Origin of the sequence: Sphingomonas montanisoli, assembly GCF_008274695.1 — a bacterium.
Taxonomy (GTDB): domain Bacteria; phylum Pseudomonadota; class Alphaproteobacteria; order Sphingomonadales; family Sphingomonadaceae; genus Rhizorhabdus; species Rhizorhabdus montanisoli.
The window spans coordinates 112937-169573 of the sequence record NZ_VTOU01000005.1 but is presented as its reverse complement, the minus strand read 5'-3'; the positions used below and the strand labels follow the sequence as shown (position 1 = coordinate 169573).

The 56637-nt window shown below is 65.1% G+C and carries 54 protein-coding genes and 1 pseudogene (1 of these 55 running past the window's edge); 30 read left to right on the top strand and 25 right to left on the bottom strand.

Annotated elements, in window-relative coordinates; genetic code table 11:
- Positions 1-279 carry the 5' end (the start) of an enoyl-CoA hydratase/isomerase family protein gene (locus tag FYJ91_RS19105; RefSeq protein WP_246152748.1) on the bottom strand. The gene continues 519 nt to the left of window position 1, outside the view, so only the first 279 of its 798 coding nucleotides appear in the window; its start codon is at positions 277-279; its stop codon lies off the left edge, out of view.
- Positions 280-397: 118 nt separating this feature from the next.
- On the opposite strand from FYJ91_RS19105, the gene FYJ91_RS19100 reads away from it, so the two are divergent.
- From FYJ91_RS19100 to FYJ91_RS19090, 3 genes are read left to right on the top strand one after another with little or no spacing between them, the layout of a single operon-like run.
- Positions 398-1633 (top strand): FAS1-like dehydratase domain-containing protein, encoded by a 1236-nt coding sequence (locus FYJ91_RS19100; protein WP_149523920.1) that lies wholly within the window; start codon positions 398-400, stop codon positions 1631-1633.
- An 18-nt stretch (positions 1634-1651) separates the two neighbouring features.
- A complete protein-coding gene (locus tag FYJ91_RS19095) occupies positions 1652-2032 on the top strand; it encodes an MAPEG family protein (RefSeq protein WP_246152753.1) in 381 nt (126 codons plus the stop codon).
- Positions 2029-2877: an SDR family NAD(P)-dependent oxidoreductase gene (locus tag FYJ91_RS19090; protein WP_149523918.1), complete on the top strand. Its 849-nt coding sequence runs from the start codon at positions 2029-2031 to the stop codon at positions 2875-2877. Before FYJ91_RS19095 ends, FYJ91_RS19090 begins: the two co-directional genes overlap by 4 nt.
- 31 nt (positions 2878-2908) lie before the next feature.
- Here FYJ91_RS19090 and FYJ91_RS19085 read toward each other — a convergent pair whose 3' ends face one another.
- Complete coding sequence (locus FYJ91_RS19085) at positions 2909-3763, bottom strand: SDR family oxidoreductase (RefSeq protein ID WP_149523917.1); 855 nt, start codon at positions 3761-3763, stop codon at positions 2909-2911.
- Between the two features lie 82 nt (positions 3764-3845).
- Between FYJ91_RS19085 and FYJ91_RS19080 the strand changes: the two genes are divergently transcribed.
- From FYJ91_RS19080 to FYJ91_RS19070, 3 genes are read left to right on the top strand one after another with little or no spacing between them, the layout of a single operon-like run.
- The gene (locus FYJ91_RS19080) at positions 3846-4607 is read left to right on the top strand and encodes a FadR/GntR family transcriptional regulator (RefSeq protein WP_181008595.1); all 762 of its coding nucleotides are present in this window, start codon (positions 3846-3848) and stop codon (positions 4605-4607) included.
- The gene (locus FYJ91_RS19075) at positions 4607-5467 is read left to right on the top strand and encodes a phosphatidylglycerol lysyltransferase domain-containing protein (protein WP_181008594.1); all 861 of its coding nucleotides are present in this window, start codon (positions 4607-4609) and stop codon (positions 5465-5467) included. Before FYJ91_RS19080 ends, FYJ91_RS19075 begins: the two co-directional genes overlap by 1 nt.
- Positions 5464-6267: a TIGR03084 family metal-binding protein gene (locus tag FYJ91_RS19070; RefSeq protein ID WP_149523914.1), complete on the top strand. Its 804-nt coding sequence runs from the start codon at positions 5464-5466 to the stop codon at positions 6265-6267. Before FYJ91_RS19075 ends, FYJ91_RS19070 begins: the two co-directional genes overlap by 4 nt.
- 6 nt (positions 6268-6273) lie before the next feature.
- Here the strand turns inward: FYJ91_RS19070 and FYJ91_RS19065 are convergent, their stop codons facing one another.
- The 7 genes from FYJ91_RS19065 to FYJ91_RS19035 form a co-directional block, all read right to left on the bottom strand.
- Positions 6274-7464: an amidohydrolase family protein gene (locus tag FYJ91_RS19065; protein WP_149523913.1), complete on the bottom strand. Its 1191-nt coding sequence runs from the start codon at positions 7462-7464 to the stop codon at positions 6274-6276.
- A gap of 105 nt (positions 7465-7569) precedes the next feature.
- Positions 7570-8505, bottom strand: coding sequence for a DMT family transporter (locus tag FYJ91_RS19060; RefSeq protein WP_149523912.1), 936 nt, complete (start codon positions 8503-8505; stop codon positions 7570-7572).
- Positions 8505-9476 (bottom strand): antibiotic biosynthesis monooxygenase family protein, encoded by a 972-nt coding sequence (locus FYJ91_RS19055; RefSeq protein ID WP_149523911.1) that lies wholly within the window; start codon positions 9474-9476, stop codon positions 8505-8507. The genes FYJ91_RS19060 and FYJ91_RS19055 overlap by 1 nt, the downstream gene beginning before the upstream one ends.
- 23 nt (positions 9477-9499) lie before the next feature.
- Positions 9500-10258: an SDR family NAD(P)-dependent oxidoreductase gene (locus tag FYJ91_RS19050; protein ID WP_149523910.1), complete on the bottom strand. Its 759-nt coding sequence runs from the start codon at positions 10256-10258 to the stop codon at positions 9500-9502.
- A gap of 45 nt (positions 10259-10303) precedes the next feature.
- Positions 10304-10750 (bottom strand): PaaI family thioesterase, encoded by a 447-nt coding sequence (locus FYJ91_RS19045; protein ID WP_149523909.1) that lies wholly within the window; start codon positions 10748-10750, stop codon positions 10304-10306.
- A complete protein-coding gene (locus FYJ91_RS19040) occupies positions 10747-12291 on the bottom strand; it encodes a FadD3 family acyl-CoA ligase (protein ID WP_246152747.1) in 1545 nt (514 codons plus the stop codon). The genes FYJ91_RS19045 and FYJ91_RS19040 overlap by 4 nt, the downstream gene beginning before the upstream one ends.
- Positions 12288-13094 (bottom strand): enoyl-CoA hydratase/isomerase family protein, encoded by an 807-nt coding sequence (locus tag FYJ91_RS19035; protein WP_181008593.1) that lies wholly within the window; start codon positions 13092-13094, stop codon positions 12288-12290. Before FYJ91_RS19035 ends, FYJ91_RS19040 begins: the two co-directional genes overlap by 4 nt.
- An 81-nt stretch (positions 13095-13175) precedes the next feature.
- On the opposite strand from FYJ91_RS19035, the gene FYJ91_RS19030 reads away from it, so the two are divergent.
- From FYJ91_RS19030 to FYJ91_RS19020, 3 genes are read left to right on the top strand one after another with little or no spacing between them, the layout of a single operon-like run.
- Positions 13176-14390, top strand: coding sequence for an acetyl-CoA C-acetyltransferase (locus FYJ91_RS19030; RefSeq protein ID WP_149523907.1), 1215 nt, complete (start codon positions 13176-13178; stop codon positions 14388-14390).
- Between the two features lie 18 nt (positions 14391-14408).
- Positions 14409-15251, top strand: a complete 843-nt coding sequence (locus FYJ91_RS19025) for an alpha/beta fold hydrolase (RefSeq protein ID WP_149523906.1) — start codon at positions 14409-14411, stop codon at positions 15249-15251.
- A gap of 17 nt (positions 15252-15268) precedes the next feature.
- The gene (locus tag FYJ91_RS19020; protein WP_149523905.1) at positions 15269-16099 is read left to right on the top strand and encodes an HpcH/HpaI aldolase/citrate lyase family protein; all 831 of its coding nucleotides are present in this window, start codon (positions 15269-15271) and stop codon (positions 16097-16099) included.
- 35 nt (positions 16100-16134) lie between these two features.
- Here FYJ91_RS19020 and FYJ91_RS19015 read toward each other — a convergent pair whose 3' ends face one another.
- The gene (locus tag FYJ91_RS19015; protein WP_149523904.1) at positions 16135-17319 is read right to left on the bottom strand and encodes a CaiB/BaiF CoA transferase family protein; all 1185 of its coding nucleotides are present in this window, start codon (positions 17317-17319) and stop codon (positions 16135-16137) included.
- A 137-nt stretch (positions 17320-17456) separates the two neighbouring features.
- Here FYJ91_RS19015 and FYJ91_RS19010 point away from each other — a divergent pair, with 137 nt between their 5' ends.
- From FYJ91_RS19010 to FYJ91_RS18980, 7 genes are read left to right on the top strand one after another with little or no spacing between them, the layout of a single operon-like run.
- On the top strand, positions 17457-18608 hold the full coding sequence (locus FYJ91_RS19010) for an acyl-CoA dehydrogenase family protein (RefSeq protein ID WP_149523959.1): 1152 nt from the start codon (positions 17457-17459) through the stop codon (positions 18606-18608).
- 27 nt (positions 18609-18635) lie between these two features.
- On the top strand, positions 18636-19454 hold the full coding sequence (locus FYJ91_RS19005; protein ID WP_149523903.1) for an IclR family transcriptional regulator: 819 nt from the start codon (positions 18636-18638) through the stop codon (positions 19452-19454).
- 30 nt (positions 19455-19484) lie between these two features.
- Entirely contained in the window at positions 19485-20255 is a 771-nt protein-coding gene (locus FYJ91_RS19000) for an enoyl-CoA hydratase-related protein (protein WP_149523902.1), read from the top strand.
- A 3-nt stretch (positions 20256-20258) separates the two neighbouring features.
- Complete coding sequence (locus FYJ91_RS18995) at positions 20259-21728, top strand: 3-hydroxyacyl-CoA dehydrogenase (RefSeq protein ID WP_149523901.1); 1470 nt, start codon at positions 20259-20261, stop codon at positions 21726-21728.
- Positions 21729-21731: 3 nt separating this feature from the next.
- Positions 21732-22934 carry a CoA transferase gene (locus FYJ91_RS18990; RefSeq protein WP_149523900.1) on the top strand — a complete coding sequence of 401 codons (1203 nt, stop codon included), beginning with the start codon at positions 21732-21734 and terminating at the stop codon, positions 22932-22934.
- A complete protein-coding gene (locus tag FYJ91_RS18985) occupies positions 22931-23755 on the top strand; it encodes an HTD2 family dehydratase (protein ID WP_149523899.1) in 825 nt (274 codons plus the stop codon). The genes FYJ91_RS18990 and FYJ91_RS18985 overlap by 4 nt, the downstream gene beginning before the upstream one ends.
- Positions 23752-25386 carry an acyl-CoA dehydrogenase family protein gene (locus tag FYJ91_RS18980; RefSeq protein WP_149523898.1) on the top strand — a complete coding sequence of 545 codons (1635 nt, stop codon included), beginning with the start codon at positions 23752-23754 and terminating at the stop codon, positions 25384-25386. The genes FYJ91_RS18985 and FYJ91_RS18980 overlap by 4 nt, the downstream gene beginning before the upstream one ends.
- Before the next feature lie 104 nt (positions 25387-25490).
- On the opposite strand, the gene FYJ91_RS18975 is transcribed toward FYJ91_RS18980, so the two are convergent.
- The gene (locus tag FYJ91_RS18975; RefSeq protein ID WP_181008592.1) at positions 25491-25964 is read right to left on the bottom strand and encodes a nuclear transport factor 2 family protein; all 474 of its coding nucleotides are present in this window, start codon (positions 25962-25964) and stop codon (positions 25491-25493) included.
- A 133-nt stretch (positions 25965-26097) separates the two neighbouring features.
- On the opposite strand from FYJ91_RS18975, the gene FYJ91_RS18970 reads away from it, so the two are divergent.
- Both FYJ91_RS18970 and FYJ91_RS18965 read left to right on the top strand, forming a co-directional pair.
- On the top strand, positions 26098-27813 hold the full coding sequence (locus FYJ91_RS18970; protein ID WP_149523896.1) for a class I adenylate-forming enzyme family protein: 1716 nt from the start codon (positions 26098-26100) through the stop codon (positions 27811-27813).
- 27 nt (positions 27814-27840) lie between these two features.
- The gene (locus FYJ91_RS18965) at positions 27841-28767 is read left to right on the top strand and encodes an alpha/beta hydrolase (RefSeq protein ID WP_219822620.1); all 927 of its coding nucleotides are present in this window, start codon (positions 27841-27843) and stop codon (positions 28765-28767) included.
- Here the strand turns inward: FYJ91_RS18965 and FYJ91_RS18960 are convergent.
- The 5 genes from FYJ91_RS18960 to FYJ91_RS18940 form a co-directional block, all read right to left on the bottom strand.
- Positions 28764-29336: a hypothetical protein gene (locus tag FYJ91_RS18960; RefSeq protein WP_149523895.1), complete on the bottom strand. Its 573-nt coding sequence runs from the start codon at positions 29334-29336 to the stop codon at positions 28764-28766. The two genes, FYJ91_RS18965 and FYJ91_RS18960, sit on opposite strands and share 4 nt — an antisense overlap.
- A 4-nt stretch (positions 29337-29340) precedes the next feature.
- On the bottom strand, positions 29341-30441 hold the full coding sequence (locus FYJ91_RS18955) for an acyl-CoA dehydrogenase family protein (RefSeq protein WP_149523894.1): 1101 nt from the start codon (positions 30439-30441) through the stop codon (positions 29341-29343).
- Between the two features lie 3 nt (positions 30442-30444).
- Positions 30445-31611 (bottom strand): acyl-CoA dehydrogenase family protein, encoded by a 1167-nt coding sequence (locus tag FYJ91_RS18950; protein WP_149523893.1) that lies wholly within the window; start codon positions 31609-31611, stop codon positions 30445-30447.
- Positions 31612-31621: 10 nt separating this feature from the next.
- Complete coding sequence (locus tag FYJ91_RS18945; RefSeq protein ID WP_149523892.1) at positions 31622-32494, bottom strand: amidohydrolase family protein; 873 nt, start codon at positions 32492-32494, stop codon at positions 31622-31624.
- Positions 32495-32617: 123 nt separating this feature from the next.
- Complete coding sequence (locus FYJ91_RS18940; RefSeq protein WP_181008591.1) at positions 32618-33307, bottom strand: TetR/AcrR family transcriptional regulator; 690 nt, start codon at positions 33305-33307, stop codon at positions 32618-32620.
- A gap of 110 nt (positions 33308-33417) precedes the next feature.
- Between FYJ91_RS18940 and FYJ91_RS18935 the strand changes: the two genes are divergently transcribed.
- Positions 33418-34620, top strand: a complete 1203-nt coding sequence (locus FYJ91_RS18935; RefSeq protein WP_149523957.1) for a thiolase family protein — start codon at positions 33418-33420, stop codon at positions 34618-34620.
- Between the two features lie 40 nt (positions 34621-34660).
- Here the strand turns inward: FYJ91_RS18935 and FYJ91_RS18930 are convergent, their stop codons facing one another.
- Entirely contained in the window at positions 34661-35200 is a 540-nt protein-coding gene (locus tag FYJ91_RS18930) for a carboxymuconolactone decarboxylase family protein (RefSeq protein ID WP_181008590.1), read from the bottom strand.
- 128 nt (positions 35201-35328) lie between these two features.
- On the opposite strand from FYJ91_RS18930, the gene FYJ91_RS18925 reads away from it, so the two are divergent.
- Positions 35329-35649, top strand: a complete 321-nt coding sequence (locus FYJ91_RS18925) for a DUF4286 family protein (protein ID WP_149523889.1) — start codon at positions 35329-35331, stop codon at positions 35647-35649.
- A gap of 137 nt (positions 35650-35786) precedes the next feature.
- Here FYJ91_RS18925 and FYJ91_RS18920 read toward each other — a convergent pair whose 3' ends face one another.
- The gene (locus tag FYJ91_RS18920; protein ID WP_246152746.1) at positions 35787-36533 is read right to left on the bottom strand and encodes a response regulator; all 747 of its coding nucleotides are present in this window, start codon (positions 36531-36533) and stop codon (positions 35787-35789) included.
- Between the two features lie 327 nt (positions 36534-36860).
- On the opposite strand from FYJ91_RS18920, the gene FYJ91_RS18915 reads away from it, so the two are divergent.
- Positions 36861-39008 (top strand): ATP-binding protein, encoded by a 2148-nt coding sequence (locus tag FYJ91_RS18915; protein WP_181008589.1) that lies wholly within the window; start codon positions 36861-36863, stop codon positions 39006-39008.
- A 155-nt stretch (positions 39009-39163) separates the two neighbouring features.
- Here FYJ91_RS18915 and FYJ91_RS21045 read toward each other — a convergent pair whose 3' ends face one another.
- Entirely contained in the window at positions 39164-39292 is a 129-nt protein-coding gene (locus FYJ91_RS21045) for a hypothetical protein (protein ID WP_276318188.1), read from the bottom strand.
- Between the two features lie 410 nt (positions 39293-39702).
- Between FYJ91_RS21045 and proS the strand changes: the two genes are divergently transcribed.
- The 7 genes from proS to FYJ91_RS18880 all read left to right on the top strand — a co-directional run bounded on the left by proS (position 39703) and on the right by FYJ91_RS18880 (position 46744).
- The gene (gene proS / locus FYJ91_RS18910; RefSeq protein ID WP_149523887.1) at positions 39703-41016 is read left to right on the top strand and encodes a proline--tRNA ligase; all 1314 of its coding nucleotides are present in this window, start codon (positions 39703-39705) and stop codon (positions 41014-41016) included.
- A gap of 112 nt (positions 41017-41128) precedes the next feature.
- Positions 41129-42379, top strand: coding sequence for a lipoprotein-releasing ABC transporter permease subunit (locus FYJ91_RS18905; RefSeq protein ID WP_149523955.1), 1251 nt, complete (start codon positions 41129-41131; stop codon positions 42377-42379).
- Entirely contained in the window at positions 42372-43043 is a 672-nt protein-coding gene (locus FYJ91_RS18900) for an ABC transporter ATP-binding protein (RefSeq protein ID WP_149523886.1), read from the top strand. Before FYJ91_RS18905 ends, FYJ91_RS18900 begins: the two co-directional genes overlap by 8 nt.
- A gap of 57 nt (positions 43044-43100) precedes the next feature.
- Complete coding sequence (locus tag FYJ91_RS18895; protein WP_149523885.1) at positions 43101-44984, top strand: pilus assembly protein TadG-related protein; 1884 nt, start codon at positions 43101-43103, stop codon at positions 44982-44984.
- Positions 44981-45478 (top strand): TadE/TadG family type IV pilus assembly protein, encoded by a 498-nt coding sequence (locus FYJ91_RS18890; protein ID WP_149523884.1) that lies wholly within the window; start codon positions 44981-44983, stop codon positions 45476-45478. Before FYJ91_RS18895 ends, FYJ91_RS18890 begins: the two co-directional genes overlap by 4 nt.
- Positions 45475-45888 carry a TadE/TadG family type IV pilus assembly protein gene (locus tag FYJ91_RS18885; protein ID WP_149523883.1) on the top strand — a complete coding sequence of 138 codons (414 nt, stop codon included), beginning with the start codon at positions 45475-45477 and terminating at the stop codon, positions 45886-45888. The genes FYJ91_RS18890 and FYJ91_RS18885 overlap by 4 nt, the downstream gene beginning before the upstream one ends.
- Before the next feature lie 61 nt (positions 45889-45949).
- Complete coding sequence (locus FYJ91_RS18880) at positions 45950-46744, top strand: glucose 1-dehydrogenase (protein ID WP_149523882.1); 795 nt, start codon at positions 45950-45952, stop codon at positions 46742-46744.
- A gap of 217 nt (positions 46745-46961) precedes the next feature.
- On the opposite strand, the pseudogene FYJ91_RS18875 reads toward FYJ91_RS18880, so the two are convergent.
- The 4 genes and pseudogenes from FYJ91_RS18875 to FYJ91_RS18860 all read right to left on the bottom strand — a co-directional run.
- Positions 46962-47300: pseudogene (locus tag FYJ91_RS18875) on the bottom strand (YciI family protein); the annotation flags it as partial.
- Between the two features lie 26 nt (positions 47301-47326).
- A complete protein-coding gene (locus tag FYJ91_RS18870) occupies positions 47327-47680 on the bottom strand; it encodes a DUF1428 domain-containing protein (RefSeq protein ID WP_149523880.1) in 354 nt (117 codons plus the stop codon).
- 39 nt (positions 47681-47719) lie between these two features.
- Positions 47720-48148, bottom strand: coding sequence for a VOC family protein (locus tag FYJ91_RS18865; RefSeq protein WP_149523879.1), 429 nt, complete (start codon positions 48146-48148; stop codon positions 47720-47722).
- Positions 48149-48170: 22 nt separating this feature from the next.
- A complete protein-coding gene (locus FYJ91_RS18860) occupies positions 48171-48602 on the bottom strand; it encodes a VOC family protein (protein WP_149523878.1) in 432 nt (143 codons plus the stop codon).
- 62 nt (positions 48603-48664) lie between these two features.
- On the opposite strand from FYJ91_RS18860, the gene FYJ91_RS18855 reads away from it, so the two are divergent.
- Entirely contained in the window at positions 48665-49330 is a 666-nt protein-coding gene (locus tag FYJ91_RS18855; protein ID WP_149523877.1) for a winged helix-turn-helix transcriptional regulator, read from the top strand.
- 21 nt (positions 49331-49351) lie between these two features.
- Here the strand turns inward: FYJ91_RS18855 and katG are convergent, their stop codons facing one another.
- Both katG and FYJ91_RS18845 read right to left on the bottom strand, forming a co-directional pair.
- A complete protein-coding gene (gene katG, locus FYJ91_RS18850) occupies positions 49352-51574 on the bottom strand; it encodes a catalase/peroxidase HPI (RefSeq protein ID WP_149523954.1) in 2223 nt (740 codons plus the stop codon).
- Between the two features lie 194 nt (positions 51575-51768).
- On the bottom strand, positions 51769-52716 hold the full coding sequence (locus FYJ91_RS18845; RefSeq protein ID WP_246152745.1) for a CorA family divalent cation transporter: 948 nt from the start codon (positions 52714-52716) through the stop codon (positions 51769-51771).
- 342 nt (positions 52717-53058) lie between these two features.
- Between FYJ91_RS18845 and dnaE the strand changes: the two genes are divergently transcribed.
- The gene (gene dnaE, locus FYJ91_RS18840) at positions 53059-56505 is read left to right on the top strand and encodes a DNA polymerase III subunit alpha (protein ID WP_149523876.1); all 3447 of its coding nucleotides are present in this window, start codon (positions 53059-53061) and stop codon (positions 56503-56505) included.
- Positions 56506-56637 lie beyond the last annotated feature (132 nt).

Sequence of the window (56637 nt, the reverse complement as noted above, 5' to 3'; positions counted from 1 at the left end):
CGCGCGCGCTTCGCGCATCGCTTCGAGCCAGCGGACATGATCGTCGAGCCGGTCGCGCATGTCGACGATGTCGCCGCCCGCCGAGAAGCAGCGGCCTTCGCCGGTCAGGATCACGACATTGCAGTCGGGATCGCGGCCGATCTCAGGAAAGGCGCGCTCCAGTTCCTGGTGCATCTGGGGGTTGGTGGCATTCATCACTTCGGGGCGATTGAGCGTGATCGTGACGATCTTGCCCTCGCGAGTGACCTTTATCGTCTCGTAACCCTCATAGACGTGCACGTCGGCATCTCCCTCGATTTGCCCCTTGTTGGGCCGCGCCGTAGCGGATATCGCGATAAAAGATATTACTCAATTGCGCTAGAGCGGTTTCAGACAGAACCGCCTGAGGGGACAAGTTATGGCGGACGACGGCCTGTTGCGGAACATGATCACTGACGAGTCGGTGGACCTGATGCGGCGACGGATCGGCTTCCCGAACCCTACACTGCGCACCGGTGCCATTGACGAGCCCTGGAACCTCAGCTGCACCGACGATGCAGTGCGCCGCTTCGCGATCTGCATCGGCGACGACAATCCGATGTTCGTCGATCCGGACTATGCGAAGGGCACGCGCTGGGGCGGCGTGATCGCGCCGCCGGCCTTCGAAAAGTCGATGGGGATCAATCGCAATCCGGTGATGGACCCGGAAGAAGCGAAGATCACGTCGAAGGCGTTGCGTGGTATTCAGCTATTTCATTCGGGCGGCGAGAATTTTTATTACGCTCCGATCATGGAGGGCACGAAGCTCTATCGCTCGCGCTTCGTGAAAGCGGTCGAGGACAAGCCGTCGGAATTTTCGGGTCGTTCCGTTATCGTCACCAACGGGCTGTGTCTGTGGGACCAGAATGACAAGGTGCTGGTCGACGGCGTCGACTGGTTCATCCACGCCGAACGCAAGAAGAAGAGCGGCGACGCCAAGGCGAAATATGCCAAGGAAGAGCCGGCTTCCTACACCGATGAGCAACTCGCCGAGATCGAGGCAGCCTATGACGCCGAATATCGCCGCGGGGCCGATACGTTGTATCTGGAGGACTGCACGGTCGGGCAGGAATTGCCCAGGATGGTCAAGGGGCCGCTGACGGTCACCGATCTGATCAACCTGCACATGGGCGCGGGCTGGCTGATCTACGGCAACTGGCCGAATCGTCTGGCGTACGAGAATCGCAAGAAGCTGCGCGGTTTCTACAGCCGCGACGAATATAACGCCTGGGATACGGTGCAGCGCGTCCATTGGGACAAGGAACTGGCCGACAAGGTGGGCGTGCGGATGATGTACGACATCGGCCCGGTGCGGCAGTTCCACATCTCCAACTTCCTGACTAATTTCGCGGGTGACGACAGCTTCATCCACCGCATCAAGTTCGAATTCCGCCGCTTCAACTATATCGGCGACGTGACCTGGATGACGGGCGAGATCACCGAAGTTTCGGTCGACGAGAAACTGGGGCCGAAGATCGAGGTGGCGCTGCGCGGTACCAACCAGCGCGGGATCGAGAATATCCGTGCGACCGCCACGATCCTGGTGGCGTCGAAGGCCCATGGTCCGGTAAAGTTGCCCGAGAGCCCGAAGCCTACGGAGCATCGGGCCAGATAGGACAGGGGAAGCCACGTGATGCAGCCGACGATCGCCCATTGGATATTGCTCGTCGGCGGCCTCCTGCCGATCATCTCGGTCGCGATCGCGAAGTCGACCAAGGCCTATGACAATGCCGATCCGCGCAATCCGGCGAGCTTTCCCGATCCGCTGCGCCAGCGGGCGCACGCGGCGCACGCCAACAGCTATGAGGCATTTCCGTTCTTCGCGGTGGGTGTGCTGCTCGCAACGCTGCGCGCCGCGCCTCCGGGCCATATCGATCTGGCGGCGAGCGTCTGGCTGGTGTTTCGCCTGCTCTACATCGGCTGTTATCTGGGCAATTGGGCGGGCCTGCGGTCGCTCACGTGGTTCGGCGCCTTCTTCGCGGCAATCGCGCTGTACGTGATCGCGCTGACATGACCGACTTCACCGAACGCTACGGCGAATGGGCGCTGGTCCTCGGCGCATCGGAGGGGCTGGGTCGCGCGATCGCGGCGCAGGCGGCGGCACACGGCATGAAGGTCGCGATGGTCGCACGGCGGCCGGAACTGTTACGAATGGCAGCCGAAGACATCGCCGCCGAATATGGCGTCGAAACCCGCGCGATCGCGGCCGATTGCGGCGATCCTCATATCGTCGAGACGATCGAGGCGGCGCTGCACGACGTGGCGATCGGCCTGATGATCTACAATTGCGCCGCCGAACCGCACGGCACCTTCCTCGATCAGGATATCGCCGAGCATCACTATAACATCGCGGTGAACTGCACCGGGCCGAGCCTGCTGGTTCACCATTTCGGGCGGCAAATGGTCGCGCGCGGCAGAGGCGGGATCGTGCTGTGCTCGTCGCTCGCGGCCGAGCAGGGCATCTATTCCTATGTCAGCTACGGTGCAGCAAAAGCCTATGAAATGATCCTGGGTGAAGGTCTGTGGGACGAGTTGGCCGATCACGGCGTCGATGCCGCGACATTGATGGTCGGATCGACCTATACGCCGAATTTCATCAAGCAGCAGCGCAAGAAGGGCACGTTGTTCGCAGAGACGCGGACACCCGCGAACCTTCCCGAAGGCGTGCCGGTGCCGCAAACGCCCGAGGATGCGGCGTCGCATCTGTTCCGCCAGATGGCGGGCCAGTGGCTCCCCCGCTTCTTCGCCAATCCGCGTGACGAGGTGCGGGCTGGCGAGATGAAGGCGATGAGCCGGGTCGAACTGGTCAAGCGGATGGGCGATGCCATGCGCAGCGGTTACCGAGCGATGGCGCAATGAATCCTTCCCCTGCGGGGAAGGGACTAGAAGATCAGAGCGACCCTTCGGGCGCCACGTCGCCATCGGGCAGGAACATGCCCACGCGCCATTCCTTCGACGTCGGATCATTCTTGTACGTCGTGAAATCGCGCACGCCTTCTTCGTAGAGGAAGGTGTCGTCGATGAAGAAGTTGCCGGTGCATAAGCGCGCGGGTTTGTTGAAGATCGCATAGGCGGCGTCCGACATGATCTCGGGCTTGCGGCACTTGCGCATCTCGTCTGAATTGCCGACCGCGAACTCGATCGCGGAGGTGGCAATGCCGACGCGAGGCCACAGGCAGTTGAAGGCGATTCCCGCCTCGCGATATTCTTCGGCCATGCCCAGCATCGCCATCGACATCGAATATTTGGTGATCGTGTAGGCTACGTGCCCCGCAAACCACTTGGGATCGAGGTTGAGCGGCGGGGAGAGCGTCAGGACGTGCGGATTCGCCGCCTTCCTCAGATGCGGGATCGCCGCCTTTGAACAGAGGAAGGTGCCGCGCGTATTGACCTGATTCATCAGATCCCACCGCTTCATTTCGGTATCTTCGACCCCGGTCTTGGAGATCGCCGAGGCATTGTTGACCAGGATGTCGATCCCGCCGAAACGCGCGACCGCCGCGTCGATCGCGGCCTGAACGCTGTCCTCGTGCCGCACGTCGACAACGATCGGCAGCGCCTGCCCGCCCGCTTTCTTGATGTCCTCGGCTGCTGAATAGATCGTGCCGGGCAGGTGCTTGTGCGCTTCGGTCGTCTTAGCGGCTACGACGATATTGGCTCCGTCGCGTGCGGCGCGTAGGGCAATCGCAAGCCCGATGCCCCGGCTGGCGCCCGTGATGAACAGCGTCTTTCCGGATAGGCTCAAGGCAACGACCCCATTTGAGATTACTCTTTTGCGCTTTGGCCATAATATTATAACGTGGCAAGTCCCATCGTCAGGAGCCCGAATGTCCCGTCCCAAAGAGCCCAAAACGTCCGCCGTCGATCAGGCCGCCCGCGCATTGCGCGATATGGCGATGAAGCGTGACGAAGGGCGGCTGGTCGGGTCCGAGGACGAGCTGATGACGCGGCTGGGCGTCAGCCGCCCGACGCTGCGCCAGGCGGCGGCACTGGTCGCGCAGGAACATCTGATCGAGATCAAGCGGGGCGTGAACGGTGGTTACTTCACCTCGCGCCCCAGCAGCATCACGGTCGCGCGGATCGCCGCCATCTATCTGGAGGCGCATGACGCCAAGCTGCGCGAACTGGTGCGCGCGGTCGAGCCGATCCGCCACGAACTCGCGCAGCTTGCGGCACGCAACCGTGATCCTGAAGCGCTCGCCGCGCTAAGCGCGTTTCTCGACAAGGAACGCGCGCTCGACGAGCAGGGCGGGGCGAATGATTACCTCACCTTCCTCAAGACCGAGCGTGAACTGGGTCGGTTGATCGGGCGGGCGAGCGGCAACCTGCTGCTCGAACTGTTCCTGAACATCACCTATGATCTGGCGGCGCGCGTCAGCGGCACCGACGACGTCTATGCGCACCGCCCGGACCGGATCGAGCAATATCGCCTGCACCGCAACCAGATGGTCGCCGCGATCCTGAGCGGGGATGAGGAGATGGCGTCGCTCGCCACGCGGCGCTGCTCGACGATCGTCGTCGAATGGATGCAGGACGACATGGGCAGCGGCGGCTTCCAGTCCGATCCGATGGCGCTTCCGGCACGCTAATGGGCGGCGAGGCCGTCGCTGGCGGCGGTCTCGGCCTCCCGCTCTCGCTCGATATGCGCGAGAGGATCGAGGCGCTGATCGCGCTATTGCGATCGCCTTTGTCCGAATATGGCTTTGCGAACCTCTGGCTGTTCCGCGATCGGCACGATTATCGCTTCGTCGACGGCGACCTGCCGCACCTGATCGGCCGTACCTATGATGGGGTGCGGCATGCGATGCCGCTGGTGCCGATCGATGCGGAGAGCGCGGCGCGGCTGCTCGATTGTGTCGACTGCCTTTACCCGTTGGCCGATGATGCGCTGGCGCAGGCGGGTTACGACGTGCGCTGGAACGACGACGATGCCGACTATGTCTATCGCGCCGAGACGCTGGCGCAGCTCGGCGGCGCGAAGGCAAAGCGGGCGCAGGCGCGCGCTTTCGAGGCCGAACAGGCGCCGATCGCGGAGCCGCTGAGCGACGCCAACCTTGCGGCCGCGCGGGTAGTGCTCGACGGCTGGCTCGCCGATGTCGGGCGCGATCCGGACGCGACCGATCTCGATGCCTGCCGCGAGGCGCTGGCGCGGCGCGAGGCGCTGGGGCTCGACGGGCTGCTGGTGACGACGGGGGCGAGGGCGCCGGCAGCGTTCCTGCTGGCCGGGACCAATGCAGACGGATCGCGCGTCGTCCATTTCGCCAAGGGGCGCCGTATCCATGCCGGCGCCTATCCGTGGATGTTCGCGCGGTTCGCGGCGACGTGCGGAGTGGCGATCGTCAACTTCGAACAGGATTTGGGCAAGCCGGGCTTTGCGCAGGCGAAGCGCGCGCTCGCGCCGATGGGGCAGCTTCGGAAATACAGAGCAAGCAAAAGGGGTGGAGCATGAGGGCGTTGGTGGCGGATTTGCGGGCGGAATATGACGAGCTGGCCGACTATCTGGCAACCTTGCCCGATGCCGATTGGGCCAAACACACCGTCTTCTACGATTGGACCGTCGCCGATGAGGTGATGCATCTCCACCAGGTCGACCTGTTCGGCCTGATCGCGATGCGCGACGCCGCCGAGTTTGCCGAGCTGTTCAAGACGGTACGCGCGGGGCAGGCACAGGGGATCGAACTGAGCCAGGAGATGCGCCAGCGTTTCGGCCATCTCACGCCCGCCGAGCAGCTTGCCGCATGGCGCGCGACCTATGAGGAGGTGCTGACGCGCTTCGCCGCGTCGGATGCCGAGACGCGTATGCCGTGGTTCGGGCCGGAAATGGGTGTCGCCTCCTTTGCCGCCGCACGCCAGATGGAGGTGTGGGCGCACGGGCAGGACATCTATGATCTGTTCCGCGTCCGCCGTCCGTCGCACGACCGCATCCGTGCGATCTGCGATCTGGGGGTGCGGACGCAGGGCTGGTCGTTCCGCAATCGCGGCCTCGATCGCCCCGCGCCGCCGCGCGTGACGCTGACCGCGCCATCGGGTGCGGTGTGGGAATGGACCCCCGATGGTGTCGAGAGCATCGTCGGGCCGGCCGAGGATTTCGCGCTGGTCGTCACGCAGCGCCGGCATGTCGACGACACCGATCTGGTCGTGACCGGCGCAGGCGCCCGCGCGTGGATGGAGGTGGCGCAATGCTTTGCCGGCAAGCCTGCCGACGGGCCGGCGGCAGGCGTCCGCAAGGTCGAGTTTGCGGACGCCTGATCCGGATCAAAGCGGGATGTTGTAGAGCTTCGAGGCGTTGGTGCTGAGGATCTTCTCGCGCTCCTCGAAGGTCAGCTGCGCCAGGCCCGATGCCGCATGTTCGAGCGGCTCGGGGTAGAGGCAAGTCGGGTGCGGGAAGTCGGTTTCGAACATGACGTTGTCGACCCCGCACTGGCGCACCGTGGCGGACATGTTTTTCCGTTCGAACCAGAAGCAGCCGTAGATATTGCGGCGGAAATATTCCTCCGGCGTCAGCGAGAAGGTCTTGGTCGTCGCATTTTCGTGGAGCTGATATTCGAGCGTTTCGAGCAGGAAGGGGATCCAGCCGATCCCGCTTTCGACCGACACGAACTTGATCGTTGGATAGCGATCGAGAATGCCCGACAGGATGATGTTCGCCATCACGCGGGCATTGCCGAAGAACAGCATCGACGATCCGATCGCGAAGCGGATGTCGTGCGGCTCGGAGGGCCAGAAGCTGCTGCCGAACCACGCCGATGAGCTTTCCGACGCGCCGATGTGGAAGTTGATCGGCATGTCGTTGGCGACGCACGCCTCCCACAGCGGATCCCAGTGGCGTTCGGCCAGGTCGGGCAGGCCGTTATTCTGCGGATCCGAATTGATGATGACGCCGCGCAGGCCCATCTTCTTGGCGCGCTCGACCTCGGCGACCGAACGCTTCACGTCCCACCAGGGGAGCAAAGCCATGCCGTAGATGCGCTGCTTCGATTCGTGCAGCATATCGGCCATCGCATCGTTGTAGATTTCGATGCTGGCGATGCGGATATTCTCTTCGGCGTCCCAGCCGCGCTGTCCGCCGAAGCCGAGGACGTTGGGATAGACGATCTGGGCGTGGATGCCCGCTTCGTCCATCACCTCGAGTCGTTCCTTGACGCTGTGCGCGCCGGCATGAACGTCGCCAATCTGCCAGTCGAAGAATTCGAGCGAGCGCGACTTGCTGCCGTCCTTCTTGATCACCGAGATCGGGCTGGCGCCGATGCCCGACAGCTGCTTGCCCTCACCGATGATCCAGGTGGGCTTGCCCTCGAACAGATCAACGCGGGGGACGAGGTTCTTGAGGTTGGCGGGGGCGCGGCTCGTCCACAGATCGTGCGGTTCGCTCAGATGCGTGTCGGTATCGATGATCTTGATACCGGCAACGAGATCGCGCGCGGTGGGCTTCAACTGGGTGGCCATGATCCTGCTCCTCTATTTGAGGTGGACGTTGGGCTTGTCGGCCACGTCGGGCAACTCCGGGGCTTATCGCGGACGCGCATATCCTTTGGCGCGTGCGACAGGTGGTCAGACGTGCGACGATTCCGCGATCGCGCCCGCCAGCGCGGGGCGGCGGCTGTTATGCCATAGCAGCAGGCCCGCCGCGATGATCAGCGACGCGCCGAGCATTGCCAGCGCATCGGGCCACGTGCCGAACACCAGCACACCGAAGCCGATCGCGACGAGCATCTGGAAATACATGAACGGCGCGATGTGGGCGGCGCTCGTCCGCTCGGTCGCCATGAACAACAGGATCTGCCCGCCCGTCGCGACCACCGCGATGGCGCAGGCCGTCAGGACGATGCCGAGGCTGGGCCACGCCAGTTGCAGCCCCTCCGCCCCCGAAACGTCACCCACCAACGCGGCGATCAGCGTGAAGGGCAGGGCGCAGCCCGATCCGAGCAGCTGCATCTGGAGGGCGCTGGCATGGCCCACCGCCATACGGTTGAACAGGACCAGGAAGGCGAGGCACAAGGCGCTGACGAGCGGCCACAGCCCCGCCCAGCCGACGTTGGACAATTCGGGCTTGATGACCAGGGCGATGCCAATGATCGCGAGGAGCGAGGCGGGCCAGGTGACGCGCGGCGCGCGTTCGCCGAGGAACAGGGCCGAGATCATCACGAGCATCAGCGGGCTTGCGAACTGGATCATCGTGGAGGCGGCGAGCGGCATGTAGCGCAGGCCGACGAAGACCGAGACGGTGCTGAGCGCGATCGCCGCGCCGCGTGCAAGCTGCATTCGCCACAAGGGGAAGGTGAAGCCCGCGCGCCCTTCGCGGAGCCACAGGATGATCGCGATCCCGACCGCGGCGAACAGATGGCGCAGGCAGGCGAGCGCAGTGCCCGGATAATGGCCGGTCACGAGCTTGGCGATGCCGTCGCTGATCGCGAACAGGCCATAGCCCGACAGCGCGAGCATCATGCTGCGCAGGCCGAGGCCATGATCCTGTTCCGGTGGGTTCATCAGGCCGTGCGATAGAAGCGGCGCGTGCCCCCGACAACCATCGGCATCGCATCCTGCACGAAACGCAGCCAGCGCGGATCGGCATGGGTGGCGAAGCGCATCGGATTGAACGCCGCGATCGAGGCGAGCGACCAGCTGGACAGGATATCGGCATAGTCGCCGGTATCGTCGACGGTGCGCCAGCGCTGGAGCAGAGGCGCGCCGTTTTCGGCCATGAACGGATCATAATCCGCCACCATCGCGGCGATGAAGGCGTCGGCGTCCTTGGCCGCGACCCGCGCGGTGTAGGTCAGGAAGGTCGGGACGGCGTCTTCGGGCATCGGTCGGGGTGCGGCATCGGATTTGAGCGCGAAGTCGTAGGTGAAGATCTTGAGCTTTTCGAGCGGGAGGCCGAGGCGCGCAAAGCCTTCACTGCTCGACGTGGCGATGCCGTCGCGGCTGCGCAGAAAAGCGTCGAGCTGTTCTTCATCGGCGAAGGTCTGTTCCCAGATATGCGTCCAGGGGCGGCCCTTGAACGAGACCCAGCCGACATTGTCCTCACCCAGAACCGAGGAGGCCATGCCTTCGCCCTTCGCGACCATATCCGCGATCGCAGAGGCATCCGATCCTTCGGCGACCTTCATCAGCACGATGCGGCGTATGCCCTTTTCGATGTGCGGAGTGGCGGGCGTATCGAAGGTGTAGCGGGTGGCGTAGATGTCCTGCGTGATGCATTCGGGACTGTCGGCCATCAGATAATTGTCGAGCATCTGCGCGTGATAGGCGTGCAGCATATAAGGGCCGGTATAGGCCGCCTCGTCGACGAAGTTGTTTTCCCAGATGACGGTGTCGCTGTCATAATCGAGGCCCGCCGCGGAATCGACGAGGCCGGGCAGGAAGCGATCGGTATCGTCGAAGCCCTTGCGGAACTCCTCGACCTGCGTGTCATCAACGCCATAGCGCAGCGGCATGATGTAGAAGCGCCGGATCATCGTCTCTCTCCCCTTAGGATCGCTTAGTCGCGGAAGCCCGCGCCGCCATTGACCGCGAAGGTCTGGCCCGTGATCCATTCGGCATCGTCGGAGAGGAGGAAGGCAAGCATCGACGCAATGTCTTCCGGCTGGCCGAAGCGGGGCAGGGGCGTATCGGCCAGCGCGCGGGCGCGCATGTCCGGCGTCAGGTTGACCATCGCGCCGGGGGTTTCGACGAGGCCGGGGGAGACGCCGTTGCAGCGGATATTCGCCTTGCCCACCAGCCGCGCGACGTGGCGGATCAGCGCCTGAAGTCCCGCCTTCGACGCGGCATAAGCGGGAAGCGCGGGCATGCCGTTGAACGCCGACCCCGAGGAAACCGCCGCGATCGATCCGCCGCCGGCCGCCTTCAGATGCGGGATCGCCGCGCGGATCAGTACGGCGGGGCCGATCAGGTTGACGCGATTGGTCCGCTCCCAGATCGCGACATCCATGTCGGGGACAGGATGATCGTTGCCCATCGTCGCCTTGGACAGATCGGCGCCGGTGATCGCGATGCCGTCCAGCCCGCCAAATGCTTCGACGGCGGCGGAGACGAGCTTTTCGGCCGATTGTTCGTCGGCGAGGTCATAATGCTGCGTCAGGATCGCGCCGCGCTCGGCCTTCAGAGTGTCGAGCGCGGGCAGGTTGATGTCGCCCACCAGCACCTGCGCGCCTTCGTCGATCAGGCGCACGGCCAGCCGCGATCCCATGCCGGTCGCGCCGCCGCCGATGATGAAACGCTTGCCCTTCAATCCTCTCATGGCATCCTCCGCTTATATCTGTGGATGGCGCCTGTTTTCCGTCGTTTATGGCGCTCTGTTTGGAACCGGCTTGAATACCCCGCTCATACGCAAAACCTCGCGGCCGTTGGTGGTGGCCATCGCGTCGGCGAAGATCAGGTTGGCGGTGCGCTTGCGGGTGACGACCTGCGCCTCGATCCATTCGCCGACCTTCACCGGGCGGATGAAGTCGGCGGTCAGGTTGATCGTGATGCCCATCGTGATGATCGTCATCGCAAAATCGGCGAAGGTCATCAGGAAGCCGCCATGCGCGAACCCCTGCGTGTTCGACTGGCCTTCGCAGATCAGCGTGCCGAGCGAGTGGTTTCCGTCATCCTGCCGCCGGATGAAATAATCGGCGGATCGGCCTATGAATTTGCCGGGGCCGGGCAGGTGGACGAAGCCGTGCGGTGGCGTGAAATCCTGCGGCACCCAGCCGAACTCGTCTGTCGGTGCCGCGTCGATATGCCTCATGCCGGCAACTTGAACTTCTGCACCTTGCCGGTCGCATTGGTTGGCAATTCATCCGAGAATATGACCGAGCGGGGCACCTTGAAGTTCGCCATATGCTCGCGGCTCCACGCGATCAGCGTCTTTTCGTCCAGTTCAGTGCCTGGCTTGAGAACGACGAAGGCACGGCCGACCTCGCCCATGCGCTCGTCGGGAATGCCGGTGACGGCGACCTGCAGGATCGCGGGATGCGCGAGCAGCATCTTCTCGATCTCGGCGGGGTAGCAGTTGAACCCGCCGACGATGAAGATGTCCTTCTTGCGATCGGTGATGCGCAGATAGCCGGCTTCGTCGAGGATGCCGATGTCGCCCGAATGGAGCCAACCGTCGGGATCGATCGCCTCCTCGGTCGCCTTGGGATCGTCGAGATAGCCGAGCATCACGTTCATGCCGCGGATCATCACCTCGCCCGCCTCACCCGGGGGAAGGGGGTTGCCGTCGGCATCGATGATCTTGAGCTCGATCCCGTCGATCGCACTGCCGCACGAATTGACGATCGTTTCGGGCGGATCGCCGGCCTTCGACATGGTCGCGGTGCCGTTGCACTCGGTCAGGCCGTAGCCGGTCAGCACGGTCGGGATGCCCAGCACCTCGTTCATCGCGGTGATCATCGACGGCGCGACCGAGGCGGCGCCCGTCACCGCGACACGGATCGAGGCGACGCGCTTCGGATCGAATTCCTTCGCGTTGAGCAGCGTGGTGAAGAGGGTGGGGGGGCCGGGCAGGAACGTCACCTGCTCGCGCTCGACCTTGTCGACGAGGCTCGGCACGTCGAGCGTCGCTTCGGGTACGATCCCCGCGCCGACCGTGAGGCAGACGACCCAGGCCGCCTTGTAGCCCGAGCAGTGGAAGAAGGGCCACAGAACCATGAAGCGATCGCCCGCCGTCAGCGTGGTCGCCTTCGCCCACAGGCGCGCGGTCTCGACAACCTGTGCGTGCGTCGCCAGCACGCCCTTGGGATCGCCGGTCGTGCCGCTGGTGAACATGATGTCGCACACCGTATCGCCGGTCAGCGCGGCGGTGCGCGCCTCGCCCTCGGCAATGCTGGCGGGGGTGGCTTCGGCCAGGAACGCATCCCAGCCTTTCGGATCGTCCGCGCCGATGTGGATCACGCGCCGCATGTGCGGGATGGCAAGGCCCTCGATCACCTCGGCATAGCGGGTGTCGAGAAACTCGGTGGCCGCGACCGCCATGACGGTGTTCGAACGGCGCAGGATATAGTCGACCTCGGCGCCCCGGAAGCGCGTGTTGAGCGGCACCAGCACACCGCCCGCCGCCTGCAGGCCGAGGCAGGCGACGATCCATTCGAGCGAGTTGGACGCCCAGATCGCGACGCGTTCACCGGGCTGGAGCCCCGCCGCGACGAAGGCGCCCGCCGCCTGCTTCATGGCCTGCGCAAGTTCGGCGAAGGTCAGGCGCTTGTCATTGTCGATCACGCCCATCACGTCGGGCCAGATCGCCGCCGCTTCGAGCGCGGCGTGCGGGATCGTCATGGCTTTGCTCACGCCGACGCCTCCGCAGCCTTGGCGGCTTCTGCGGCCTTGCGGGCCTCCACCAGCGCGTTGCGCGCGAGCATCATGTTGAGCGACTCCCGATCGAGCGAGGCGGCGAAACCTTCGGTCAGCGCCGCGTTGAGATTGGCCTTGGCATAAGCCACGCCTTGCCCCGGCAATGCCGCCAATATGCGGGCGACCGCCATCGTCTGCTCGACCAGTTCCGCATCGTCGTAAACCCGATCGACCAGCCCGAAGCCGAGCGCCTGTTCGGCGCTGCGCTTCTCATCGATCAGGTAAAGCTGGCGCGCCTTGGAGGGACCGAGAATGTGGGTCCACAGCCAACTGCCGCCATAATCGCCCGGCATGCCGCCGGTGGTGAAGGCGGCGCGGAACTTGGCGCCGGTGCCGGCGAAGCGGAAATCGCACGCGGCGGCCAGGCTGAGGCCCGCGCCCGCGCACGCGCCGTTGATCATCGCGATCGTCGGCTTGGGCATTTCGTGGAGGATGCGCGACGCCTCGACCGAGCGACGCAGCCAGCGCACCCGGCTTTCGGTGGTCGAAACCTTCGGTGCGGTGCCCGCGACACGATCCGCCGAGGCCTTGCCGATCGCCTTGACGTCGCCGCCCGCGCAGAAGCCCTTGCCCGCGCCGGTCAGCACCACGGCACCGATCTTGTCGTCTTCACTCACGCGCCGGACGGCGGCGAGCAATTCGCGCATCAGCCCAGTGTCGAGCGCATTGAGGCTGTCGGGCCGGTTGAGCGTGAGGGTCGCCACGCGATCCTCGACCGTCTCGATCAAAACGTCGGCCAAGCACGCTCTCCTATATCCAACTTTTCCGCGAGTTGGTTTCGTATATAGAGTTATCTCAAATCGGAAGGGAAGAGATTCACGATGCAGTTCAGAGAAGCCTTCATCTGCGAACCGCTGCGCACGCCGGTCGGTCGCTTCGGCGGCATGTACAAGGACGTCAGCGCGCATTTTCTGGGTGCTGCGGTGGTCAAGGCGCTGATGGAGCGGACCGGGCTTCCGGGTGAGGCGGTCGACGATGTGCTGTTCGCGCAATGCTATCCGTCGATGGATGCGCCGGCGCTTGGCCGCGTCGTCGCGCTCGATGCCGGGTTGCCGATCACAGTGGGCGGGCTCCAGCTCGATCGCCGCTGCGGTTCGGGCCTGCAGGCGCTGATCTATGCCGCGCTGCAGGTGTCGAGCGGCGCTTCGGATGTTGTGCTGGCGGGTGGCGCCGAATCGATGAGCAATGCGCCTTTCTATTCGACCGAGCAGCGTTGGGGCATCAAGGGCAGCGCCGCCGTCTTCCACGATGCGCTTGCCCGTGGCCGCGTGACGGCGGGCGGCATCCACTATCCGGTGCCCGGCGGCATGATCGAAACCGCCGAGAATCTGCGCAAGGATCACGCGATCTCGCGTCTGGAGCAGGATGAGTTCGCGGTGCGATCGCACCAGAATGCGGTCAAGGCGCAGCAGTCGGGCGCCTTCGCCGAGGAGATCGTACCGATCACGCTCAAGACCAAGAAAGGCGACGTGGTCATCGACACTGACGAGCATCCCCGCGCCGACACCACGGTCGAGGCGCTGGCGCGGCTCAAGCCGATGCTCGCCAAGGACCCCGAAGCCACCGTCACCGCCGGCAATGCGTCGGGCCAGAATGACGGCGCGTCGGTCGCGATCGTCGCGTCGCGCGAGGCGGTCGACAAGTACGGCCTCAAGGTGTTCGGCAAGCTGGTGTCGTGGGGCATTGCGGGCGTCGAGCCGAGCCGGATGGGCATCGGCCCGGTGCCGGCGACGCAGAAGGCGCTCGACAATGCGGGGTTGAAGCTGAGCGACCTCGACCTGATCGAACTCAACGAAGCCTTCGCTTCGCAGGTGCTGGCCTGCACGCGCGACTGGAGTTTCGCCAAGTCGGACTTCGATCGTTTCAACGTCAACGGTTCGGGTATCTCGCTGGGCCACCCGGTCGGCGCGACCGGCGGCCGCATTCTCGCGACCTTGCTGCGCGAGATGAAGCGTCGCAATTCGCGCTATGGCCTCGAAACGATGTGCATCGGCGGTGGGCAGGGCCTCGCTGCAATCTTCGAGCGGGCCGAGTAAGGGATTAGAGCTAACTCTATGGCGGTCCATAACTTCGAAGGTGTCGGTGGCGCGAAAATCGCCGCCGACATCGTGGGCACGGGCAGGCCGGTGGTGATGCTTCACGGCGCGGGGCAGACCCGCGGTTCGTGGTGGCGCACCGCCGCGATGTTCGCCGACCAGGGCTACCGCGCGATCACGCTCGACGCGCGGGGCCACGGCGAAAGCGCGTGGTCACCCGAGGGCTATGGAATGGACGTGTTCGTCGGCGATCTGCGGGCGGTGCTCGATCAGGTCGAGGGGCGGCCCGCCTTGATCGGCGCGTCGCTGGGCGGGCTGACGTCGATGGTGGCGATCGGGGAGGCGGCTCATGCGATCGCCTCCGCGCTCGTCCTCGTCGACATCACCCCGCACATCAAGCGCGAGGGCGGATCGGCGATCCAGGGCTTCATGGGCGCGAATCCCGAAGGCTTTGCGACGGTCGAGGAGGCGGCCGACGCGGTGTCGCGCTACCTGCCGCACCGGCCGCGGCCCAAGAGCGTCGAGGGGCTGCGTCGGAACCTGCGCGAACGCGAGGACGGGCGGCTGGTGTGGCACTGGGATCCTGCGTTCATCAATCCGCGGCCGGGCCACCGCCCGGATATCGATGCGATGCAGGCGCGGCTCGACGATGCCGCACGCGCCATCGACGTGCCCACATTGATGGTGCGCGGATCGGATAGCGAGATCGTGTCGGACGAAGGCGTCGAACAGTTTCGTCGCCTCGTCCCCACAGCGGAGATTGTCGAGGTGAGCGGCGCGCGGCATATGGTCGCCGGAGACGCCAACACCGACTTCGCGGGCGCGACCATAGAGTTCCTGTCCCGCGTCTATCCGGCCTGATTTCGAAGGGATTTCACATGCGCCTGCGTTCGATGCTGTTCGTGCCGGGGGACCGGCCCGACCGGATGGAAAAGGCGTTGGGCGTCGGCGCCGACGCACTGATCCTCGATCTCGAGGATGCGGTCGCCCCGGACAGCAAGCCCGCCGCGCGCGGCATGGTCGCCGAATTTCTGAAGGCGAAGACCGATCGTCCGGTGCCTCTGTTCGTCCGCATCAACCCGGTCGATCTGGGCATGGTTGAGGAGGATATGGCGGCAGCGGCCGACGCCGACGCCATCATGGTGCCCAAGGCCGAGGGGCGGGTGACGATGGACATCATCGCGCCCTATCTGCGCCGGATGAACAAGAAGGCGCTGCTGATCACCTGCGAGACGCCCGCTGCGGTCTTCACTTTGGGCGATTATGCGCTGTTCAAGGATCTGCTGATCGGCCTGAGCTGGGGCGGCGAGGACATGGCGGTCGGCGTCGGCGCGACGGCGAACCGCGAGGACGGTATCCACACGCCGCCCTTCCAGTTGATCCGATCGCTCACGCTGTTCGCGGCGCATGGCGCGGGGGTTAAGCCGGTCGACACGGTCTATCCGGCGTTCACCGATCTCGACGGGCTGACGGCCTATGCCGGCCGCGCGCGCCGCGACGGATTCCAGGGGATGCTGGCGATTCATCCATCGCAGATCCCGGTCATCAACGCCGCCTTCACGCCGAGCGAGGCCGAGATCGAGCACGCCAAGGCGATCGTCGCGGCGTTCGACGCCAATCCCGGCGTGGGCGCGCTGCGATTGGATGGGCGCATGATCGACATGCCGCACCTGAAGCTGGCGCAGGCGACGCTCGCGGCGGCGGGCTGATTCGTGGCCCCGGCGCAGGCCGGGGCCACGAGTCGTCAGATCGTCTCGCTCGCCTTCAGCGCTGCGACCTCGTCCGCCGAAAAGCCCAGCTCCGTCAGCACGTCGCTTGTGTGCTGGCCCAGGGTCGGCGGGGGTGTGCGGATGTCGGCGGGGGTTTCGCTCAGGTTCACCGGCATGCGGAACAGGGTCGCGCCGTCGGCGAGGCCGGGATAGGGCACGTGCTGCTTCATCCCCATCGCCTCGACCTGCGGATGATCCAGCACTTCGCGCGGCGACAGGACCGGGGCGGCGGGGATGCCGGCGGCGCCGAGTTCGCCGATCGCCTGGTCGCTGGTACGTTCGGCGCACCATCGGCCCATGCGTTCGGACAGCACATCGCCATTGTCGCCGCGGGTGCCGTCGCTCGCGAAGCGCGGATCGTCGAGCCATTCGGGCTCACCCATCAGCTTGGTCCACCGCTTGAACAGCGGGTTGGAGACGACCTGCGTGACGATCCAGCCGTCGGTCGTCTTGTAGATGTCGGTCGGGCCGTTGATAAAGCTGCGGTTGCCGATCGCGGTGCGATCGATGCCCAGCGCCGCCTGCTCGACGAGATAGGTGGTCGAGAACGACACCGCCGATCCAAGCAGGCTGCCGTCGATCTGCTGCCCGCGCCCCGATTTGTTGCGCTCCCACAAGGCCATCATCACGCCGATCGCGGCGTAGAGGCCGGTCGCGTGATCGACCCAGCTGATCGGGGTGCGGTAGGGCTGGTCGGCCGTGCCGGTCAGATGCACGCCACCGCTCATCGCCTGGCCGACCGAGTCGAAGCCGCCCTTGTCCTTCCACGGGCCGATGGGGCCGAAGGATGAGACGTTCGACAGGATGATGTCGGGCTTGATGCTTTTCAGCGTCTCATAATCGATGCCCATGCCGGCGAGCGCGCTGTCGGGGACGTTCGCCATCACCACGTCGGCGCTTTCGATCAGGCGGCGTAGAACCTCTTTCGATTCCGGCGTGCGCGTGTCGATCGCGACCGAGCGTTTGTTGCGGCTCATCTGGAGGAAGATCGATCCTTCGCCATCGTCGGTGATGGGGGCGACAAGCCGGTCCTCGCCGCCCTGGCGACGCTCGACCCGGATCACGTCGGCGCCGAAATCGGCGAGCACGGTCGCGCCATAAGGGCCGGCGACATAACGGCCGAAATCGAGTACCCGGATGCCGTCCAAAACCCCCGCCACGATCGCTCTCCTGTTATTCAGGTAGTTCTTTTATTCAGCGGAATATAATTCCGCAATGCAGAATTGGACTTGGCTTTCGGGTTCGAGCCTTTACAAGCGCCATCCGACTCCCGGCTCACCCATAGACTGGATCGATGATGGACACCGAAACCTTTGCAATGCTCCGCGAAACCGTCCGCCGCTTTGTCGACGAACGGCTGATCCCCAATGAGGATCGCGTCGAGCATGAGGATGCGGTGCCGCAGGAAATCATCAACGAGATGCGCGATCTGGGCCTGTTCGGCCTGACCGTGCCCGAAGAATATGGTGGCCTGGGCCTCACCTCGGCCGAAGAGATCCAGGTCATCTACGAACTGGGCCGCACCAGCTTTGCTTATCGTTCGGTCATCGGCACCACCGTCGGCATCGGCAGCCAGGGCATCGTCATGGATGGCACCGAGGCGCAGAAGCGCGAATGGCTGCCCAAGCTCGCCGAGGGCATGTTTGCCAGCTTCGCGCTGACCGAGCCCAACGCTGGTTCGGATGCCGCGTCGATCACCACCACCGCGATCCGCGAGGGCGACGTCTATCGCGTCAACGGCACCAAGCGCTTCATCACCAATGCGCCGCGCGCGGGCATGTTCACGCTGATGGCGCGCAGCCAGCCCGACGTGAAGGGCGCCGCCGGCGTCACCGCCTTCATCCTGCCGGCAGGTACGAAGGGCATCAGCTTCGGTAAGCTCGACAAGAAGATGGGCCAGAAGGGCACGATGACTTGCGACGTCATCCTCGACGACGTGATCATCCCGGCCGAAAACATCATCGGCGGCGTGCCCGAGCGCGGCTTCAAGACCGCGATGAAGGTTCTCGATCGCGGCCGCATCCACCTGTCGGCGCTGTCGAGCGGCATGTGCGATCGTCTGGTGCAGGAAAGCGTCAATTACGCGGTCGAGCGCAAGCAGTTCGGGCAGGCGATCGGCCAGTTCCAGCTGATCCAGGGCCTGATCGCCGACAGCCGCACCGAGGCCTATGCCGCGTGGCTGATGACGCAGGACGTCGCCAAGCGGTATGATGCGGGCGAGAAGGTTTCGGCCGACGTCGCATCGACGAAGTATTTCGCATCGGAAGCGCTGGGCCGCGTCGCGGACCGTGCTGTGCAGATCCACGGCGGCGCCGGCTATATGGCCGAATATAAGGTCGAGCGTTTCTATCGCGACGTCCGCCTGATGCGCATCTACGAGGGCACGTCGCAGGTCCAGCAGACGATCATCGCCAAGGCGCTGCTGCGCGAGGCGGGCCTGAAGGTCTGATCGGGGCCGGGGCGGAGACGCGCGGGCGTGGCCAAGGAATTCGGCAAGGTTCTCGCCCTTCCCGGTGCGGAAGAGGAGAAGACCGATCGCCAGTTCGTGACCGCGCTCGCCCGCGGGCTGGAGGTGCTGCGCGCCTTCACGCCCGAGGACGGCCCGCTCGGCAATCAAGAACTGGCCGAGCGGACGGGGCTGCCCAAGGCGACCGTTTCGCGGATCACACACACGCTGACGACGCTCGGCTATCTCGATTATCTGCCGCGCCTGTCGCGCTACATGATCGCGCCGTCGGTGCTGTCGCTGGGCGCGGCCTGCGTCGCGGCGGCGGGCATCCGGCGGATCGCGATGCCGCACATGAAGGAACTCGCCGAATATAGCGATGCTTCGGTGGCGCTGGGCGCGCGCGATCGGCTGACGATGATCTATCTCGATGTCGAGCGTGGGAGCCGCACCGTGGCGTTCAGTCTCGATGCCGGCGCGCGTGTGCCGATCCACCGGTCGGCGATGGGCGCGGCCTATCTGTCCGGCCTGCCCGAGAAAGACCGCACCGTCCTGATGGATGCGATCGCGCGGGCGAGCGAGGATCACTGGCCGGCGACGAAGACGCGGCTCGAAGGTGCTTTCGCCCAGATCGAGGAACGCGGCTACTGCGTCTTCGAAGGGACTTATGACCGTGCGATCAACGGCGTGGGTGCGGTGCTGGTGCAGAATGACGGTACCGTCCACGGCTTCACCTGTTCGGCCCCGACCTATTTGTTCACGCCCGAGCGGATGGAGGCCGATATCGGCCCCCGCCTCGTCGCGATGAAAGAAGCTGTGCGGGCGGAATTGAGCCAGCGGCGCTGGTGACGACGACATTTCGGAAAAGAGGAGAGGGATATGGCCGAAGTCTTGAAGGAAACGCCGATCGAAGGCGTCGCGCTGCTGAAGCTCAACCGGCCCGAAGTGTTGAACGCGCTGAGCGTTCCGCTCCGCCTCGAACTTGCCGCGCATATCGATGAGTTGAACCTCGATCCGGCGGTGCGCGCGATCGTCATTACCGGGGACGAGAAGGCGTTCGCGGCGGGCGCCGACCTGACCGAACTCAAGAAGCGCACCGTGCGCGACGCGCAGACGCGTGAGTCGGTCGCGGCCTGGGTGGCGCTGCGGGCGTGCACCAAGCCGGTGATCGCGGCGGTCAACGGCTTCGCGCTGGGCGGCGGTTCGGAACTCGCCTTCCACTGCGACATCATCATTGCGGGTGAGGGCGCGAAATTCGGTCTGCCCGAGGTCAAGGTCGGCATCATGCCGGGGGCGGGCGGCACGCAGCGGCTGGTCCGCGCGGTCGGCAAGTTCAAGGCGTCGCGCTATTTGCTGACCGGCGATCTGATCCCCGCCGAGGTGGCCTATACGATGGGCATCGTTTCCGAAGTTGTGCCCGACGATCAGGTGATCCCGCACGCGCTGAAGATCGCGTCGAAGATCGCGGCGCTCCCGCCGCTGGCGGTGCAGGCGATCAAGGAGGCGGTGGGCCTCGGCCCCGACGCCTCGCTCGACACCGCGCTCGCGCTCGAACGCAAGACCTTCCAGCTTCTCTTCACCACCGAGGACCGTGACGAGGGCATCGCCGCCTTCCTCGAAAAGCGTAAACCCGTCTTCAAGGGACGTTGATCCATGGCTGAAACCACCACTCTCGGCGTCGTCGGCGCCGGCCCGATGGGCGCGGGCATCGCGCAGATCGGCCTCACCGCCGGCCTCAAGGTCGTCCTGTTCGATCTGTCGGCCGATGCGCTCGCCAAGGCGGGCAAGGACATTATCGGCCGCATCGCGCGCATGGTCGAAAAGGGTCAGCTGGCCGAAGGCTATACCGCCGAAGCCGAAGCGCGGCTGACGCTCGCGACCGACCTGAACCAGTTCGCGCCGTGCGAGACGGTGGTCGAAGCGATCATCGAGCGGCTGGAGCCTAAGCAGAAGCTGTTCGCGCAGCTTGAGGAGATCGTGTCGGCCGATGCGATCCTGGCGACCAACACCTCCTCGCTATCGGTCGCGGCGATCGCGGCGAACTGCAAGAACAAGGCGCGCGTCTGCGGCCTTCACTTCTTCAACCCCGTGCCGCTGATGAAGCTAGTCGAGGTGATTGTGGCGCCCGCCACGTCGCAGCAGGTCGCCGACGACGCGACGGCGCTGTCGAAGCTGATCGGCAAGGTGCCGGTCACGGTGAAGGACGGCCCTGGCTTCCTCGTCAACCTGCAGGGCCGCGCCTATACGCAGGAAGGTCTGGCTGTCGTGCAGGAACGCGTTGCCGATCCGGCCACCGTCGATCGCATCATGCGCGACGGGGCTGGCTTCCGCATGGGGCCGTTCGAGCTGATGGATCTGACCGGCATCGACGTGAACTTCCCAGCGACGACCTACATTTACCAGGGCTATCAGCACGATCCGCGTCTCAAGACGACGACGCTGCACGAGATCATGTTCCACGCCGGCCTGTTCGGTCGAAAGACCGGCGAAGGCTTCTTCAAGTACGGGGACGAGGCCAAGGAAGCCGCGCCCGCGCCGGAAGTGGGCGAGGGCGGTCCGTTCGCCGCGAAGATCGGCGATGCGTCGGAGGATTTCGCGGCGCTCAAGGAGTTGGGCCTCGTCGACGGTGACGGCCCCACCCTGATCGCGCCGCTGGGTGAGGATTGCTCGACGGTCTGCGCGCGGCTCGGCCTCGATCCCACGAAGACGGTCGCGATCGACTTCACGGCGGTCGACAAGAAGCACCTGACGCTGATGACCGCCCCGGGCGGTTCGGCGGCAGCGCAGCCGGTGGCCGCGTGGCTGCGCGGGCATGGTTTCATCGTCGAGGTCATCAAGGATTCGGCGGGCTTCGTGCTGCAGCGTATCTTGTGCATGATCGCAAACCTCGGCAGCGAACTGGCGCAGATCGGGGTGGGTTCGCCCGCCGACATCGATCTGGGCATGAAGCTGGCGCAGAATTATCCGGCCGGCCCGCTTGAGTGGGCGGAGAAGATCGGCGTCGCCAAGACGTACAAGATCATGCAGGGCCTGCAGGAAGCGACCGGATCGGATCGCTACCGCCCCAGCCTGTGGTTGCGCCGCCGCGCGCTGCTCGGCCAGTCGATCTATCAGGCCGATTGATCGATGTACGATCTCCTCAAAGGTCTGACCGTAGTCGAGGGCGCGGCGTTCATCGCCGGGCCTTCGTGTGGCCTCCATTTCGCGCAGATGGGCGCGACCGTGATCCGCTTCGACCAGATCGGCGGCGGCCCCGACAGCGCGCGCTGGCCGATCGGCCCGGACGGGCAGAGCCTTTATTGGGAAGGGCTGAACAAGGGCAAAAAGTCGATCGCGATCGACCTCAGCAAGCCCGAGGGCCGCGAACTTTCGCAGCGTATCGCGACCAGCGGCGACGGCCTGTTCGTCACCAATTTCCCGGTGCAGGGCTTCCTCAGCTACGAAAAGCTGTCGGCGCTGCGCGAGGATCTGATCTGCCTGCGCGTGATGGGCTGGGCCGATGGCACGCCTGCGGTCGATTATACGATCAACGCCAGCGTCGGCGTGCCGACGATGACGGGGCATCCCGACGATCCCCGTCCGGTGAACCACGTCCTGCCGGCATGGGATCTCTATGCGGGCGCGATGGCGGCGTTCAACATGCTGGCGGCTGAGCGCGATCGGCGGCTGAGCGGCAAGGGCCGCGAAATCCGCCTTGCGCTCTCCGATCTCGCCGCAGCGACGATGGGCAATCTGGGCAATGTCGCCGAAGTGATGCTGGGCGGCGCCGATCGTCCGCGCAGCGGCAACAACCTGTTCGGCGCCTTCGGCCGCGACTTCGCGACGGCGGATGGCGAGCGGGTGATGCTGGTCGCGATCACCCCGCGCCAGTGGACCGGGCTGATCAAGGCGCTGGGTCTCGCCGACGCGATCGCGGCGCTCGAGAGCGCACTCGGCGTCGACTTCGCCAGGGACGAGGGGGCGCGTTTCAATCACCGTGCCCGCGTCGATGCGCTCGTCGAAGGCGCGATCGAGAAGCTGCCGCTGTCGGCCTGCGCAGAGGTATTCGACGGGGCGGGCTGCACCTGGTCGATCTATCGCACGCTGCAGCAATCGCTGGCGAAGGAGCCGCGGCTGTTCGGCGAAAATCCGATCTTCTCGAACGTCACCCATGCGGGCGGCGCATCCTATCCGACGCCGGGTGCGGCCGCGCGGCTTCCCGCCGACGAGCGCAAGCCCGCCGCGCCCTCGCCGAAGATCGGGCAGGATACCGACGAAGTGCTGGCGACCCTGCTGGGCCTCAGCAGCGGCGAAATCGGCAAGCTTCACGATCAGGGACTGGTGGCATGAGCGACATCACCGAAGACATGATCGCCGAATGGCGCAGCGCGATCGGGCGTACCGAGACGCTGAAGCAGCGGCTCGAAGCCGAACCGCTGCGGCGGTACGCGCTTGCAGTCGGCAGCGACCGTAATGTGGAGAAGGTGCTGCCGCCGCTGGCGCACTGGGCCTTCTTCCTGCCCGAACCCGCCGATGGCGACATCGGTGAGGACGGGCATCCGAAGCGCGGCGGCTTCCTGCCCGCGATCACCTTGCCGCGCCGCATGTTCGCATCGGCCAAGATCCGCTTCGAAGCGCCGCTGCTGATCGGGGAGGAGGCCGAACTGGTCTCGACCGTCGCCGACGTCACGCACAAGAGCGGCCGTTCGGGCGATCTGGTGTTCGTCGAGGTGGATCGCGAACTACGCCAGGGCGGCGTGGTGCGCGTCACCGAACGGCAGAGCTATGTCTATCGCGATGCCGACAACAATCCGGTGCCGCTGCCGACGCCGACGGCGGATCCGCTCGATGGCGATCTGTGGGAGCCGTCGACGGTCAACCTGTTCCGTTTCTCGGCCGTCACGTTCAACGGGCACCGCATCCATTATGATGTGCCCTATGCGACGGGTGTCGAGGGCTATCCGGCGCTGATCGTCCACGGGCCGTTCATCGCCGCGAAGCTCGCCGCGCTTGCGGCGACCAAGGGCGAGCTCGCCAGCTTCGACTTCCGCGCGTCGGCCCCGATCTTCCTCGGCCAGCCGATCCGCCTTCAGCACGCCGGCGACGGCGAAGTTCAGGCCGTCCGTTGCGACGGCGCCACCTCCACGTCCGCGAAAGTGACCTATAAATGACCGACTGGATCGCCTCCGCCGCCGCTGCCGCCAGCGCCGCGCGCACCTATGCCAAGGCCGCGCAGGCCAAGGTCGGCGCCACGATCGCGCCTTCGGGCAAGGTCGAAAGCAAGCTTGCCGATCAGCAGCAGCGCCTCGTCCACGGCTTCGCCTGGATCGCGACGACCGCTGAAGCCATCGCCGCCATCGCCGACTGGGCGGCGCGCGGGCAGTCGGCCGGCCGCCAGCGCGAGATCGACGTGCTGACGCTGCGCATCGGCGTGGGCGAATATCTGGCGCAGCTGCTCGGCGGCGTGCCGATGAGCCAGAACGAATATGCGCGTCCGGGCGAACTGGGCATCATGGATGCGGCGGCGACGCTGGCGGCTGACGAGGCCGTGAAGGTATTCCTGGCCGACGGCAACACCGCCGAGACGCGCCTCGCGCTTGCGAACCTGCTGCGCGGCGGCGAGCTGCCCGACGAGGCGCTCGACGACGAGACGATGGACATGATCCGCGAACAGTTCCGTACCTTCGCGGCCGATCGCATCGCCCCCAACGCGCATGCCTGGCACCTTGCCGACGAACTGATCCCCGACTCGGTGATCGCAGAGATGGCCGAACTCGGCGTGTTCGGCGTCTGCATCGAGGAAGAGTTCGGTGGCCTCGGCCTCGGCAAGCTCGCCATGTGCCTCGTCTCCGAAGAACTCTCGCGCGGGTGGATCTGCGCCGGTTCGCTCGGCACGCGTTCGGAAATTGCGGGCGAACTGATCGGCCAGAACGGCACGGCTGAGCAGAAGGCCAAGTGGCTTCCCGGCATCGCGGCGGGCACGATCCTGCCCACCGCCGTCTTCACCGAACCCGACACCGGCTCCGATCTCGCCTCGGTCCGCACCCGCGCGATCAAGCAGGATGACGGCAGCTGGAACCTGAAGGGCAGCAAGACCTGGATTACCCATGCCGGGCGCGCGGACGTGATGACGGTGCTGTGCCGCACCGATCCGAACACGCCGGGCTATGGCGGGCTTTCGATGATGCTCGCGGCGAAGGGGCGTTCGGAGGGGACGAACTTCCCCGACGAAGGGCTGGACGGCAGCGAGATCGAAGTGCTCGGCTATCGCGGCATGAAGGAGTTCGTGCTGTCGTTCGACGACTTCAAGGTCGCCGAAGACGGCTTGCTCGGCGGCAATGAGGGGCAGGGCTTCAAGCAGCTGATGAAGACCTTCGAAGGCGCGCGCATCCAGACGGCGGCACGCGCAATCGGCGTGGGCTGGAACGCGTTCGACGTGGCGCTGCGCTACGCCACCGAGCGCAAGCAGTTCGGCAAGCAGCTCGCCGAATTCCCGCGCGTCACCGACAAATTGGCGCTGATGGTCGCCGAACTGGTGATGGCGCGCGAGCTGACCTATTCGTCGGCGCGCCACAAGGATAAGGGCCAGCGTTGCGACATCGAAGCCGGCATGGCCAAGCTGCTCGGCGCGCGGGTCGCGTGGTCGAATGCCGACCTCAACGTCCAGATCCACGGCGGCAACGGCTATGCGCTCGAATATGAAGCAAGCCGCATCCTGTGCGACGCACGCATCCTCAACATTTTCGAGGGCGCGGCCGAGATCCAGGCGCATGTGATCGGGCGCGGGCTGGCGACGGCCTGACCTCAAAAGTCTCGTCATTGCGAGCATAGCGAAGCAATCCATTCCGCAGTTCGGAGTGGATTGCTTCGTCGCCTCCGGCTCCTCGCAATGACGATGTGGGGAGGTTAGAGCACCGCCTTGAATAAGGCCGCCGCATCCTCGCGGCCGGTCGATCGCGAGACGCGCTTCGTGATCTGCCAGCGCCCCTCGCGCTTCTCCAGTTCCCAGCGCCCGAAAGACTGGCGCCAAACCTTCACGTCGCCATCCTCGCGGACATAGACGGTCGCATAGCCGGTCGCGACCGCGCGTGTGCCGTCGATCTCGACCACGAACGGCCCCATTACATGCGCGCAATTGGGCAGGATCGCCTGATGGAGCGGCGATGCGACGATGCCGCGGGTGGCATCGCGCCCGTCCATGAACACGCTCGCGTCGATGTCGACATGCGTATCCTCGGCATAGAGCAGGCTCGCCTCGATCTCGCTGTTGCTGTCGACGGCGAGGCCGTAGCGGATCAAGTGCGCCTGGATCGCGCGTTCGTCCTCCAATCGCTCGATGCGGGCGGCGAGTTGCTCAAGGGTGGGGGTGGTCGTCTCCATATCTCCGGGTAACCGTGTTGGCGCAGTCGGGCATAGCCGAAACGGTGTAGGTGGCTTCCCATTGAAACCCATTATAGCTTAGGTTCAGTCGAACAGAGACCGCCAACCGGCGGCGCGTGGATCGAGGAACCGAATGAGCGATATCTACCCCGCCTATGCCGAAATCGTGTCGCGGCTGACCGCGCCGGGGGCGCCGTTCGAAATCGTGCCGGTCGCGGTGCGCGGCGAGGAAATCCGGGCTTATGCGGGCGCGTCCGAAAATCTGATCGACATCTATCTCGATACTGCCGCCAAGTTCGCCGATCGCCCGCTACTGTGGGAAAATGGCGACTTCACGAGCTATGCGGAAATGTTCGCGGCGGCGTGGCGCCTGGCGGGCGGGCTGGCCGATCGCTTCGGCGTGGGGCCGGGCGACCGGGTCGGCATCGTCATGCGCAATCGCGGCGAATATCTGCTGTCGCTGTTCGCCTGCGCGCGGATCGGTGCGGTCGCGGTGCTGGTCAACAGCCGGGGTTCGGCCGACGAACTCAGTGCGGCGACCAGCGACGTCGATTGCAAGGTGATCGTCGCCGACGGCCCGCGCGCGGCCCTGCTGCGCAAGGGCGGCTGCGAGGCGCCGATCGTCTTCATTCCGGAAGATGACCGCCCGGTCGACGTATCGGGCGCCACGCCGTTCGCCGAACTGACCGATGCGCGTCAGGCCGAGGCGCCGATCGTTCGCGTCGCGCTCGACGATCCGTGCTGGATCCTGTTCACCTCGGGCACGTCGGGCCGCCCCAAGGGCGCGGTGCTGACCCAGCGCAACATCACGCAGATGATCCACAATCTCGGCTTCTACGCCGCGAGCGGGATGGCGCTGGCGGCGACGTTGATGAAGGTCGAGATCGACGTGATCCGCAAGAATGCGAAGCCGCCGTCGAACCTGCTGATCGTGCCGCTGTTCCACATTTCGGGGCTGACCGCGATTGCGGGCTCGCTGATGGGCGGCGGCCTGATCACGATCATGCGCCGCTGGGACAAGGAAGAGGCCGCGCGCCTGATCGCTGCCAACAGCGTGACGCAGCTGACCGGGCCGCCGATGGTGTTCGAAGATCTGCTCGACCTGCCCGACGGCGTCGCGCGGATGGCGACGATCAACAATGTCGCGATCGGCGGACAGGCGCTGCCGCCCAATCTGGCGCAGCGCATCCGCGATGCTTTCCCGCGCGTGAGCCTGGGCAATGGCTGGGGCATGACCGAGGCGAGCGGCAGCGTGTGTGCCGGCTCCGGCCCGCTGATGGCGCCGCGCCCGCGTTCGGCTGGGATGATCTGCCCGGTGATGGAGACGCGTGCGGTCGACGAGGCGGGCAAAGTGCTTCCGGCCGGGGAGTCGGGCGAGTTGCAGGTGCGCGGGCCGTTCGTGATGGCCGGTTACTGGAACCAGCCGGAGAAGACCGCCGAGGTTCTGAAGGACGGTTGGTACGCCACCGGCGACGTCGGCTTCATCGATGCGCAGGGCTATATCCACATCGTCGATCGCCTGAAGGAGATGATCATCACCCATGGCGAGAATGTCTATTGTGCCGAGGTGGAGCGCGTTCTCGAAGCGTCGGGCCAGTTCCTGGAGGTTTCGACCTTCGGCATTCCCGATGAGCGCGCGGGCGAACTGATGGTCGCGGCGGTCGTGCCGCGTCCGGATGGGCCGACCGACGCGGCGGGGGTCAAAGCGATCGCGAAGGCGGGGCTGGCCGACTACAAGGTTCCGACGCACGTCATGATCGGGATGCGTTCGCTGCCGCGCACCGCGACGGGCAAGGTCGAGAAGCGCAAGTTGCGCGAGGCGTTCCTGGCGGCGCTCGAAACAGTCTGAAAAGGCGGTCGAGTAGGAGGGAGTGTGATGATGACCAAGCTCGATGCCGACGCGCGCGCTGCGCTCGACGAATATTATACGCTGGTGACGGTGCCGGTCGAAACGCTGCCGCATCTCGAATATCGCGCCCGAGTCGATGCCGGGGGCGATCTCAAGCCCAAGCAGCCGATTACCCGGGTCGAGGATTTCGCGGTTCCGGGGCCGGATGGGGACATTCCCGTCCGCCTCTACGCGCATGGCGATGCACCGGCGCCGACGCTGGTTTTCTATCATGGCGGCGGCTTCGTGATCGGTTCGATCAAGAGCCATGACGCGACCGCGCGCGCGATCGCGCTGGCGACGGGCTGGGCGGTGCTGTCGGTCGACTATCGCCTCGCGCCCGAGCATCGCTTTCCGGCGGCGGCGGAGGATTGCTACGCCGCGCTCGTCTGGGCGGCGTCCGATGCGGCGAGGGCCAAGGGGATCGACACCGCGAACCTTGCGGTCGGCGGCGACAGCGCGGGCGGCAATCTGGCAGCGGTTGCTTCGATCATCGCGCGCGATCGGGGCGGGCCAGTGCTGCGGCATCAGCTGCTGATCTACCCGGTGGTCGACGTCGATTTCGACACGCCGAGCTATATCGAGAATGCCGACGGCTATCTGCTCAGCCGCGATGCGATGAAATGGTATTGGGACCATTATATGGGCCCCGATGGCGATCGCAGCCACCCGCACGCGACGCCGATCAACGCCGAGGTCCATGATCTTCCGCCCGCCACCGTCATCACCGCCGGCTTCGATCCGTTGCGCGATGAGGGCGAGGCTTATGCGAAGAAGCTCGAGGCTGCCGGGATCGACGTGGAAATGACGCGTTATCCGGGCGCCTTCCACGGTTTCGTCGGGATGGGTGATCTCCAGTCGGGTCGCGATGCGATGGCGCAGATCGCGCGGCGATTGACGGGATCGGTAGCTTAAGCCGTCGGCTGACTCTGCAGTTCGATCAGCTGGCCGTAGAGGAAGCTGCCCGAGACGATCACGTCCTGATGGACGAAGGCCTGCACGGTGCTCGCGCCCTTCGCGCCCGATCCGCCGGGGCCGAAGACGCGGATGTGCATGCGATCGCCGAGGGTGGCGCCGAGCGCGGCTCGCAGCCGCCCGGCGGCCTCGGTGACGGCCTCGCCCGAGGGATAGCGGATCGCGAAGTGGGGGACGCCGAACGGTTTGCTGCGCGCTATGCTGCGATATTCGGCGAGGGTTGCGGCGAAGCCTGCATCCTCGTCCGCCAGCTTCAGAAGCCGCGTCTCCATCGCCTGCTGTTCGGGCCGCATCGGCGACAGGAAGAAGGCATTGTTGCGCATGTCGCGATCGACGGGATTGGGGTGAGCGGCGAGGAAGCTTTCCTCGCCGTCGCCCGAAAAACCAGTGTCCGATATCGCGCAGCCAAGCGCCTCGGCCATCGCCACCGCAAGGTGCCGTTCGCCGGGGCGGTAGAGCGCTTCGATATGGTTGAGCAGATTGCCGCGATAGTCAGCGATCCGCTCCACCGTGTCAGATCCCGAACGCCTGGGTGGCGATCCGGTCGGTATGGAAATGCGCGTCGCCGAACAGTTCGCTCGCCACGCGCACCCGCTTGTAAAAGAGGCCGATGTCGAGTTCGTCGGTGACGCCGATGCCGCCGTGCATGTGGGTCGCCTCGACCATTACGTCATAAGCGAGCTTGCTCATCGCGCCCTTGGACAAGCTGCAGAGCATCGTGGCTGCCTTGTCGCCCTCGTCCAGCGCGCGCAGCGCCTTGAGGACGGCGCCGCGGGTCAGGTCGAGCCGGGCATAGAGCCGCGCCGCGCGGTGCTGGAGCGCCTGAAAACTGCCGATCGGGCGACCGAACTGCACGCGTTCCTTGAGATAGGCGACGGTGCGGTCGAAGGCTTCGTCGGCGATGCCGAGCAGTTCGGCCGCCAGCAGCGCGCGAGCGACGTCGAGCGTGCGCGCGATCGCCGCCTTGGCGGCTCCCACCTCGCCGAGCGGTGTCGCGGGCGTATCCGCGAAATCCACATCGGCGGCATTGCGGCTGTCGATCAGGTCGAGCGGACGGACGGTGACGCCCGCTGCCGACGGATCGACCAGGAACAGGCCTGGTCCCGCATCGGTCGCCGCGACGACGATCAGCAGCTTCGCGCCGACGCCGTCGAGGACGATCTTCTTGGTGCCGCTGACCTTGCCGTCCTTGAAGGTGACGGCGGTGCCCGCAGGATTGTGGCGGAGCCCTTCCTCGAAGGCGAAGCCGACAATCAGGTTGCCCGCGATGATCTTCGGCAGCAGATCGGCCTTCTGTTCCGCGCTGCCCACCTGCACCACCAGCTCGGCAGCGATCGCGGCCGAGAGAAAGGGGGTGGGGGCGAGGGTGTGGCCCATCTGCTCGGCGATCAGGCCGGCGGCGGCATAACCCATGCCGAGGCCGCCTTCGGCCTCGGGCACATGCGGCGCGATGAAGCCGTTTTCGGCCATCTCGCCCCAAACCGATGGCGTGTAGCGCAAAGTGTCGCCGCTATCGCGTAGCGCGCGCAGCGCGGAGACGGGCGCCGACTTCGTCAGGAAGCCGCGCGCGGCGTCGACGAGCATCACCTCGTCTTCGGTCAATACCAGCGGCATGGATCAGAGCTCCGGAAGGCCAAGCGCGCGCTTGGACAGGATGTTGAGCTGCACCTCGTTCGATCCGCCCGCAATGCAGTTTGCGGGGGCGTGGAGGTAGGAATGGACCGGTTCGCTCATCAGGTCGTTGATCGCTTCGAATCCGCCGATGCTCATCAGCAGCTCGCCGCGACGATAGTTGAGCTCGGTCCCCATGAGTTTCAGGACCGAGGGCGAGAATTGCGAGAATTGCTTCGCCTTGCCCATGTCCTTGAGCCGTTCGACCGCGATGCCGAGGATCCAGCTTTCCATCTCATGCTGCGCGATCGCGATGCGCAGACCCGGATCGGCCTTGAGTCCGTCGGCGCCCAGCTTGGCCTTGGCAACGCTCGATACCGTCTCGGTGACCGAATTGGTCATCGAAGATCCGATCATCTCGCGTTCGTGGCCCAGCAGATATTTGGTGACGTCCCAGCCCTTGCCGCGCGGCCCGACGACCTGATCGGCGGGTGCGGTCGCATTGTCGAAGAAGGTCTGCACGAAGGGATCGTCGCCGTTGATCAGCTTGATCGGCTTGGTTGTGACGCCGGGCTGATCCATGTCGATCAGGATGAAGCTGATCCCCTGATGCTTGGGCGCATCGGGTTCGGTGCGGACCAAAGTGAAGATCATGTCGCACTTGTCGCCGTTGGTGGTCCAGATCTTCGATCCGTTGACCACCCACTGGCCGTCTTTCAATTCGCCCTTGGTCGACAGGCTCGCAAGGTCGGAGCCGGCGCCCGGTTCCGAATAGCCCTGTGCCCAGCGGATTTCGCCGCGCGCGATCTTGGGCAGATGCTCGGCCTTCTGCTCGGGCGTGCCGAAGTGCAGCAATGCCGGCCCGAGCATCCAGATGCCCAGGCTCTGCAACGGCGACTGCGCCTGAATACGGCGCATTTCCTGCTGCAATATGTTGGCGCGGGCCTTGTCGAGCCCCGCGCCGCCATATTCGACCGGCCATTCGGGCACGGTCCAGCCCTTGTCGCGCATCCGTTCGAACCAGAGCTGCTGGTCCTCGTCCTGGAACACGGCCTTGCGGCCGCCCCAATAATTGAACGTGGAGAAACCCCGGAATGCTCCGCGCCGGCTCTGGGGGCAATTGGCCTCCAGCCAGGCGCGGGTTTCGGCGCGGAAGTCGTCGAGATCGCTCATCGTTCTGACCTCAGCTGATGCCGAACAGTGTCAGCGCGTTTTCGCGCAGGAATTTCGGCCAGACATGATCCTTGAGCGGGAGGTTGTCCAAATCCGCGAAGATCGTGTCGAGGCTGATGCCCATCGGGAAATAGCCCGCGTACATCACCTTATCGGCGCCGCGCGAGTTCATGTAGTTGATGATCGACTTGGGATAATGCTTCGGGCGGAACGCCGAGGGGCTGTAATACAGGTTCGGGAACTTGATCATAAGCTTGACGGCCAGATCGTCCCACGGCTCGGCGCCATGGCGCATCACGAACTTGAGTTCGGGGAAGAACCAGACGACCTCTTCGATCAGCTCGGTCTTCTGCACCATGCTCGGAAAGCGCGGGCCGCAGATGCCGGTGTTGACGAAGACGGGCAGCCCTTCCTCGACGCAGGCGGCATAAACCGGGAACATCTTCTTGTCGTCGATCGCGACCTGGGGGACGAGGCCCGAGGGGAAAATCGAGACGGCGTTGATGCCGTAATCCTTCTTCGCCTGCTTGATCTGGCGGACGGTTTCCATGCCCCGATTGGGGTTTACGTCGAGGATCTGGAGGAAGCGATGCCGGTTCTTCGAGATCGTCTCACGGATTTCCGGGCGCCCTTCATAGACGCCGACGAGCGCGCGCTCGATATTGTGCTTGTCCATCTGCTGAAGGACCCACTCGACCTTGTCGGCGCTGTCGTCGACCGACGGAATGTCCTTGAACATATATTGGGCTGGCATCTTGAACTGCTGACGGCTTTCCTCGTCCATCATCAGCGGCTTGAGATATTCGTACATCTCGTGATTGCTGGACGAGATGGGGATGCCCATCATCAGATCGATGGCGGCGATGTCCTTGGGCCTCGGCACGATATCCCTCCTCTTAGCGCTCTATCGGCGCGGAAGAGGGGGCTTTGACGGGCGTGCAACGCCCTTGGCCGGTCTCCCCTCCGCCCGTTCGTTATAGTGCGTTATAGTAGCCGGAAGGGGCTATCAAGCGGATTCGGGCGCGGGTTCCGGCAATGCGGATGCGTAGAGCGCGGCGAGCAGTTCGGCGCGGAATTCCTCGCCGAACATGCCCAGGCAGACGATCAGGATCGCCGCGCGCATCTCGCTGCGCATCCGCACGTCGTCCCATCCGCGGCGCACCCAGCGCTGCATCGTCGCTTCGTACATCCGCGTGATCTGCGCGGTCAGCATCGACTTGGGCAGGTCCAGTCGGATCGCGCCGTCATCGACCAGACCCTCGACCAGCGGACGGAGCAGCAGGTCCGACAGCGGCGATATCAGGCGCGAGCTTTCCGCCGCGCCCAGCGTCGCCATCCCGCGCGAAAGCGCTCGATAGAAATGCGGCTTGCGCTCGAGCACCTGCAGCAGATGCTCGATGACCGCGAGCACGCGATCGACCGGCGGGGCAGGGGCGATCGTGGCGTAAACCGCATGGAAATGCTCGATCTCGCGCTGGAACACCGCTTCGAGGATCGCGGCCTTCGATCCGAACAGATTGTACGGCGTGGCAAGGCTCAACCCCGCACGTGCTGCGAGTTCGGGCATCGAGAATTCGCCATTCTCGCGTTCGTTGATCAGTTCCTTGGCCGCGCGGACCAGCCGCTGGCGCCGCTCGTTCATGCCGCGTGCACGGGCGCCTGCGGGCGTCAAGTCCTCATTGGGGGCTGCTTCCATGCTTCCGAGCATTAGGTGAAACCCAGATTGCGTCAAGCGAAGGCGGTGGCTCTTGCCTATGATGGCCGAGCTTACCAAATAGAGATTACTGAATAGAGCGGGGAACGATGATGACGGAAGCGGTGATTGTCTCGACGGCACGGACCGGGATCGGCCGGGCCTATAAGGGTGCGTTCAACGATACCGAGGCGCCCGCGCTCAGCGCCCACGTCATCCGCGCCGCCGTGGAGCGCGCGGGAATCGATCCCGCCAGCGCCGACGATGTCTTCTGGGGTGTCGCCAGCCAATATGGCAATCAGGGCTATAATCAGGGCCGTATGGTCGTCTTCTCCTCCGGCCTGCCGATCTCGGTTCCAGGCTTCACGATGGATCGCAAGTGCGGTTCGGGCCTGACCGCGATCGCTATGGCCGCGCGTTCGATCGTCTCGGGCGACATCGACGTCGCGATTGCAGGCGGCATGGAATCGATCTCGCTGACGATGAACAAGCATGCGCCAACCTATCGCCGGGAATCGGACAGCGTGAAGGCCGGCAATGCGCTGGCCTATATGGCGATGCTCGAGACCGCCGAGGTCGTCGCCGAACGTTATAATATCAGCCGTGAAGTGCAGGACGAATATTCGGCCGAGAGCCACCGCCGCGCCGCAGCCGCGCAGGCCGAGGGCCGCTTCGCCGACGAGATCGTGCCGATCACCGTCACCAAGAACATCGTCGAGAAGGACGGCAGCGTCTCGGGCACCGAGCAGGTGACGCTCGACCGCGACGAGGGTGTGCGCGGGGACACCACGCTCGAAGGTCTCGCCAAGCTCAAGCCCGTCTGGAAGGACGGCATGCTGATCCAGGAAGGCAAGTTCATCACCGCCGGCAATTCGAGCCAGTTGTCGGACGGCGCATCGGCACAGGTGCTGATGAGCCGCGCGGCCGCCGAAAAGGGCGGTCATCCGATCCTGGGCGTCTATCGCGGTTTCCAGGCCTATGGTTGCGGGCCGGAGGAAATGGGCATCGGCCCGGTCTTCGCGATCCCCAAGCTGCTCGACCGTGCGGGTCTCAAGATTTCCGACGTCGGCCTGTGGGAGCTGAACGAGGCGTTCGGCAGCCAGGTCGTCTATTGCCGTGACAAGCTGGGCATCGATCCGTCGATCTACAATGTCGACGGCGGCGGCATCTCGATGGGCCACCCCTTCGGCATGACCGGCAGCCGCATCGCGGGCCACGCGCTGATCGAAGGCAAGCGTCGCGGCGTGAAATACGTCGTCGCGTCGATGTGCATCGCCGGCGGCATGGGTGCCGCTGCCTTGTTCGAGATCGTCTGATCCGGGGAGGGCGCCGGGCCTGGTCCGGCGCCCTCGCTCCTTATTGCGCAGTCGCCTGCGAATTCTTGAGCCGGCCCAGACCGATGCTGTCGCTGGCCTCGATCGGAACCCCGGTCGTCTCCAGAATGCGCGACACAGTCATATATTGGCACGCCGCTATAAGGGTGGTGAAGGTGCCCTCGATCCCGAAATGTGCGCGCATGTCCGCCAGTGCCGCGTCGCTCGGCCGCACATCGCGCACGATTTCGTCGACGAAGCGCATGATCGCCCGTTCCTTCGCATCGAAGATCGGATTGTCAGGCGTCGTTTTGATCGCCGCTATCTTGTCATCTTCCATGCCGAGGTAGCGGGCGAAGGTCTGGTGCTGGAACTGCTCATAGGCGCAATTGCTGAGATGGCCGACGCGCAGGATCGCAATTTCCCGCAGCAGCGGATCGAGCGACGTTGTGCGCATCACGGCACCCGCCAGCGCGGAGAAGCCGGGGCGAAGATCGTCGGCGATATGGCCGAACATCCGTTCAATGTTCAGCGCGGCGGGGTCGGCGTCGTCTTGCGGGTACGGTATGCGCGGTTCGCTCATGGTCATCTCTCCTCATCTGTTTTGCGGGGATGATGATAGCGATGGCGGTTTCGAACGAAAGCACTGCCTTGCTGTCGTAACGCAGATCGGCCTAGCATTCCGCGAACCAAAAGGAGAGGAAGCGGGACATGGCGAAATATCAGCTGCTGGTTGTCAGCAATCCGGTTGCGGGCAAGGAAGACGAATATAACAACTGGTATGACAAGCAGCATCTGGGCGATGTGATCGCGATGGACGGCTACACCGCCGCCAAGCGTTATACCGTCACCCACCTTATGGGCGATCAGCCCGCCGGCACCTATGCCGCCATCTATGAGATGGAGACTGACGACCCGATGGCGGCCTTCGCCAGCCTCGGCAAGGCGATGGAAGCCGGGACGATGTACATTTCGCCCGCTATGGACCCGGTGAAGGTCTCGATCCAGCTGCTCACCCCGATCGAGGGGTAAGCCTGGCTCTCCTCGTCATTGCGAGGAGCCGAAGGCGACGAAGCAATCCAGGCCCGCATTCGAGAGACTCGCGAGCCTCTCTGGCGTGGGCCTGGATTGCTTCGCTGTGCTCGCAACGACGAGTGTTCGTGGAGAGGTTACCTCTCCACCACCGGTGCGAACATATAACCCTCGTTGCGCACCGTGCGGATCAGTTCGGTGCCGCCCTCGTTGCCCAGCTTGCGGCGCAGGCGGCTGATCTGCACGTCGATCGCGCGGTCGTAGAGTTCGCTGTCCGAACCCCGCGCATAATCGAGCAGCTGGTCGCGCGTCAGCACGCGGCGCGGATGCTCCACGAAGGCGCGCAGCAGCCGATATTCGCCGTCCGACAGGATCACCGGGCGATCGGCGGGATTGTAGAGCGCGTGCGCTTCGACATCCATGCGCCAGCCCGCAAAGCGATAACCCGGCTCCTTGACCGCGTCCCTGGCCTTGCCCGCAGCCTGCGGTTCGGCACGAACGCGGCGCAGCACGGTGCGGATGCGCGCCAGCAATTCGCGCGGGTTGCAGGGTTTGGCGAGATAGTCTTCGGCGCCCATTTCCAGCCCGACGATCCGATCGACGTCGGTGCCGACCGCCGAGAGCATGATCACCGGCGGTCCTTCCTCACGCTGCAGACCGCGCAGGGCGGACAGCCCATCCTCGCGCGGCATCATCACGTCGAGCACGATCAGGTCGTATCGATACGCCGCCAGCCGCTCGCGCATCTCTATCGGATCGGCGGCCGTGTCGGCGCGGAAGCCGTGCTTTTCCAGAAAGGAGGACATGAGGGTGCGGATGCCCGGATCGTCGTCGACGATGAGGATGCGGGTATCGAGATCCATGAAGGTAGCAATGGCGTTCATCGGCCTGCTTTGCCAGCCCCTTGTCGCGGGCGTTTTTCAGGCGGTGATCCATCCACGATACAATGTCGAAATCTGGCTGCAACATGGGCGGCGGACAGACGAGCTGTCGGTGATCGACATGCCCCGTCCGTTCCGCCCCTGTGACGGACCCGGGCGCCCGATCGCCGTAGCGCCCGCAATGACGCGATGGAGCGTGCGACCCTCTGTCGCGTCATTGCGGGCCGACCCCTTACGCGCGCGTGCAAGGACAGGATGATGGGATTTCCGGGGGCCGTGAGATCAGGCGATGAGCCGCCGCAGACGACCTCTGTCGGCGTGCGTCCCGACGTGGCATCTTCGCGCCCGATGATGCCGTTCTTCTTTCAGCGCCTGCGCGGCCCTACGCTGATGGTACAGATTCTGATCCTGCTCGTCGGCGGGCTGGTGATCGCGCAGCTCGTGACGTTGTTGCTGACCTTGCTGCTGCCGCCCGCGCCGACGCCCCAATATGATCTGCGCACCGTCGCCGCGGCACTGCGAGAGGCGGAGGAGAGCCGGAATGGCAATCTGCAGCATATCATACAGCCGGGGCCGCCCGATCTCGGCGGGCGCGGCTGGCTCGTGTCCGAACGATCGCGCACCGAACTCGCGACGCTGCTCAAGGTTGGGTCCGACGATGTTCGGCTCAGCTTCTACACGCCCTTGCCTTTCGCCGGCACGGTGGCGGGCCGCAAGCTGGCCATGTCAAATGACGGGCCGGTCAGCGGGGCCGCGCCCGTAAGCTGGACCGCGCCAGCAGCTTCAGGGTCAATGTTCGTTCTCGCTCAGGCCTCCATGCCGCCTGTCGACCGCGTGGGGCCTATTCTGCCCCGCACGCCCGATGGCCAGATCCGGCCGCGCATCGGCGCGCCCAATCGGGAAATGCTGCCACCCGGCGTCCGCCGTCGGATCGATGAGCGGCGCGACAGTTCGGATCCCTCGACCGCCGGGCCAGTGGTGCGCCCGCCCGACATACGCGGTGCCGGACAGCTCATCACGATCGACCCCACACCGCTGCAGGGCCGCGACGGCATCTGGATCGGTGGTGATCGGGGTGAGGCCGTTCCGCCGATCCTGCGTGGTAGCACCGAGAGCGGCACCGCCATTCCCCCAATTGGCGCGGCATTGCGCGAGCGCATCGGTGGCGGGGGGCTCTTTGAACGCCGGCCGATGTTGGGGGGATTGCCCTTCGCGCCGTCGCCATCTCAGCTGCGCTCCGCCATCCCGGCGATCGAGACCGAGGCATCGCGCATCCCGGTGACACCGATGCTGGAAGCGCCGCGCGATGCGGTGGTGCCGGAGCGTCGGGCGCCCGTGGCGGCACCCGCGCCGACCCCGCAGGCCTTGCTCGAAGAAATCCCGTTTGCCGCCGCTGCGCCGAAAAACCCGCTAGAGGGCACCGCGGTCGTCTCGACCCCCGAGGGCGACTTCCTTGAGCCGGCGATACCGCTCCTGCCGCGTGAGCGTGGGCTGTTCGGCCTTGCGCCGGCGCCGTTCGTGGAGGGTGATTTCGTAGCTGCGCTGCGGCTGCCCGACGGGCGCTGGTCGGTCGTACAGCCAGCGGCCGAGCCTTTCCCGAACAGCTGGCAGCGGCGCGTGCTGTTGTGGTTCATCATCGCCTTTGCGACGGTCGCGCCGCTTGCCTGGCTTTTCTCGCGCCGGATCGTGAAGCCTTTGCGCGGCTTTGCCGACGCGGCCGAGGCGCTGGGTCGCGATCCGACCGCCGCTGTCATCCCGCTGGATGGCCCGGCCGAGATCGGCCGCGCCGCCAATGCCTTCAACGTGATGCAGAGCCGGGTGAAGAGCTTTGTCGGCGATCGCACGGCGATGATCGGCGCGATCAGCCACGATCTGCGCACCCCGCTGACCCGCCTGCGCTTCCGCATTGAAGAGGTCGATGACGATGCCGTGCGCGCGGGCATGATCGAGGAGGTCGAGGAAATGGAGATGATGATCACCTCCGTCCTCGCCTTCATCCGCGACGCATCGGCGCCCGGTGTGCGCGAGCGGCTCGATCTCGGCGCGATCGTCGAGGATGTCGTCGCGGATGCCGCGATGATCGGTGGAGACGTGCGGGTCGAGCGGCTGACGGCGGCACCTGTCGAGGTGGACGTGCTGGGGATGCGGCGACTGTTTGCCAACCTTGTCGAGAACGCCGTGAAATATGGCGATCGCGCGCGGCTGCGTCTTTCGATCGATCAGGGGGATGCGGTAGCGGAGATCATCGACGAAGGACCCGGCGTGCCGGAGGAGGATCTGGAGCGCGCGTTCGAGCCCTTCTACCGCGCCGCCAACGCGCGTTCGATCGACAAGCGCGGCAACGGCCTGGGACTGGCCGTATGCCGTTCGATCGCCCGCGCGCATGGCGGCGATGTTCACCTTATGCGCTCGCCCGAAGGCTTCAAGGCTCAGCTCCGCCTGCCGCTCGCTTATGATGCGGCGACGGTTGCGGCTTAGAATCAGCTACTTCGTCACCCTATCCTCGTCATTGCGAGGAGCCGAAGGCGACGAAGCAATCCAGGCCCACACTAGAGATCGTCGCTAACCTCGCCAGTTCGGGCCTGGATTGCTTCGCTACGCTCGCAATGACGAGTTGTAGTTGGGAGCGGTCCTTAGGGAACCGTCGGAATATCCACCGGATCGGTCGGCGCGCCCGGATCGGGATCGACGGGCGAGGGCACCGGGATGTCGACCGGGGTATCGATCGGAACTTCGCGGGCGGGCGGGGGCTGGGTGGCCATGTCGTATCTCCTTCGGGGAAGGAAACGCATGGGTTCTGCGGAAAGATGCGAGGTCCACCTCGTATAGCTTGCGTTCAGCCGCAAAGCCCCAAAACGGAAAGCGCCGGGACCTTTCGATCCCGGCGCCGGTGACGATTACTCGTCAGCCCCCTTGAGCGGGCTCTACGCGGCGTCGCCCCTAATGACGCGCGGAGCCTTTTCTCCCCGAACCTGGCCGTTTTCCGTGCCTTTGTCCGTGAAAAGGTGCCTACCCGCATGGCCGGTTCTTGTCATTGCATTTCAAGGGCGCAGCATACGAAAGCCGCGCGGTGTGTTTTCTGCGCAACAGACGTTTCGCCGCCGGTTGCGGTTGCTCCGGCGCTTCGCGCGGCATAGACAGCCCCCATCCTTATCGAAAGACGTCTCTACCCATGCGCCTATCCCGCCATTTCCTGCCCGTGACCAAGGAGTCCCCCGCCGACGCCCAGATCGTCAGCCACAAGCTGATGCTGCGCGCGGGGATGATCCGCCAGACTGCCGCCGGCATCTACGCCTGGCTGCCGCTGGGCCACCGGGTATTGCGCAAGATCGAGCAGATCGTGCGCGAGGAGCAGGACCGGGCCGGCGCGGTCGAATTGCTGATGCCGACGCTGCAGTCGGCCGATCTGTGGCGCCAGTCGGGCCGTTACGATGCCTATGGCCCCGAAATGCTGCGCATCAAGGACCGGCACGATCGCGAAATCCTCTACGGCCCCACCAATGAGGAGATGATCACCGCGATCTTCCGCGATTCGGCGCGCAGCTACCGCGATCTTCCGCGTACGCTCTATCATATCCAGTGGAAGTTCCGGGACGAGGTCCGCCCCCGCTTCGGCGTGATGCGCGGGCGCGAATTCCTGATGAAAGACGCCTACAGCTTCGACATGGACGAGGCGGGCGCGCGCCACAGCTATAACCGCATGTTCCTCGCCTATCTGCGTACCTACAAGCGCATGGGTCTGCGCGCGATCCCGATGCAGGCCGATACCGGCCCGATCGGCGGCGACCTTTCGCACGAGTTCATCGTCCTTGCCCCCACCGGCGAGAGCGAGGTCTTCTACCACACCAATTGGGAGCAGGACCGTGCGCTCGAGGTCGATGCCGATGACCGGGAGGCACTGCAGGCGTTCGTGTCGGGCTTGACCACCGATTATTCGGCGACCGACGAGAAACGCGACGAGGCGCGCGAGGCGGCGGCGGGCGATGCGCTCAAGACGTCGCGCGGGATCGAAGTCGGCCACATCTTCTACTTCGGCACCAAATATTCGGCGCCGATGGGCCTGAAGGTGCAGGGCACCGATGGGACCGAGGTTATCCCGCACATGGGCAGCTACGGCATCGGTGTGTCGCGTCTGATGGGCGCGATCATTGAGGCGAGCCATGACGATGCGGGCATCATCTGGCCAGATTCGGTTGCGCCTTATGCGGTTGGCCTGATCAACATGCGGGCCGACGATGCGCGTTGCGCCGCGGCCAGCGACGACATCTATGCCAAGCTGCAGGCAGCGGGCGTCGAGACGCTCTATGACGATCGCGACGAACGCGGCGGCGCGAAGTTTGCGACGATGGATGTCATCGGCCTGCCGTGGCAGCTCGTCGTCGGTCCGAAGGGGCTCGACAAGGGTGTCGTCGAACTCAAGCGCCGCGCGACCGGCGAGAAGGTCGAGCTTTCGGTCGACGACGCGATCGCGAGGATCGTGGGTTGATCAACCACTCGTCGTCCCCGCGAATGCGGGGATCCATCCAGTCTCTCTCCGCGAGAAGGCTTTGGATAGGCCCCCGCCTTCGCGGGGGTGACGTTTCGGTTTTGGCACGGTGATCGGCCTCTCCCGCTACGAGCGGATGATCGCGAAGCGCTACCTCCTGCCCGGCAGGGGGGAGGCGTTCATCGTGCTCGTGGCGTCGATCAGCCTAGCGGCAGTCGCGCTGGGCGTCGCCGCGCTTATCATCGTGATGAGCGTGATGAACGGCTTCCGCGCCGAACTGTTCGACAAGATCGTGGGCCTGAACGGCCATGCGGTGATCCAAGGATATGACAATAAGTTGCCCGATTGGCGGCGTGTCGCGGCGGAGGCGAAGGCGCTGCCCGGGGTCACGTCGGCAACCCCGCTGATCGAACAGCCGCTGATGGCGAGCTTCGCCGGCCGCGTCGAAGGCGTGCTGGTGCGCGGGCTGACGACCGAGGATATCCGCACCAATCCGGTGCTGCGGGGCAAGGTCATCGCCGGTTCGCTCGATGCGGTCACGAAGGGCGAAGGCCGCGTCGCGATCGGCGCGCGGCTCGCGGAGCAACTCGGCGCAGAGGTCGGCAGCCAGATCAGCCTGATCAGCCCGGACGGGCAGTCGACCCCGTTCGGTACGGTGCCGCGCATTGTCTCCTATCAGGTGGCAGCGATCTTCGAGGTCGGCGTCTACGATTATGACAAGGCGTTCGTGGTGATGCCGATGGCCGAGGCGCAGACCCTGCTGATGCTCGGCGACGCGGTCGGCATGGTAGAGGTGCAAACCACCGATCCCGATCGGGTCGGTGAAATCCTCGCGCCGCTCAAGCCCAGGATCGCGATGATCGGGCAGATATCCGACTGGCGCGACATGAACGCGTCTTTGTTCGAGGCGCTGGCGGTCGAGCGGGTGGCGATGTTCGTTGTCCTCTCGCTGATCATCCTCGTCGCGGTGTTCAACATCCTGTCGTCGCTGATCATGCTGGTGCGCGCCAAGACACGCGACATCGCGATCCTGCGGACGATGGGCGCGTCGCGCGGGGCGCTGATGCGGGTGTTCATGATCGTGGGCACGACGATCGGCACGCTGGGCACCGCGGCGGGCATCGTGCTGGGCGCGGTGTTCCTGTTCTATCGGCAGGCGGTGGTGAACTTCGTTCAACTCGTGACCGGCCAGAATCTATGGGATCCGTCGATCCGTTTCCTGACCGAACTTCCCGCCAAGACCGACCCGGTCGAAGTGACGACGATCGTCGTCATGTCGCTGGGTTTCAGTTTCCTCGCGACGCTCTACCCGGCGTGGAAGGCCGCGAGCACCGATCCGGTTCAGGTGTTGCGTTATGAGTGATGTTCTGGCTGTCACCGGCCTGCGCCGCAGCTTCGTCCAGGGCGGAGCGCGGATCGACGTGCTGCGCGGAGTAGATCTCCATGTCGGTCCGGGCGAGATCGTGGCGCTTCTCGGCCCCAGCGGATCGGGCAAGTCGACCTTGCTGCAGGCGGTCGGTCTGCTGGAAGGGGGATTTGAAGGATCGATCCGCATCGCGGGCGAGGAAGCGGCGCAGGTCGACAATGCGGGGCGCACGCGCATCCGCCGCGACGCGCTGGGCTTCGTCTATCAGTTCCACCATCTCCTCCCCGATTTCTCGGCGGTGGAGAATGTCGTGCTGCCCCAGCTCATCCACGGAGCGGAGACCGACGCGGCGCACAAGCGTGCGGAAGGATTGCTGGGCGCGCTCGGCCTCGGCCATCGCCTCACCCACCGGCCGAGCCAGCTTTCGGGTGGCGAGCAGCAGCGTGTCGCCGTCGCCCGCGCGCTCGCCAACCGCCCCGCTCTGGTGCTGGCGGACGAGCCGACCGGCAACCTCGATGAAGGTACGGCGGATGTCGTCCTGGGCGAGTTCCTGCGCCTCGTGCGCGGGGAAGGGAGTGCGGCTTTGGTTGCGACTCACAATGAGCGGCTGGCGCAGAAGATGGATCGCGTCGTGCGCCTGCATGATGGGCATTTGAACTGATCCGTTAACCAATCCCGCCAAGGGCTTCCTTAACCCTTCGCCATTAGTCGAATTTGTATGATCGCCATCGCGACTCATACGTTTGCGCTTTTGACGCGATTGCGCCGCAATACGCGGGGTGCGGTCGCGTTGATGGGTGCGCTGTCGCTGTCCGTGCTCGTCGGCATGGGCGCCTTCGCTGTGGAGGCGAGCCAGGGCTATGCGCAGAAGGTGCGTAACCAGCGTGTGTCCGACATGGCCGCACTTGCCGGAGCGCTCGCCTACAACGTCAACAAGAGCGAGACCGAGATGCGCGCGACCGCCAAGGCGGTGGTTGCGGCGCAGGGTGTCGCGGCGAATGCCGCCACGGTCGATCTCGTCACCGATCCCACGACGTCGAAGAAGCTCGTCTCGGTCACCGTTACCACGGCCGTCCCGCTCGCGCTTGCGCGGGTGATGACCTCGGCGCTCAGCTATGACGTGACCAGTGTGGGCATGGCGACGGTGAGCGCCACGACGACGACAGCGCCGCCCTGCATCTCCGCTTTGTCCAATGCCGGTCAATATGGGATCAACACCACAGGTGGTCCCAACATCAATTCGCCCAGTTGCGCGATTAACACCAATTCGGGCGTCAACGTACCGTGGGGCGTGAAGATCACCGCCAAGCAGATCAACGCCGGCAAGAAGGTCGACGATCCCGGCGCCGGCATCACGACCGCGCCCAAGGCGAATGACGTCAACCAGAACAAGAGCAACGCTGCGTCCGATTGGATGAAGGACGACAGCGCGCTGAAAGGCCTGTTGTGCAAGGTCAACAAGCTGACCGGCACGTCGGACAGCGACTATGGCGACGGCAACACCGTCTGCACCACGACGCTGGTCGCGCCGACGACCTATGCCAATACCGGCGCGGGGGACGTGACGCTCGATTATCGGCCGCGCAGTGACGGTGGCATATATGCCTATCAAACCGCTGATAATAACTGCAAATATGTAATCCCGGCGGGCAATTACACCGTCGGCAAACTGACCATCAAAGGCGGCTGCGAACTGACCGTCGCCGACGGTGCCAACGTCCGTGCGGACTCGATCGACATGAGCGGCAACGCGATGACCGTGGGCAACGGCAATTTCATCGTCGGGGGGGTTTTCGGCTTCAACAGCGGCAGCACGATCACGCTGGGCAACGGCACGCACAGCTTCGGCACGCTATCGATCACGGGCGGGCGCTCGCTCAACATCGGCAGCGGCAGCTTCAACGTTACCAACGGAATCAGCCTGGATGGCGGCAGCTATCTGCGCGTCGGCATCGCGGCAGGTGATACCGTGACGATCGGGCACAATAGCGGCACCGCAATCTCGATCGGTGGCGGCAGCTTCGTCTGCTTCACCGCCAATTGCGCCGCTCCCAGCGCCGCTGCTGGCAATTTCAGCGCGAATGGCAGCATCATCACCTCGGGCGGCAGCACGATCATTTTCCCCAAGGCCATGAGCCACACGATCGCGGGCGACCTGAATCTGAACGGCAGTTCGACCTTCGGATCGGGCACCTATGTGATCAAGGGCAGCTTCACCAACAATACCGGTGGCACGATGACCGGCGTGGACGTCAGCTTCGGGCTGGGCGGCACCTTCACCCTGTCGGGCGGCACCTCGATGGAGCTCGACGCGCCGGGCGCTGGCGCAAGCTATGGCGTCCCCAACATCCTGATCGCGACGAAAAGCAGCGCGGCGACCAAGCTGGGCGGCGGATCTCAGAACAAATATGCCGGGCTGCTCTACGCCCCCAAGTCGGACATCCTGCTCGATGGCGGTGCATCGATGGCGAGCAGTTCGGGCGCGTGCCTGATGATGATCGTCAACACGCTGTCGCTGAACGGCGGCACTGCCGTCGCCAGCAGTTGCACCGGCATAGCCGGCAGCTCGGGCTCCTCCGACAGCGTGGCGCTCTACAAGTGATCGCATGGTTCGCCCGATTGCGCCGCGAGGAGCGGGGTGTCGCCACGATCGAGTTCGGGCTGATCTCGGTCCTGTTCTTCACCGTGATCTCCGGTGCGCTCGATATCGGCATCTGGTATCAGCATCGGCTGCGGCTCGATTCTGCGGTGGAGCAGGGCGGGGTGGCCGCGTTCAACCAGCGTAGCAGCGTTGATGCCAATGCGATCGGCACCTTCGTCGCGGCCGCATCGCAGCTGTCGACCGCGCCCACCGTCACCGTGACCTGCAATGGTGCTGCCTGCGTGAACAGCGGGCGGACCAGCAAGTGCGTCGGCGGCACCAGCGGCGATCCGACCTTCACCAATCCGATCGCCTCGCTCTGCCTCGATGGCAGCCTGCCGGGCTATTATATGGTCATCAAGGCGGTCGCTACCTCGTCGAGCGTCGTCGTGCCGATCGCGAAGCTGGGCGGCGCGATGACGCAGACCAGCCGATCGATCGTGAGGCTGCAATGAAGCGGCTCGCGTCCGATGCGCGCGGCGTGACGGCGGTCGAGTTCGCGCTCGTCGCACCCGTCTTCCTGATGTTCATGTTCCTGATCATCGATGGCGCGCGCGCGGCGTGGACGTTCCAGACGCTCCAGCAGGTCGCGACCGCATCAGCGCGGTGCGCGGGGCTCGGCACCACCGACTGCAATTCAAGCGCGAACGTGAAAAGCTATGCGGTGTCACGGGCGACCGGCTTCGGCGTGCCGCTCGCGACGTCGGCCGTGACGCTGACGACGGGGACGACTTGTCAGTCGATGGCGAACATGACGAAGGTCGCCATCGTGACGAGCTATCAGGGCGCCACGACCAAGTTGCTGCCCAGTGCGCTGTCGACCTTGCGCGCCGAAAGCTGTTTCCCCACCGCACCGACGACCTGACACCTGTTGGTGTCGGCGCTCGATTGAGTTAGCCCTTTCCGAAAGAACGAGGAGAGGGTGAATGAACCGACTGAACGGACGGGTGGCGATCGTCACTGGCGGCGCACGCGGGATCGGCGGGGCGATCGCGAGACGCTTCGTGGACGAAGGCGCGCACGTCGCGATTTCGGACATCCTGGTCGCCGATGGAGAGGCGCTGGCGGCGGAGCTGGGCGGTGGGGCGATCTTCGTGCGCGCGGACGTGAAGAGCTCTGCCGACTGGGCGATGCTGGTCCAAGCGACGGTCGATCGCTTCGGCGGGGTCGACATCCTCGTTAATAATGCGGGCGGCGCGCCGGGGATCGGCAATCTGATAGACGAGACCGAAGAGTTTCACCGGCACGTCGTCGACCTGAACCTCACCGGTACTTGGGCTGGGATCAAGGCGGTCATCCCTGCGATGAAGGCACGCGGGGGCGGATCGATCGTCAACATCTCGTCGATGGACGGGCTGGTCGGCGTTCCCGGTGTCGCGAGTTATTGCGCGGCAAAGTTCGCGGTGACGGGGCTGACCAAGTCCGCGGCGCTCGAACTCGGCCGCTTCGGAATTCGCGTCAATTCGATCCATCCGGGCATGATCGGCACGCCGCTGGTGCTCCAGAGCGGGGCCGCGACTCTCGCGCGCGTTGAAAAGTCACTCGCGCACCAACCGATCCGCCGCATGGGCAAGCCGGAGGAAGTCGCGGCGGCAGCCGCCTTCTTCGCATCGGACGACAGCAGCTTTTGCACGGGCTCCGAACTGCTCGTCGACGGGGGCCATATTGCGGGTCCGGCACGTGAGCCGATCGACGGGCTGGTGATGCACGAGGGCGGCTGAACTCCTCCCCCGGAGGGGGAGGGGGACCGTCGAAGACGGTGGAGGGGTAGCTCGCCACAAGGGTATCGCTGCCGGCCAATACCCCTCCGTCAGTCCTGCGGACTGCCACCTCCCCCGCCGGGGGAGGATCTGGAAGTTACCCTTCCAGCTTCGCCCGCATCTCGGCTTCCTGTGCCACCACCTCGGGCGGCAGGAAGTCGATCAGGTCAGCCTCTGTGTAGGTCGGGCGGATCTCGATCTCGCTGGGGCCGGGCATCGGATTGGGGCAGCGTTTCACCCAGGTTACCGCCTCGGCCATGTCCTTGACGTCCCAGATCCAATAGCCCGCGACCTGGTTGTTGGGGACGTCGAAGGGGCCGTCGATCACGGTGCGGTTCGTGCCGTCGAAGCGGACGCGCTTGCCCGCCGACGTGGGTTTCAGGCCGTCGCCATCCTTCATGATCCCGGCGTCGATCAGCTCCTGGTTATATTTGCCCATCGCCTCGAACATGCCCGGATCGGGCATCGCACCTGCCTCGCTGTCGGTGGTCGCCTTCACGAAAATCAGGACTTTCATCGTCATTCTCCAATCCGCGGGGGCGATCAGGCATCCACGATCGTCTGGAAGCCGCCATAGATCATGCGCTTGCCGTCGAAGGGCATATCGCCGGGCGGGGTCTTCATCCGTTCGTCGGCCATGATCTTGGGCTGGGCGGCGTCGCGGATTTCCTTCGAAGGATATTCGACCCAGGAGAAGACGACGATCTCGCCTTCCTCGGCCTTCACCGCACCCCGGAAGTCGGTGACCTTGCCGTCGGGCACGTCATCGCCCCAGCATTCGACGACGCGGGTCGCGCCATGATCCTTGAACACCGCGACCGCCTTTTCGGCCATTGCGCGATAGGCCTCCCGGTTGCCCGCAGGCACGGCGACTACGAAACCATCGACATAGATCATCGTCCGTCTCCTTATATCCGTCCTCAATCCTCGAATGTTTCAGGCCGGCTCGGGCTGCATCGCGGCCGTCATGGCCGCCATGTCCATCCAGTTGATACCCGTCATATGCCCGTCGGGATCCTCGTAGCCGCGACCATACATGAACCCCATTTCATCCACGGGACTCGGATCGGCGGTGCCGCCGGCGGCGACCGCGCGCTCGACGATCGCATCGACTTCGGCGCGGCTGTCGACGCTCAGCGCGAAGAAGGCTTGGGCGCTCGCCTGAGCATCGACAATCGCCTTGGGCGTGAAGCTGGCGAACTTTTCGTGGGTCAGCAGCATGATGTGGATATTCCCGCTCCACGTCATCATCTGCGCGGTGCCGTCGCAGAAGCGATCGTCGCGCACGAAGCCGACCGCTTCGTAGAACGCGATCGATCGGGCGAGATCGGCCACCGGCAGGTTGACGAAGATCATCTTGCTCATCGTCGGTCTCCTCGGATCGGGATCAGGCGGGCTGCGCCTCGAATGCGGCGGTGGCGGCGGCGACGTCCATCCACATGACCTCGAAGATGTGGCCATCGGGATCTTCGTAGCTGCGGCCGTACATGAAGCCGCCCATGTCCTGCTGCGGCGTGGGATCGAGCTTTGCGCCCGCCGCCGCCGCGCGGCCGATGATCGCGTCGACATCGTCGCGGCTGTCGGCGCTGGTGCAGATCAAAACCTGTGCGCTCTTCTTCGCGTCGGGGATCGCCTTGGGCGTGAAATCGGCGAAGCGGTCGTGCGTCATGATCATCACATGGATGGTCTCGCTCAGCGTCATCATCTGCGCGCGATCGTCGCGGAATTGCTGGTCCGCCGTGAAGCCGACCGCCTCGTAGAAGGCGATCGACCGGGCGAGGTCGGTCACGGGCAGGTTCACGAAGATCATCTGGGCCATTTTCCGTCTCCTTTCGACTCGATGGTTGATTGGGTAGCGCACTGTAGTTATATTTAGCAACTATGAAGTTAGAAAAAGTAACCGACTCGACGAAGCGTTCTTATGACGATGCCTGCGGGGCCGCGCACGGGCTCGATCTGGTGGGCGATCGCTGGGCCTTGCTGGTGGTACGCGAACTGATGTTCGGCCCGCGCCGCTTTTCCGACCTGCGAACCGGACTTCCGGGCATCAGCGCCAACGTGCTGACGCAGAGGCTGGAGGGGCTGGAGGCGTCGGGCGTGGTGACGAAGCGCAAGCTGCCGCCGCCCATCAATGCGCAGGTCTATGAACTGACCGACTGGGGGTATGAGGCGAAGCCGATCCTCGAAATCCTCGGCCGCTGGGCGGCGCGTTCGCCGGGGCACGATCCGTCTAAGCCGCTGAGCGCGGCGTCGCTGCTGCTCTCGTTCGGGACGATGATCGACATGAAGCGTGTCGGCGTGATCGCCGCAACAGTGGGCTTCCGGCTGAATGGCGAGGATTATATCGCGAGCGTCGGGCCCGGCGGTTTCGCCGCGCGACGGGGCGATCTGGCGGGGGCGGACGTGGTGTTCACCGCGCCGCCGCCGATGATCGCAGCGGTCGTCTATGGCGGCGCGCCGATCGATCTGATCGGGGTCGAGGGGAGCGAGCAGGTGGCGGAGTGGTTCGTCGGGCTGTTCCCGTTGCCGGAAAAGGCGGCGCCCTGACGGCGCCGCCTTCCGTGTTCGTCAGTCCTTGAAGCGATCGGCGTTCATCACCTTGGCCCAGGCCGCGACGAAATCGTCGACGAACTTCTGCTTGCTGTCGTCGGAGGCGTAAACCTCCGCCACCGCGCGCAGTTCGGAGTTCGAGCCGAAGATTAGGTCGACCGGGGTGGCCTTCCACTTCGCCGCCCCGCTCGCGCGGTCCTTGCCGTCATAGAGGCCGGCGGTCGCCGATTTCGACCAGACATTGTCCATCGACAGCAGGTTGACGAAGAAGTCGTTCGTCAGCGTCCCCGGACGCGCGGTCAGCACACCGTTCTGCGAACCGCCGCTATTGGCATCGAGCGCGCGCAGGCCGCCGACCAGCACGGTCATCTCGGGCACCGTCAGGTCGAGCGCATCGGCCTTGTCGACCAGAGCGTCCGCCGGACTGAGTTCGGCCTTCGCGCTATAATAGTTGCGGAAGCCATCGGCCTTGGGCTCGAGAAAGGCGAAGGACGCGACGTCGGTTTGCGTCTGCAACGCATCGACGCGGCCCGGCGTGAACGGCACGCTGGCCTTCATCCCGCCACGCTCGGCGGCCTGTTCGATCGCGGCGTTACCGCCCAGCACGATCAGGTCGGCCATCGACACCTGCGTCCCGCCCTTCGCCAGATCCTTCTGGACAGCGTCGAGTTTCTTCAGGGTCTTGGCGAGGTCGGCCGGATCGTTGACCGCCCAGCTACGCTGCGGATCGAGCCGCAGGCGCGCGCCATTCGCCCCGCCGCGCATGTCGGTGCCGCGGAAGGTCGATGCCGATGCCCAGGCGGCGCGGATCAGATCCGCATTGGGAATGCCCGATGCGAGGACCGCAGCCTTGGCCTTGGCCTGGCCCGCATCGTCGAGCGGCGCGAGCGTCGCCTTGGGCAGCGGATCCTGCCACGAATAGGTCTCGCTCGGCACGTCCTTGCCCAGATAGCGGGCCTGCGGGCCGAGATCGCGGTGCGTTAGTTTGAACCATGCCCGCGCAAAGGCCTGCGCGAACAGTTGCGGGTTCTTCTGCCAGTTCTCCATCACCTTGCGGAAGGCGGGATCCTCCTTCAGCGCGATGTCGGTCGTGAACATGATCGGGGCGTTGAACTTGCCCTTGATATGCGCGTCGGGAACCTTGGGCGCCTTGCTCGGATCCTTGGGGGTCCACTGGGTCGCGCCTGCCGGGCTCTTGGTCTTCACCCATTCGATGTTGAGCAGATTGTCGATGTACTGCGAGGTGAAGCGCGTCGGGGCGGAGGTCCATGCGCCTTCGAGGCCGGAGGTCACGGTGTCCTCGGCATTGCCCTTGCCGCACTTGTTCTTCCAGCCGAAGCCCTGTTCCTCGGTGGTTGCCGCGGTCGGCTCCTTGCCGACGCAATCGTCGGGCTTGTGCGCGCCATGCGCCTTGCCGAAGGTGTGGCCGCCCGCGATCAGCGCCAGCGTCTCTTCATCGCTCATCGCCATGTTGCCGAAGGCGCGGCGGATGTCGGCGGCGGCGCCGATCGGATCATGGTTCGCGTTCGGTCCTTCGGGATTGACGTAGATCAGGCCCATCGTCGTAGCGGCGAGGCCGCGCTTGAGCGAGCCGTCCGGATTGGACCGCTCGGTGCCCATCATCTTGGTTTCCGGGCCCCAATAGACGACGTCGGGCTGCCACGCATCGACGCGGCCACCGGCGAAGCCCACCGTCCTGAAGCCCATATCCTCCAGCGCGACATTGCCAGACAGGACCATGAGATCGCCCCAGCTGAGCTTGCGCCCATATTTCTGCTTGATCGGCCACACCAGGCGGCGGGCCTTGTCGAGGCTGACATTATCCGGCCAGCTGTTGAGTGGATCGAAGCGCTGCTCGCCGCCGTCAGACCCGCCGCGGCCATCGGCGGTGCGGTATGTGCCCGCGCTATGCCACGCCATGCGGATGAAGAAGGGGCCGTAATTGCCGAAATCCGAAGGCCACCACGGCTGCGACGTGTGCAGCACCGTCTTGATGTCCGCCTTCACCGCGTCGAGATCGAGGCTGGCGAATTCGCGAGCATAGTCGAAATCGGCGCCATAGGGGTTGGCCTGCGTTTCGTGCTGGCGCAGCGCGCTGAGATCGAGACGGGTTGGCCACCAATCCTTGTTGGTCATGCCGCCCGGTTTCTCGGGCACCGGCGGCACCGGATTTTCGGCGACGGTCTTGGCCTCGGTCGCGGCAGTATTGGGCTTGGGCCGTTCGGCCGCAATCGCGGGCATCGCGATGGCGCAGCACGCCACACCCAGCATCAAGCGGATCTGATGGATCGTCTTCCCTGGCATTGAACCCTCCTGTTTCCTCGTCCCTCAATGGGAATAGGCTGTGGCGGGTTCGCGACTAAATGGATTTGCGTGCACAGTGTCATCGACAGGATCGATCACCAAATCGGATCGATCATCATCAGGTGATGCATTTAGCGGCGCGTGAAGCCCGACCAGCGCAGCAAAAGGAACGTCGCCGCGGCGGCGCCCAGCGCGATCATCGTGGCGACGAGAGTGCCATGTCCCGCCTGTGCCAAGGGCATGCCGCCCGTGTTCATGCCGAAGATGCCGGTGACGAGCGTTGCCGGCAGCATCAGCGCGGTCGTGATGGACAGGATGTAGAGGTTCTGGTTGGTCCGTTGCGCGGCTTGCCCCTCCAGTTCGTCGCGCAACAGGCGGAGCTGGCCCTGGATCGCCATCACGTCGCCGTCGAGCCCGCGCAACCGCTGCGATATCTTTTCGACCGCGGGAAGCACTGTCATCGGCAGTTCGTCGTCGACCTCGAGCCGACGGAACACCGCATGCATCCCGTCGAGCATGCGGTGGAGTTCGGCGAGGCGCCGGCGGATCAGCATCAGATCACGGGGGGACGGGGGCAGGTGGCCTGCGAGAAACTTGTCCTCGGCGCGCTGCATCTCGACGCTCAGCTGTCGCGCCATGCCGCCGACGACCTCGGCGATCGCGGCGAGCAGCAGATCGAGCGCCTGCGCCGGTTCGGCGACGGTCGCGCCGCGCGTCAACCGCGAACGGACGAGATCGGCGGAGCGCAGCGGGTGCAGCCGCGCGGTGATCATCATACGATCGGTGAAGGCGAGGCGGAGCGCACCGACATTGACGCTGTCGTCATCGTCGAAATCGCGTTCCAGATCGTGCAGCACGCAACCGACCACCCCGCTATCGACCAGTGCGCGCTGGTGGGTGTCGGGGGACAGCAGGAGTTCGCGGACATCGGCGGGCAGGTCGGCCTGCGCGGCGATCCAGTCCTTCGATGGCTGGCTGGCAAGGTTGAGGTGGAGCCAGCGAAACCCCGTACCCGCATCCGCCGAACAATCGTCGACCTGACGCATCGCGCCGTCGTCGAAGGCGAGGCCCCAGATCAATCCGGGCCGCGTCGCCGCCGACGTGAAATCGAAGCCGGTGGGGGGTGAGATAGCCGTGGGACGACTCCGGTTGAGGGGACGACGAAGTGTCCGCTTAGCCGATCATCATGACAAGAGCTGTCATCCCCAACCAAGGCTCGTCATTGCGAGCGCAGGGAAGCAATCCAGACCCGCATGAGAGAGGCTCGCGACCTCTTCTCGAGTGCGGGCCTGGATTGCTTCCTCGCCTGCGGCTTCTCGCAATGACGAGTCTTGGGCTGGGACGAAAGGTTATCCACAGCCGCGTCATCGGCTGGTCCCATTACGGCTGTCGAATCGCGTCGCGATGCCTACATTGCGAATATGGCCTTCAACCCCTTCGTCCCGCTGCGCGTCTTTTCGTCCTTCACGATGCTGGAAGGCGCGATCGATCCCAAGGCGATTTCGAAGCAGGCGAAGAAGCTCGGTTTTCCTGCCGCCGCGATCACTGATCGCAATGGCCTCTATGGCGCGATGGCTTTTTGCGACGGGGCCAAGGGCAATGGCGTGCAGCCGATCGTCGGCACGATGCTTGCTGTCGCGCGGCCGGGGATAGACCGGCTGATCGTCGACTGGCTCGCGCTCTACGCGCAGGACGCCAAGGGTTACGACAATCTGTGCGCGCTCGTCTCCGCCGCGCATCTCGATCGGCCTGTGCATGAGGATGCGCATGTTCCCATGTCGAAGCTCGAAGGGCTCACCGACGGCCTGATCGCGCTGACGGCGGGTGGAGAGGGGGCTTTGACGCGCCTGCTCGCCGAGGAACAGGTGGACGCGGCGAACGCCTATGCCGATGCGCTGGAAAAGCTGTTCCCCGGTCGGCTCTACATCGAACTCGTCCGCCGCGAGCAGGAGGCCGAGGAGAAGGCCGAAGGCCCGCTGATCGACATGGCCTATGCCCGCGACATTCCGCTGGTCGCGACCAATCCGACGAGCTTCGCGGAGCCCGACTTCTTCGCCGCGCACGATGCGATGCTCTGTATCGCCAGCTCATCCTATGTGGAGAGCGCCGATCGCAACAAATCCTCGCCGCACCTGTGGATGAAGGATGCGGCGGAAATGGCGCGGCTGTTCGAGGATGTGCCCGAGGCGCTCCAGAACACGCTGGTCGTGGCGCAGCGCTGCGCCTTTGCAGCGCCTTATCGTAAGCCGATCCTCCCCAGCCTTGCCGGCGATCGCGACGCCGAGGCGGAGGCGCTGCGCAACGACGCGCGCGAGGGACTGGAGAAGCGGCTCGCCAAGATGACCGGCCCGGTCGATCGCGACGCTTATTTCAAGCGGCTCGAGTTCGAGACCGACATCATCATCAAGATGGGCTTTCCGGGCTACTTCCTGATCGTTGCCGACTTCATAAAATGGGCGAAGACCAACGACATTCCGGTCGGCCCGGGACGCGGTTCGGGCGCGGGCAGCGTGGTCGCCTGGTCGCTTACGATCACCGATCTCGATCCGCTCGCGCTGGGGCTTCTGTTCGAACGCTTCCTGAACCCCGAACGCGTGTCGATGCCCGACTTCGACATCGACTTCTGCGAAACGCGGCGGGGCGAAGTGATCCGCTACGTCCAGGCGAAATATGGCCGCGATCAGGTCGCGCAGATCATCACCTTCGGTAAGCTGAAGGCGCGCGCGGTGCTGAAGGACACCGGCCGCGTGCTGCAGATGAGCTATGGCCAGGTCGATCGGCTCGCCAAGCTGGTGCCCAACCACCCGACCGATCCGTGGACGCTCGAACGCTCGCTCAACGGCGTGTCGGAATTCAAGGCCGAATATGACAATGACGATCAGGTCCGCCGCCTGATCGACCTTGCTATGAAGCTCGAAGGCCTGCCGCGCCACAGTTCGACCCACGCGGCGGGTGTGGTGATCGGCGACCGGCGGCTCGACGCGCTCGTCCCGCTCTATCGCGATCCGCGCTCCGACATGCCGGTCACCCAGTTCGACATGAAATATGTCGAGGGCGCGGGCCTCGTGAAGTTCGACTTTCTCGGCCTGAAAACGCTGTCGGTGCTGCAGAAGGCGCTGCAGATGCTGGCGAAGCGCGGCGTGACCGTCGATCTCGATACGCTCGCCTGGGACGATCCGGCGGTCTATCAGCTGCTGCAAAAGGGCGACACGGTCGGCGTGTTCCAGCTCGAATCCGAAGGGATGCGGCGCACGCTGGCGGCGGTGCGGCCGACCTGTTTCGAAGACATCATCGCGCTCGTCTCGCTCTATCGCCCGGGCCCGATGGACAACATCCCGATGTTCGGCGCGCGCAAGAACGGGCGCGAACCGATCGAATATCCGCACCCGTTGCTCGAAGGCATATTGTCCGAAACCTACGGGATCTTCGTCTATCAGGAACAGGTGATGCAGGCCGCGCAGGTGCTGGCCGGCTACTCGCTCGGCGAGGCCGATCTTCTGCGCCGCGCGATGGGCAAGAAGATCAAGGCCGAGATGGACGCGCAGCGCGCCCGCTTCGTCACCGGCTGTGCCGACAAGGCGATCAGCGAGGCGAAGGCCAACGAACTGTTCGACTTGATCGACAAATTCGCGGGCTACGGTTTCAACAAGAGCCACGCGGCGGCCTATGCTCTCGTCGCCTATCACACCGCCTGGCTGAAGGCGCACCACAAGCCCGAATTCTACGCGGCGTCGATGTGCTACGACATGCACCAGACCGACAAATTGTCGATCTTCGTCGAGGATATGCGCCGCATGGGCGTTCCGTGCCTCGGCCCCTGCGTGAACCATAGCGAGGCCGAATATTCGGTCGAGGACGGCGCAGTTCGCTATGCTCTCGGCGCGCTCAAGGGCGTGGGCGAGAAGGCGATGGACGATATGGTCGCCGAGCGGAATGAGAAGGGTCCGTTCAAGTCGCTCGACGACTTTGCCGACCGGATCGACCCGCGCCTGCTCAACCGCCGCCAGTTGGAAAGCCTGGCGGGCGGGGGCGCGTTCGACGCGCTGGAGAGCGACCGTGCGGTGCTGTTCGCCGCCGCCGAGACGATTCTCGCACACGCCGCCGCCGCCGCCGATCAGCGCAATAGCGGGCAGGGTGGCCTGTTCGGCGAAGCGATGGGCGGCGGGGTCGCGCCGATCCGGCTCGATCGCAGCGTCCACTGGGCCTTGATGGACCGGATGGGCGCGGAGAAGGAGAGCTTCGGCTTCTACTTCTCCTCGCACCCGACCGATCGCGTCCGCCACCTTGCCGACGCCAATGGCGCGCGCAGCTATGCGGCCTTGTGCGCGCTGCCTGCGCCGGTCGATGGCGGGCGGGTCAATTCGGTGATGTCGGCGCTGGTCGAGGATGCGCGCTGGCGCACGTCGGCGCGCGGCAAGCGCTACATGATGGCGACCTGTTCGGATGCGAGCGGGCAGTTCATCGCGACCTGCTTCGACGACGATGCCTCGGCCGATCTGGAGGGCGCCGCGAAGGCGGGCGCATGTGCGCTGCTTCGCGTCGAACTCGACTGGCGCGCGGGGGAGGAGACGCCGCGCGTCACGGTCCGTTCGCTACAGAGTTACGAAACGATGCAGTCGATCCGGTTGCGCGTCGATATCGAGACGGCGGAGCTTGGGGCGATCCCGGCGCTCGCGGCTTTGGTCGAGCGCGGCGGGCGGGGCGAGATCTGGCTGAAGGCGCTGCTGCCTGATGGGGCGACGGCCGACGTCCTGCTGGGCCGCGACTTCAATCTTGACGCGGATCTGGTGGCGCGGATCGAGCGGCTGCCGGGTGTCACGGCGCGGATTGGGACGGTGACGGGGCCGAAGCTGGCGCTGGTGGCTTAGCGCCTCTCTTCGTCATTGCGAGGAGCCGCAGGCGACGCGGCAATCCAGGCCCGCATGCGAGAAAGGTCGCGAACCTCGCCTGGTTCGGGCCTGGATTGCTTCGCTACGCTCGCAATGACAAGGTGTGTGGGG

Bases quoted from the DNA above. Each gene is read 5' to 3' on its own strand.
- FYJ91_RS18885 (WP_149523883.1), top strand. From the start codon at position 45,475: ATGAAGCGGCTCGCGTCCGATGCGCGCGGCGTGACGGCGGTCGAGTTC.
- proS (WP_149523887.1), top strand. From the start codon at position 39,703: ATGCGCCTATCCCGCCATTTCCTGCCCGTGACCAAGGAGTCCCCCGCC.
- FYJ91_RS18925 (WP_149523889.1), top strand. From the start codon at position 35,329: ATGGCGAAATATCAGCTGCTGGTTGTCAGCAATCCGGTTGCGGGCAAG.
- FYJ91_RS18980 (WP_149523898.1), top strand. From the start codon at position 23,752: ATGACCGACTGGATCGCCTCCGCCGCCGCTGCCGCCAGCGCCGCGCGC.
- FYJ91_RS18975 (WP_181008592.1), bottom strand. From the start codon at position 25,964: ATGGAGACGACCACCCCCACCCTTGAGCAACTCGCCGCCCGCATCGAG.
- FYJ91_RS18990 (WP_149523900.1), top strand. From the start codon at position 21,732: ATGTACGATCTCCTCAAAGGTCTGACCGTAGTCGAGGGCGCGGCGTTC.
- FYJ91_RS18970 (WP_149523896.1), top strand. From the start codon at position 26,098: ATGAGCGATATCTACCCCGCCTATGCCGAAATCGTGTCGCGGCTGACC.
- FYJ91_RS18895 (WP_149523885.1), top strand. From the start codon at position 43,101: ATGATCGCCATCGCGACTCATACGTTTGCGCTTTTGACGCGATTGCGC.
- FYJ91_RS18955 (WP_149523894.1), bottom strand. From the start codon at position 30,441: ATGCCGCTGGTATTGACCGAAGACGAGGTGATGCTCGTCGACGCCGCG.
- FYJ91_RS18935 (WP_149523957.1), top strand. From the start codon at position 33,418: ATGACGGAAGCGGTGATTGTCTCGACGGCACGGACCGGGATCGGCCGG.
- FYJ91_RS19030 (WP_149523907.1), top strand. From the start codon at position 13,176: ATGCAGTTCAGAGAAGCCTTCATCTGCGAACCGCTGCGCACGCCGGTC.
- FYJ91_RS18865 (WP_149523879.1), bottom strand. From the start codon at position 48,148: ATGAGCAAGATGATCTTCGTCAACCTGCCGGTGGCCGATCTCGCCCGA.
- FYJ91_RS18930 (WP_181008590.1), bottom strand. From the start codon at position 35,200: ATGAGCGAACCGCGCATACCGTACCCGCAAGACGACGCCGACCCCGCC.
- FYJ91_RS18855 (WP_149523877.1), top strand. From the start codon at position 48,665: ATGAAGTTAGAAAAAGTAACCGACTCGACGAAGCGTTCTTATGACGAT.
- FYJ91_RS19075 (WP_181008594.1), top strand. From the start codon at position 4,607: ATGGGCGGCGAGGCCGTCGCTGGCGGCGGTCTCGGCCTCCCGCTCTCG.
- FYJ91_RS19050 (WP_149523910.1), bottom strand. From the start codon at position 10,258: ATGAGAGGATTGAAGGGCAAGCGTTTCATCATCGGCGGCGGCGCGACC.
- FYJ91_RS19100 (WP_149523920.1), top strand. From the start codon at position 398: ATGGCGGACGACGGCCTGTTGCGGAACATGATCACTGACGAGTCGGTG.
- dnaE (WP_149523876.1), top strand. From the start codon at position 53,059: ATGGCCTTCAACCCCTTCGTCCCGCTGCGCGTCTTTTCGTCCTTCACG.
- FYJ91_RS19045 (WP_149523909.1), bottom strand. From the start codon at position 10,750: ATGAGGCATATCGACGCGGCACCGACAGACGAGTTCGGCTGGGTGCCG.
- FYJ91_RS18965 (WP_219822620.1), top strand. From the start codon at position 27,841: ATGATGACCAAGCTCGATGCCGACGCGCGCGCTGCGCTCGACGAATAT.
- FYJ91_RS19025 (WP_149523906.1), top strand. From the start codon at position 14,409: ATGGCGGTCCATAACTTCGAAGGTGTCGGTGGCGCGAAAATCGCCGCC.
- FYJ91_RS18860 (WP_149523878.1), bottom strand. From the start codon at position 48,602: ATGGCCCAGATGATCTTCGTGAACCTGCCCGTGACCGACCTCGCCCGG.
- FYJ91_RS19060 (WP_149523912.1), bottom strand. From the start codon at position 8,505: ATGAACCCACCGGAACAGGATCATGGCCTCGGCCTGCGCAGCATGATG.
- FYJ91_RS19095 (WP_246152753.1), top strand. From the start codon at position 1,652: ATGCAGCCGACGATCGCCCATTGGATATTGCTCGTCGGCGGCCTCCTG.
- FYJ91_RS19065 (WP_149523913.1), bottom strand. From the start codon at position 7,464: ATGGCCACCCAGTTGAAGCCCACCGCGCGCGATCTCGTTGCCGGTATC.
- FYJ91_RS18870 (WP_149523880.1), bottom strand. From the start codon at position 47,680: ATGATCTATGTCGATGGTTTCGTAGTCGCCGTGCCTGCGGGCAACCGG.
- FYJ91_RS18995 (WP_149523901.1), top strand. From the start codon at position 20,259: ATGGCTGAAACCACCACTCTCGGCGTCGTCGGCGCCGGCCCGATGGGC.
- FYJ91_RS19010 (WP_149523959.1), top strand. From the start codon at position 17,457: ATGGACACCGAAACCTTTGCAATGCTCCGCGAAACCGTCCGCCGCTTT.
- FYJ91_RS18900 (WP_149523886.1), top strand. From the start codon at position 42,372: ATGAGTGATGTTCTGGCTGTCACCGGCCTGCGCCGCAGCTTCGTCCAG.
- FYJ91_RS18940 (WP_181008591.1), bottom strand. From the start codon at position 33,307: ATGGAAGCAGCCCCCAATGAGGACTTGACGCCCGCAGGCGCCCGTGCA.
- FYJ91_RS18950 (WP_149523893.1), bottom strand. From the start codon at position 31,611: ATGAGCGATCTCGACGACTTCCGCGCCGAAACCCGCGCCTGGCTGGAG.
- FYJ91_RS19090 (WP_149523918.1), top strand. From the start codon at position 2,029: ATGACCGACTTCACCGAACGCTACGGCGAATGGGCGCTGGTCCTCGGC.
- FYJ91_RS19020 (WP_149523905.1), top strand. From the start codon at position 15,269: ATGCGCCTGCGTTCGATGCTGTTCGTGCCGGGGGACCGGCCCGACCGG.
- FYJ91_RS21045 (WP_276318188.1), bottom strand. From the start codon at position 39,292: ATGGCCACCCAGCCCCCGCCCGCCCGCGAAGTTCCGATCGATACCCCG.
- FYJ91_RS18985 (WP_149523899.1), top strand. From the start codon at position 22,931: ATGAGCGACATCACCGAAGACATGATCGCCGAATGGCGCAGCGCGATC.
- FYJ91_RS19055 (WP_149523911.1), bottom strand. From the start codon at position 9,476: ATGATCCGGCGCTTCTACATCATGCCGCTGCGCTATGGCGTTGATGAC.
- FYJ91_RS19080 (WP_181008595.1), top strand. From the start codon at position 3,846: ATGTCCCGTCCCAAAGAGCCCAAAACGTCCGCCGTCGATCAGGCCGCC.
- FYJ91_RS19000 (WP_149523902.1), top strand. From the start codon at position 19,485: ATGGCCGAAGTCTTGAAGGAAACGCCGATCGAAGGCGTCGCGCTGCTG.
- FYJ91_RS18920 (WP_246152746.1), bottom strand. From the start codon at position 36,533: ATGAACGCCATTGCTACCTTCATGGATCTCGATACCCGCATCCTCATC.
- FYJ91_RS18880 (WP_149523882.1), top strand. From the start codon at position 45,950: ATGAACCGACTGAACGGACGGGTGGCGATCGTCACTGGCGGCGCACGC.
- FYJ91_RS19070 (WP_149523914.1), top strand. From the start codon at position 5,464: ATGAGGGCGTTGGTGGCGGATTTGCGGGCGGAATATGACGAGCTGGCC.
- katG (WP_149523954.1), bottom strand. From the start codon at position 51,574: ATGCCCGCGATTGCGGCCGAACGGCCCAAGCCCAATACTGCCGCGACC.